Annotated in this window: 35 protein-coding genes, 1 tRNA gene and 5 pseudogenes; 17 read left to right on the top strand and 24 right to left on the bottom strand. The window is 41.4% G+C overall.

Going from position 1 to position 42,625, the window contains the following annotated elements; genetic code table 11:
• The coding region (locus ACGF5R_RS18695) for a SymE family type I addiction module toxin (RefSeq protein WP_387692168.1) at positions 1-415 on the top strand (415 nt) is incomplete at its 5' end.
• Positions 416-428: 13 nt separating this feature from the next.
• Positions 429-626, top strand: a complete 198-nt coding sequence (locus ACGF5R_RS18690; RefSeq protein WP_041381610.1) for a hypothetical protein — start codon at positions 429-431, stop codon at positions 624-626.
• A gap of 50 nt (positions 627-676) precedes the next feature.
• Here ACGF5R_RS18690 and ACGF5R_RS18685 read toward each other — a convergent pair whose 3' ends face one another.
• The 3 genes and pseudogenes from ACGF5R_RS18685 to ACGF5R_RS18675 form a co-directional block, all read right to left on the bottom strand.
• Entirely contained in the window at positions 677-1,219 is a 543-nt protein-coding gene (locus tag ACGF5R_RS18685; RefSeq protein WP_387692166.1) for an SMI1/KNR4 family protein, read from the bottom strand.
• A gap of 13 nt (positions 1,220-1,232) precedes the next feature.
• On the bottom strand, positions 1,233-1,505 hold the full coding sequence (locus tag ACGF5R_RS18680; protein WP_012777140.1) for a hydrolase: 273 nt from the start codon (positions 1,503-1,505) through the stop codon (positions 1,233-1,235).
• A gap of 117 nt (positions 1,506-1,622) precedes the next feature.
• Positions 1,623-1,715, bottom strand: a pseudogene (locus ACGF5R_RS18675) (RHS repeat-associated core domain-containing protein); the annotation flags it as partial.
• On the opposite strand from ACGF5R_RS18675, the pseudogene ACGF5R_RS18670 reads away from it, so the two are divergent.
• Positions 1,707-2,093: pseudogene (locus tag ACGF5R_RS18670) on the top strand (transposase); the annotation flags it as partial. The pseudogenes ACGF5R_RS18675 and ACGF5R_RS18670 overlap by 9 nt on opposite strands.
• 19 nt (positions 2,094-2,112) lie before the next feature.
• Here the strand turns inward: ACGF5R_RS18670 and ACGF5R_RS18665 are convergent.
• Positions 2,113-2,694 carry a plasmid pRiA4b ORF-3 family protein gene (locus ACGF5R_RS18665; RefSeq protein WP_112879833.1) on the bottom strand — a complete coding sequence of 194 codons (582 nt, stop codon included), beginning with the start codon at positions 2,692-2,694 and terminating at the stop codon, positions 2,113-2,115.
• A 328-nt stretch (positions 2,695-3,022) separates the two neighbouring features.
• Here ACGF5R_RS18665 and ACGF5R_RS18660 point away from each other — a divergent pair, with 328 nt between their 5' ends.
• Positions 3,023-3,340 carry a hypothetical protein gene (locus ACGF5R_RS18660; protein ID WP_112879834.1) on the top strand — a complete coding sequence of 106 codons (318 nt, stop codon included), beginning with the start codon at positions 3,023-3,025 and terminating at the stop codon, positions 3,338-3,340.
• 270 nt (positions 3,341-3,610) lie between these two features.
• Here ACGF5R_RS18660 and ACGF5R_RS18655 read toward each other — a convergent pair whose 3' ends face one another.
• From ACGF5R_RS18655 to ACGF5R_RS18600, 12 genes are all read right to left on the bottom strand, one after another.
• Entirely contained in the window at positions 3,611-4,993 is a 1,383-nt protein-coding gene (locus ACGF5R_RS18655; RefSeq protein WP_387440014.1) for an IS4 family transposase, read from the bottom strand.
• A 361-nt stretch (positions 4,994-5,354) separates the two neighbouring features.
• Positions 5,355-6,320, bottom strand: coding sequence for a hypothetical protein (locus ACGF5R_RS18650; protein WP_262981089.1), 966 nt, complete (start codon positions 6,318-6,320; stop codon positions 5,355-5,357).
• 293 nt (positions 6,321-6,613) lie between these two features.
• The gene (locus ACGF5R_RS18645) at positions 6,614-8,245 is read right to left on the bottom strand and encodes a type I restriction-modification system subunit M (protein WP_262981088.1); all 1,632 of its coding nucleotides are present in this window, start codon (positions 8,243-8,245) and stop codon (positions 6,614-6,616) included.
• 2 nt (positions 8,246-8,247) lie between these two features.
• Positions 8,248-9,360: an AAA family ATPase gene (locus ACGF5R_RS18640; protein ID WP_262981087.1), complete on the bottom strand. Its 1,113-nt coding sequence runs from the start codon at positions 9,358-9,360 to the stop codon at positions 8,248-8,250.
• Positions 9,357-10,583: a restriction endonuclease subunit S gene (locus tag ACGF5R_RS18635; protein ID WP_262981086.1), complete on the bottom strand. Its 1,227-nt coding sequence runs from the start codon at positions 10,581-10,583 to the stop codon at positions 9,357-9,359. The genes ACGF5R_RS18640 and ACGF5R_RS18635 overlap by 4 nt, the downstream gene beginning before the upstream one ends.
• A complete protein-coding gene (locus tag ACGF5R_RS18630) occupies positions 10,576-13,575 on the bottom strand; it encodes a type I restriction endonuclease subunit R (RefSeq protein ID WP_387692163.1) in 3,000 nt (999 codons plus the stop codon). Before ACGF5R_RS18630 ends, ACGF5R_RS18635 begins: the two co-directional genes overlap by 8 nt.
• Before the next feature lie 20 nt (positions 13,576-13,595).
• Positions 13,596-13,772, bottom strand: a complete 177-nt coding sequence (locus ACGF5R_RS18625; protein WP_042522582.1) for a helix-turn-helix domain-containing protein — start codon at positions 13,770-13,772, stop codon at positions 13,596-13,598.
• 147 nt (positions 13,773-13,919) lie between these two features.
• Complete coding sequence (locus tag ACGF5R_RS18620) at positions 13,920-15,311, bottom strand: TnsD family Tn7-like transposition protein (protein ID WP_262981084.1); 1,392 nt, start codon at positions 15,309-15,311, stop codon at positions 13,920-13,922.
• 593 nt (positions 15,312-15,904) lie between these two features.
• A complete protein-coding gene (locus ACGF5R_RS18615) occupies positions 15,905-17,353 on the bottom strand; it encodes an ATP-binding protein (protein WP_262981083.1) in 1,449 nt (482 codons plus the stop codon).
• Positions 17,354-17,363: 10 nt separating this feature from the next.
• Positions 17,364-19,490 (bottom strand): transposase, encoded by a 2,127-nt coding sequence (locus ACGF5R_RS18610; protein WP_387692160.1) that lies wholly within the window; start codon positions 19,488-19,490, stop codon positions 17,364-17,366.
• A complete protein-coding gene (locus ACGF5R_RS18605) occupies positions 19,480-20,301 on the bottom strand; it encodes a TnsA endonuclease N-terminal domain-containing protein (protein ID WP_262981082.1) in 822 nt (273 codons plus the stop codon). The genes ACGF5R_RS18610 and ACGF5R_RS18605 overlap by 11 nt, the downstream gene beginning before the upstream one ends.
• 132 nt (positions 20,302-20,433) lie before the next feature.
• Positions 20,434-21,618, bottom strand: a complete 1,185-nt coding sequence (locus ACGF5R_RS18600) for an NAD(P)/FAD-dependent oxidoreductase (RefSeq protein ID WP_387692157.1) — start codon at positions 21,616-21,618, stop codon at positions 20,434-20,436.
• Positions 21,619-21,887: 269 nt separating this feature from the next.
• On the opposite strand from ACGF5R_RS18600, the gene pitA reads away from it, so the two are divergent.
• Positions 21,888-23,378 (top strand): inorganic phosphate transporter PitA, encoded by a 1,491-nt coding sequence (gene pitA / locus ACGF5R_RS18595; protein WP_112878478.1) that lies wholly within the window; start codon positions 21,888-21,890, stop codon positions 23,376-23,378.
• 54 nt (positions 23,379-23,432) lie between these two features.
• Here the strand turns inward: pitA and uspB are convergent, their stop codons facing one another.
• Positions 23,433-23,768: a universal stress protein UspB gene (gene uspB / locus ACGF5R_RS18590; protein ID WP_049583893.1), complete on the bottom strand. Its 336-nt coding sequence runs from the start codon at positions 23,766-23,768 to the stop codon at positions 23,433-23,435.
• A gap of 460 nt (positions 23,769-24,228) precedes the next feature.
• On the opposite strand from uspB, the gene uspA reads away from it, so the two are divergent.
• Both uspA and gdhA read left to right on the top strand, forming a co-directional pair.
• On the top strand, positions 24,229-24,660 hold the full coding sequence (gene uspA, locus ACGF5R_RS18585; protein ID WP_036779007.1) for a universal stress protein UspA: 432 nt from the start codon (positions 24,229-24,231) through the stop codon (positions 24,658-24,660).
• Between the two features lie 261 nt (positions 24,661-24,921).
• Positions 24,922-26,265: an NADP-specific glutamate dehydrogenase gene (gene gdhA / locus ACGF5R_RS18580; protein ID WP_112878477.1), complete on the top strand. Its 1,344-nt coding sequence runs from the start codon at positions 24,922-24,924 to the stop codon at positions 26,263-26,265.
• Positions 26,266-26,302: 37 nt separating this feature from the next.
• On the opposite strand, the gene rsmJ is transcribed toward gdhA, so the two are convergent.
• Both rsmJ and prlC read right to left on the bottom strand, forming a co-directional pair.
• The gene (rsmJ, locus tag ACGF5R_RS18575) at positions 26,303-27,046 is read right to left on the bottom strand and encodes a 16S rRNA (guanine(1516)-N(2))-methyltransferase RsmJ (protein WP_387692155.1); all 744 of its coding nucleotides are present in this window, start codon (positions 27,044-27,046) and stop codon (positions 26,303-26,305) included.
• Positions 27,047-27,051: 5 nt separating this feature from the next.
• Positions 27,052-29,094, bottom strand: a complete 2,043-nt coding sequence (prlC, locus tag ACGF5R_RS18570) for an oligopeptidase A (protein WP_387692154.1) — start codon at positions 29,092-29,094, stop codon at positions 27,052-27,054.
• A 239-nt stretch (positions 29,095-29,333) separates the two neighbouring features.
• Here prlC and ACGF5R_RS18565 point away from each other — a divergent pair.
• Both ACGF5R_RS18565 and ACGF5R_RS18560 read left to right on the top strand, forming a co-directional pair.
• Positions 29,334-29,428: transfer RNA gene (locus ACGF5R_RS18565), tRNA-Sec, on the top strand.
• Positions 29,429-29,621: 193 nt separating this feature from the next.
• Positions 29,622-30,135: pseudogene (locus ACGF5R_RS18560) on the top strand (tyrosine-type recombinase/integrase); the annotation flags it as partial.
• Here the strand turns inward: ACGF5R_RS18560 and ACGF5R_RS18555 are convergent.
• The 4 genes and pseudogenes from ACGF5R_RS18555 to ACGF5R_RS18540 form a co-directional block, all read right to left on the bottom strand.
• Positions 30,132-30,244 (bottom strand): annotated as a pseudogene (locus tag ACGF5R_RS18555) (IS630 family transposase); the annotation flags it as partial. The pseudogenes ACGF5R_RS18560 and ACGF5R_RS18555 overlap by 4 nt on opposite strands.
• Positions 30,245-31,271: 1,027 nt before the next feature.
• Positions 31,272-33,224: a UvrD-helicase domain-containing protein gene (locus tag ACGF5R_RS18550; RefSeq protein ID WP_387692152.1), complete on the bottom strand. Its 1,953-nt coding sequence runs from the start codon at positions 33,222-33,224 to the stop codon at positions 31,272-31,274.
• Positions 33,217-35,034 carry an ATP-dependent endonuclease gene (locus tag ACGF5R_RS18545; protein WP_387692150.1) on the bottom strand — a complete coding sequence of 606 codons (1,818 nt, stop codon included), beginning with the start codon at positions 35,032-35,034 and terminating at the stop codon, positions 33,217-33,219. Before ACGF5R_RS18545 ends, ACGF5R_RS18550 begins: the two co-directional genes overlap by 8 nt.
• Positions 35,031-35,519 carry an AAA family ATPase gene (locus ACGF5R_RS18540; protein ID WP_387692148.1) on the bottom strand — a complete coding sequence of 163 codons (489 nt, stop codon included), beginning with the start codon at positions 35,517-35,519 and terminating at the stop codon, positions 35,031-35,033. Before ACGF5R_RS18540 ends, ACGF5R_RS18545 begins: the two co-directional genes overlap by 4 nt.
• A 152-nt stretch (positions 35,520-35,671) precedes the next feature.
• Between ACGF5R_RS18540 and ACGF5R_RS18535 the strand changes: the two are divergent.
• From ACGF5R_RS18535 to ACGF5R_RS18500, 8 genes and pseudogenes are all read left to right on the top strand, one after another.
• Positions 35,672-35,764 (top strand): annotated as a pseudogene (locus ACGF5R_RS18535) (TA system toxin CbtA family protein); the annotation flags it as partial.
• Positions 35,765-36,008: 244 nt separating this feature from the next.
• A complete protein-coding gene (locus tag ACGF5R_RS18530; protein WP_387692146.1) occupies positions 36,009-36,782 on the top strand; it encodes a hypothetical protein in 774 nt (257 codons plus the stop codon).
• Positions 36,783-37,279: 497 nt separating this feature from the next.
• Complete coding sequence (locus ACGF5R_RS18525) at positions 37,280-37,873, top strand: hypothetical protein (protein ID WP_112878474.1); 594 nt, start codon at positions 37,280-37,282, stop codon at positions 37,871-37,873.
• A 382-nt stretch (positions 37,874-38,255) separates the two neighbouring features.
• Positions 38,256-38,957: an alpha/beta hydrolase family protein gene (locus tag ACGF5R_RS18520; protein WP_387692144.1), complete on the top strand. Its 702-nt coding sequence runs from the start codon at positions 38,256-38,258 to the stop codon at positions 38,955-38,957.
• Between the two features lie 52 nt (positions 38,958-39,009).
• Positions 39,010-39,588: a hypothetical protein gene (locus ACGF5R_RS18515; protein WP_387692142.1), complete on the top strand. Its 579-nt coding sequence runs from the start codon at positions 39,010-39,012 to the stop codon at positions 39,586-39,588.
• A gap of 17 nt (positions 39,589-39,605) precedes the next feature.
• A complete protein-coding gene (locus ACGF5R_RS18510) occupies positions 39,606-40,145 on the top strand; it encodes a DUF6973 domain-containing protein (protein ID WP_387692140.1) in 540 nt (179 codons plus the stop codon).
• The gene (locus ACGF5R_RS18505) at positions 40,126-40,707 is read left to right on the top strand and encodes a hypothetical protein (protein WP_387692138.1); all 582 of its coding nucleotides are present in this window, start codon (positions 40,126-40,128) and stop codon (positions 40,705-40,707) included. The genes ACGF5R_RS18510 and ACGF5R_RS18505 overlap by 20 nt, the downstream gene beginning before the upstream one ends.
• Positions 40,708-41,043: 336 nt before the next feature.
• A complete protein-coding gene (locus tag ACGF5R_RS18500; protein ID WP_387692136.1) occupies positions 41,044-41,982 on the top strand; it encodes an alpha/beta hydrolase family protein in 939 nt (312 codons plus the stop codon).
• 433 nt (positions 41,983-42,415) lie between these two features.
• On the opposite strand, the gene ACGF5R_RS18495 is transcribed toward ACGF5R_RS18500, so the two are convergent.
• Complete coding sequence (locus ACGF5R_RS18495; RefSeq protein WP_387692134.1) at positions 42,416-42,577, bottom strand: hypothetical protein; 162 nt, start codon at positions 42,575-42,577, stop codon at positions 42,416-42,418.
• Positions 42,578-42,625: the final 48 nt, after the last annotated feature.

Raw genomic sequence — 42,625 nt, 5'->3', positions numbered from 1 at the left:
ATTAAGCGATAATCTGTTGATATTTAGCGCGGGGATAACGGGCTGGCACCCGTTACCGCCGCTCACCACAGCAACTATAGGAGTAGTGACTATGGCTAAGGCGCATTCTAAAGCAGAAGCGGCGGTAAATAAAGCCGTGAAAACAGAACGTTATTACACGGTGGGGTATGTGCTGAACGGGAACAAGGTCAGCAATGCCACCCCGGCGATACATCTTAAGGGGCAGTGGCTTAGACAGGCGGGGTTTAATACCGGGGGTCAGATTACCGTGAAGGTGATGGACGGTTGTCTGGTGCTGATCCCTGACAGTGAGGCCACGCAACAACAGCATCAGCAATACCAGCGGCAGCAGAGCCAGCTTAATGAGATTAAGCTGCGGATGCGTGAGATGCTGGCTGAGTACAACGCGGGCTAAGGGAGGGGATAAAATGAAAATGGTGATTGAACATTTACAGGACATTCAGTTAACCCACATTGAAGCGCTGGCCTTGGCCCAACTGGTTAAGCGGCTGAACTGGGCGGAGATACGGGCTTGCGCGGTGAATGACGAGGAAGCGTATCAGATTAAGGATGCGATCTCTAAGCTTCGATCTGCTCTGGCTTACCGAGGGTATGCGCCAAGATAGATCATAAGAAGGCCGGAAGATCACGCGGATCTTTCCGACCTTAACATCATTTAATTTGCTATTTCTTCCCAAAACTCATTTGTCTGAGAGCCAACATATTTGATAATTTCTGTGAATGTTTCTTTACCTAAGAAAATAGTTCCAGCACCTCTGATAAATAATTCAAAATTAGCTGAAACTTGTTCAAAGTCATCCATTGATGATTCACTGGTCATAACAAAAACCTCACCAGTAATAGTGTTTAGTAATATGGTATAAGGATCAGATATTGCTATAACGATAAACTCTTTAGGTCTATTTTTACCAATCCACCAATGATTAAAAGTACCCTCACTATTAATATTTACTATCATTTCGAGATAATCAGAACTATTACCAAATGATATGTTTCCTAATGAAAAATTATCTAAATCATAGTCTTTCATGAATGATAGAAATTCTTTAGGGAATATGATATTTAGTTTTTTTTCTGAAATTTCAACGTCTAATAACGGTTTGTATCTTTTCGATAATTTCAGATCATCAAAGTCATCGCCTAACGGTGAGAATTTCTCATCTAATTGTTCGCTTATTTCTTTGATCGTTAGCAACATAAAATTCTCCTTTTTATTTTGTATGCCATATACCGCCGCTGCCAACATGAGTTGAACTCGGGACAGGTATTGCGTAACGCCCAAAATCAACATGATGGTGAATTAATGTTTCACCTTTGTAATTCACATGTTCTGGAAACGCTTTAATCCATTGATTATCTATTTTAGGTGATAATCCTAACTCTTTTATTCGGTACATATTACTTTTACTCAAAGAATCTGGCTGCAAATTACTCCATTGTTGCCAAAATTCTTTATTGTTTCTGATACCGCCATTAGCAGTCATTTTGCCACTAGTGAAAGTACTTGTGTCTATTGAATACTTGGGATCAGGTCTATTTGGGATTCTTGGATCTACCCTTGTTTGATAAGGATTATCACCCCTTGAAATTTCTTTTGTGCTAGGGCAACTAGCAAGACCAAGCGGATCAATCCAGTTCGCCGGGTTATGAACATACGAATAGGGATTCGGACCCCCATTTAGCCCGATCGGATCATGGCGGTTTATCGCTGTCGCTGGCAGGTCGAACTGCTGTTCAGGGAACTAAAATCCCACACCAACTGGACAGGTTTTGCGACCGGCCAGAAAGCGATAGCGGAGGGGTTCATTTGGGCAAGTCTGCTGGCGTTGATAGTCCGGCGCAGTCTGGCGAGGCGGTTTTTGCCTTCAGTTTCCTTTCTCAAGGCAGCCAAAAATGTTGATGTCTGGTTGTTGCCGATATTGGGCGCGATTATTCATCATGCCGGGTCGGAAATAGAACACCCTCTGAATTGGGCTCTGAAATATCTCGCCAAAAATGCGTTGAAGTTGCCCCAAGGAAAATCCAATAAAAATAATGGGTTGGAGGGTATTTTCGAGAGACTTAATGCTTAAGGTTCAGTGTATGATACCTTTATAGAGTCCAGTCTAAGCCTTGTGACCCGTTAGGCGTGTAAAAATCATAGTTCTTTAGTAATCGGTTGAGTCGATGGCGATTACATTTAACGCGATTGAATTCGTCGATGAATTCTTGGATGTCACCCAATGTTGTACTGTCATCACTTTCGATAATAGCTTCTAAGAGCTTCAATGTCGCTTCGGTTTCATCATATTGATTGGCATCAGGCATACCTTGCCCGCTGAGACAGAATGGCGTACTTTTATTTGAATGAAGTTCAATCACGTCGATGCGGATGTCCAGTAACCAATGCCGAAAGAGATTATACTCATAAGTGAATTTATCACGGTTTTCGAAATGAAAAGACTCAAGGGAAATTGTCCAGGGATAATCATAAAAGCTGAGGCCACCTTCATAGCAGATGCCATAGTCTTTGCCGTAGATATGAAAGGTGTGGAGGGAGTCATTATCCCAACCAAAAGCAAATTGTAGTAGAAAATGGAGGGCGCCCAATGACATATCACTCTTTATTCGAAAGCGTCGCCAGATCATGGGGCTGACACCCCGAATGGCGGCTTTGACTATGTATATGGGCATAATTTTCCTTTCACCATGATGATAAAGCGAACGATCATACTCATTGATGAAAGGGATACCCCACAGATTTTTATGCTCTCCTAGATCCTCTAAAGGATCGTCAACGATCCTTTAGAGACCTTTCTTCTGGCGTCAAACTTGCGAGGCTACTGTTCGTGTTGAGCATGATATAAAAGATTGGCATAGCATAAATGTTACATGTGAACAACTTATCAAAAGATTAGAGGAAGCAGGGTTTACTCCCGCCATAGTATATTCTTGGAATTGTACTAATCAAAACCAGATCTCTAAAAAACTTACTGAATTTCTGATGAAACAGAGGCCATAAATGTTTATTAAAATTGCTGTTGTAAATAAATCAGGTAATGTTGGAAAATCTACTATTTGCAATATTCTTTTAAAACCTCGTATTGAAAGTGCCGAAGTTATCAGAGTTGAGTCAATAAACTTTGATGGCAACGAAGAAGAAAAAATTAGCGCAAGAGAATTTAACGACATTCTTAAACGAATTGATATTTCAGACAGTGCAATTATTGATGTTGGTTCATCCAACATCGAAATATTTATCAATCAAATGGAAGCCTATAAAGATAGTCAGGAAGATATTGACTACTTTATTATTCCTGTTACTCCTCATCATAAATAGCAAGTCGATAGCGTAACTACAATTGCCAATCTTATTGATCTAGGTGTAGATGAAAATCGTATTAAATTCGTATTTAATCAAGTTGACAAAAATATACCGTTAGAACGCCAATTTTCAGACTTTTTTAGTGGTATTAAAATATTTAAGTCCATCTTGGATTCACATAATAAGTGCAACATCGTTAATCCGAAAGTAAACATGTTCGTATTCCCTTAAATAATTCATTCGGTGTTTTCCCACCCCGTGTTTTTCCTGTCTCTTGGTCACATCTCAAAAGCCAAGAGACTTCGCTATCAAATGGCCCTCAATCAGCACTTGTACTAAAAACCAGCCTTCCCACAGAGCTTCCCATCCAACGCGCCCATTACGCTTCGAATCTTGCCAGCCCGCCAGTTTGCCCAGCGTGATATATGCCCAGTGAACACTGGGCACTTTCCCCGGCAGTTTTTTCTTCTCGACTTTCCGCCATAATAACTTCCCCGCCAGGGGGCTCAGGAGCGTTTCGCAGCTCTGTTGTTCCGCCTCTTGCCTGTTCAATCCCGGATAGCGCAATTGATGAACCCTAACGGCGATAAAAGCCTGTATGACTATCATTTTCTCCAGGTTATCCTTGCTTTGCATACGCAGCTCTTCAACCTGCGTTCCGCCGCTTTTCCACGCTTTGTGGAACTCTTCAATCAGCCCGCGTTTTTCATAGTAATCCAGGATACGTTTAGCATCTTCTTGATTATTGACGGGTTTTGATGTCAAAAGATGCCAGCAAAGTGGTGAGTCAGGGTTGATTTCCTGACAGCCGACATAGTACAGCGGGACTGACTTACCTTGTTTTCTCATCGGCATTTTGATGGTTACCGGCGCATAACGTATCTCACAGAGCGCCTCCCGGGCTTTGCGGCCGCCCCGTTGCCTGACCTGAACCTGTCTTTCTCCTGCGGACTGCAAAGTATCGCTGAAGGTATAAAGAGTCTCTTCACTCTCTGCTATCCGCCGGCTTTGCATTGAACGAACAACAAAACGCTGCTGATTCATGACCTTATAGGCCAGGTATTCAATCACATCAGATTCCCGATCACAAACACTGATCACCTTTGTCATCTCCGGCCCCAAACGCGCCGCCATCGCCCGCGAAGCGGCTTCCCACTTCGCGCTTTTTTTTTCTTGATACGGGCGGGTCTCACGCTGTTTTTTCTTGCCATAGTCATTGATGTTTCTCACCCCGCGTTTTTGTTCAATCAACCCGACAACCTGTTGTTGATTGGGGGCAAAAAGCAGTACTGAATGCGCCAGCATTCCCGAGGGTTTTTGACTGGATGAGGTATAGCCCATTTCATCCCTGACGGTTTCATGCGTAAAATTCAGCGTCGTGGTATCTTCCAGCGCGAGCAGGCAGTCACAGGATTTAACCCGCTCAGCGGTGGCAGCAAAACCCGCCTCTGCAATGGCATCGGCTTTAACATCCGCATTACGGATAAAACGGTAAGCCGCTTCGATATCAGCGGGGGTATCCAGAGATTTCACAATCGATTTTCCTATGTTGTTAGCGAGTGATGAGGAGACTTTTACCAACCGTTCGGTGCGCCGCTGGTCACCCAGTTTTGCGCCTGAGAACGTCTCTTTTGCCCAGTGTTCTGCTTCCGTTACAAACCTGGTCAATTTACCTCAATTTATCGTTTTATCCTGAAAACTATCATTTAGGCAGAAGTACACAAATTCCTCAATATTTACTGAGGGATTTGTGTATAAGAGACAGCGCAAAATGCTGCAGAAACATTTGGATGAGATGTATACCTACATTCAGAACAACCTGTGACGATAAGACACTCACCGTAATACATAAATGGCTCTTTTGTAATCTTCAAGGGTTTCTAGTTTTCTGTCGTGCCCCATACTGAAAACCCGTTGTGGCTGCTATGGTTGCCAGTAAGAACATAAGGAAAATCGCTCTTACGGGCAAACTTAATTGTCTCTCCACACCAGTCTGTGTAGGTAAAATAAAGTTTGCCAACATACGATTCTATGTAGAATAAAGTTTGCCAAAACCATCACTACAATCAGCATACCACAATGGGCAGGAGAGGCTATTGCAATCCGTGCAACTTTTGGATGTAACCTTTAACAAAAACTTACCGCTGCTTTTAAGAGAAGCACAAGGAGTAGGTACACTTTCAACAAGCATCGTGCTGGAAATATATGACATTATCTGAATGTAAGATCTTTCTATCGCCAGTTCATAATAACATTCAATATTGCGGAGCAATGAGCGTCGCCTAGCTCCCCATGTCGGATGGTAAGAGTTTTCTTGTCTTAACAAGCCTGTGGGTATCAAATCGGTATAATCATCTGGGCAGAGCTTTTCATCAAAAAAGATACAATCAAAAATAGCTTCCTTAGCACAAGTTGCAAAAAACAAGTCAACTTCAGAGAAAGAGGGGGACGGATCAACAACAGCTATCTTTAAGTCTGTCTTTTCTACTAAAGCACCTTTACCAATAAGAATATCCTTGATGGATTTTATGGTTTCCCCTCGCGACAATCCATGCGACACAACGTAAAGCTGACAAGAATGTACTGAGCAATTAACTGCATTTAGCCAGTCTACTTTGAAATAGGCATACCCTAATTCATACAACTGCTTTTCGATACAGTCTTGGCAATAACGAATTTGGATATGCTGCCCAGAATAGCTTTTTTGCTGCTCTGGATAAAAAGTCTCTATAAAAGAGGGTGTCAGTGGCAACGGGGAAGAAAAACAAGTGTGACTCCTCTTTGTGTTTTTTACATAGAGTCTGAATAACCCATTAGGATCAATCACTTCAAATTCGCTTCGAGCATGATAAGGTACACTTGGCTTATCTCCCCAACCACCGCCTGTCACAATAGTGGAAAAATCACCAAACCCATTGCGGTCTAATACTCTGAAAATAAAGCTCTGCAATGATTCACCTAATGCAGGGCCAAAACCGTTTTGTCTTTTACTCATAACTTACAAATGAAGTGTCCATAGACCGACAAACTCTCACAACAAAGCGATATCAAATAGAAAGTTAAACTTTGAGAAATTTTTCACTAATAAAATCACCAAATTTTAAGCTTAAAATTAGGAAAACAATATTCCAAGAGCAAAAATGGCCGCTCTTAGGGCAACCATTTTATTTGCGATATCGTATGTCTAAAGGTGGAAGATAAATCTCACGAATCCTCTAGCTCACAACCACATGCTAGTTCGACAGCTTCCTTCCTATCAATATGTATAAGAATTGCACGTATCAACGACTATTTATCATCAAATTGCCCAGGCAAAATCGGTAAGCCTAGCTCTTTAAGGAAGCTATTATGTGTTGCTAGAGCTTCATTTAATCTTTTTTCAAGAACAACTAATTCATCATTTACGGCTTTAAGATCAACCTTTTGTTCAGATTTAGCTGTACTTACATACCGCGATATATTGAGATTGAAATCATTCTTCTCAATTTCCTCCATCGTCACTCTGCGAGCATAGCGTTCCACGTTGTCTGGACGTTCTTGATAAGTCTCGATGATCTTATCAATGTGTTCTGGCATCAGCTTATTTTGGCGCTTCATTGGCTCAAAATGTTCGCTGGCGTTGATGAACAATACATCATCATACTTTTTGCACTTCTTAAGGACCAGAATACAAACCGGAATACCTGTCGAAAAGAACAAGTTTGCTGGCAAGCCAATCACAGTGTCGATGTTGCCATCTTGCAGTAATTTCTTACGAATCGCATCTTCTTTACCGCCTCGAAACAGCACTCCATGAGGCAAGATGATTGCCATAGTGCCTTCATCACTGAGGAAATGAAAACCATGAAGCAAAAAAGCAAAATCAGCTGCTGATTTTGGTGCTACACCATAGCTCTTAAACCGGAAATCATCACTCATTGCTTCGCTTGGTTCCCAGCGATAGCTAAATGGAGGATTCGCTACAATAGCATCACACTTAAGCTTTTTGGCCGGATTCATCTCATTCAAAAGGTCCCAGTCATTAAGCAACGAATCACCATGATGAATATCAAACTCAGTGTCTTTTACCCCATGCAATAACATATTCATGCGAGCTAAGTTATAGGTAGTGATATTCTTTTCTTGACCGTAAATCTTACCAATACCATGCTTACCAAGTCGCTTACGAACATTAAGCAGTAAGGAACCAGAACCACAGGCAAAGTCCATTACACTTTCAATCCGCTTCTTATAGCCAGTCTTAGGATCTTGGCTGTCTAACGAAACTATTGCAGACAATACATCTGAAATCGGTTGTGGTGTATAGAACTCACCGGCCTTCTTACCAGAACCAGCGGCAAACTCACCGATCAAATACTCGTAAGCATCCCCCAATATATCGCTGTCTGTAGAAAATTCAGCGATTCCCTCTGATACTTTCTGGATTATAGTGCAAAGCTTGGTATTACGAGCCGTATAAGTTTTACCCAGCTTCTCAGAGTTCAGGTTTATCTCGGAAAACAACCCTTGAAAAGTACTTTTGAAACTGTGATTCTCAACATGATCAAAACCATCATCTAACGTTTTTAGTAGTTCTGTACTTTGAGATCTAGCTAACTCTGCAATGTTGCTCCACAAGTACTTCGGTTCAATAACATAATGGACCTTTGTACGCATGTGTTCTTGAAATTCTTTTCTTTCAGTTTCAGTCAATTGCTCATAAAACACAGCCAAAGGTGAACGCTTGTCGCCTTCTGCCAGCTTAGGGTAATCAGAGCCAAGCTCTTTTTTAGCTGAAGTTTCATAATTATCTGACAAGTAACGCAGAAACAGGAACGACAACATATAGTCACGGAAGTCGTCCGCATTCATTGCACCACGTAAGTTATTTGCGATATCCCAGAGGGCCTTACCTAGCTGATTAAGCTGTTCTTTAGTCATGATTAATTTGTCTCAGTCGTTAATTCTGGGAATAACTCAGGGTTGAATCGATAGTTTTCCATGAAATCACTTAATATTTTACGGAAGTAGCCTTTGTTCTCTTCCTGCATTTCCATTGGATCAAACATAGAGTAATCACCATGACTCAGGATATTGATAATACGAGCATGAAGGACTCCATCTGGATCATCATCGTCTTGCTTAATACAAGCGGAGAAATTTTTAAACCCATGAAATGCTGCTGTTTTCTCCAAGATTCCACGCAAAATATTAAAGTGATAGGTATATAGTTCACCGGACTCCGCAGCCTGGTGAAGTTGCGTCAGTAATGCTACATGATGAAAAAATGGCGTGCTATTGGTATAACGTAAAGTGTAAGAACCAGACTCCTTGTCACTACGTAAGAAGTAAGGTTGAAGCTGTTTTCGCTTTTCTCCTAACTCATTCCAAATCACATTGAAAAATAATGCATGGTGAGACGAAACAACAACGCGTATATCACCATCTTGGTCTTTTAATAGTTGTGCTAGATGGCTTGCCACAGCAATGGCGTTATTATCATCTAAAGATGATATTGGATCATCAATATAGATGTAATTGACCCAGCGATACGCATCTTGACCATCTATAGCAAGCTGAGCTACTGCTAGAAAAAAACACCAAACAAAAATGTTTTCTTCACCACGAGATACTTTGATGTGCTCTATAGTTTGGGCTGTATCGCCATCATGAACTTCTCGAACGAAATTGATACTCCATTCGTCGTAATCAATAAAGAAATCAAAATCAGCATAACGGCGTAATAATGGACGAATACGGTTTTCCATTTCTAGCTCTTGCAGACCTATAAAGAAACGCGAATCACTATTCATTCGAAGAACACGCTCTGAGTCACTGTCTAAGTCGTTATCCCAATAGAACAGATCTTCGGTAAAAGCGTTAAAATAAAGAGTATCTCTACGGTCACCATCCCTACCAAGATCTTTAAACTCCATAGATAAGCGAGTCTTACCTGTTCCGTTATAGGCAAAGAGAACAATGTATTTTTTTTCCTCCAACTTATCGCGAAGGTGGGCAGCGACTGCCCCCAGATCATCAAAAGTCATTTCGTTCATATCCCCATTTTTTCCATTAATGGGAACAACTGTTGCATCATGCCTTTCTTATATAACTTTAGAAATGATAACTTTTCTGTTTGGTCATCGATTAGCTTTTTGATGGAGTCCAGAAACTCAGCTATTTTTTGCTGTTCTTTAATGTTACAAGGGATGCATAGTGCCACTTTCTCTAGGTTATCTACTGAAAGCCCTGGCTGAGCTTGTCCTGTTGCATATTGATTTAAGTTTAAGTTCACTAGCATATAAAAAAGCCAATCTGTATCGACATTTTTAGTTGGTGTCACTACAACCGCATGTTCTGTTGCATGGAAACTACCTGAGACAAGATTTACATTTCCGCATAGAGCACCTTGGCGGCCAATAAGAGAGTATTTACCTACATGAGTAAATGTCCGTGTATAGCCACGTAGGCCATTACCACCGAAACATGGATGCAGACCATCAGCTGATTCATGAATAATTTCCGAGGCACGAACAAACTTACCAGCTTGCATATGACAAACTTCACCTAACGTCTTAAGTTCCCAGCCATTTTGATTCAAAAATTCTGGAAAGCGCAATTTCGGTAACTCTTCACTAGCTTCTGGGAAAAGTTGTTGCATCAAACCTTTCTTGTGCGCTTTAAGGACATCCAGCTTCTGCTCTTCCAATGCGATACGCTCATCGAAAGATGATAGGAAATCTGCAATTTTTTGTTGTTCGGGCAATGTAGGAACCATTAACCGAACATTCCTAAAAAACTCTTTTACACTGACATTTAACAACCCATGTGCTCTTCCACCTTCCTGAGCTATTTTACTTACTTCAGAGTTAAGAGCCCCAGACTCGAAATAATGCTCAAAATAATCACTCCTAAAGCCATCTTTTGTTTTAAAACAAATGTACAAAGTAGAAACTACACCTTGCTCATACAGTTTTAGGGGTTTGATTGCCCCCATAGGGTAGCCTTTGGAGTAGCTCTTGTTATAAGCGAAATCACCTTTTTTCAAAAGGTAGTATCCCGTTAGATCTTTCGCCGCAACACTCTTTTTGAAATACTCCGTTTGGCTAACCAGTCCATGCTGCGCAGATATAGTCAACACGTTTGTGTTATTTTCTACATTCTTGGTTGTTATCCGTGAGAATACCTCTCCAAATGACATGATCTTCCAACTTTCATCACTCATAAAATCAGGAAATCTTCGCTCAGGGATCAGAGCCTTATTGTATTCTTTACTCATATGCAGCTAACCCCGAAATTTCACGGCCTTGTGCCAACTTTTGTAAGTGCGGCACAAGATCTTCCATCAAAGCGATCTCAGCCAAACGTCGAGCCTTCCAACCCAACTCTAGGGGCTCCAACAAATCTGTAAGTTGCTCGCCATCAAATATCATTCTGTTCATAATTCCATCGACAAAAACGCTTAAGGCTTGCGGTGACAAACCATGCTTCTCTGCCATTTTTGTTAGCTCTTGACCTGCTTTAGCAGCTTTAAAAGCTAGATAACCATCGCGGATCTCTTGTTCTGTCAAGCTTTGTTCTACTTTTAAGCTATTGATGTAGGAGATAATATCTTCTCGCTCACCCATCAGGTTAGCACTGGAGCTAATCAAATCGATTAGCTGCGCTCGTGTCATCGTCTGCTTAGTCTTGGTTGTCTGAGTAGATTTAGCAATCAACGCCATTATGTAGTCGTAGTCAATCACCGCTGATGCAAAAAGTACGAATTCAAAATCAAGTTGTTGTACAGCATCTTCAACATCATCGCCACCTTTGTCCCGCTTTCGTTTTAACTCTTGAGCAGTTTCTAGATAGGAGCCTTTAAAGCCGCGCAGTGTGTCTTCCGGCAATAGTTCTGCAACGGTTTGTTGGTTTTCAACACTCAAGTCAGTATATTGATCCAATTGAGTTTTGAGCTTCTGCACTTCTTTAAAATGATTGATAAACTCTGCTTTAGCGGTGTCTCCTTTTAAGTTAGCTACGTCTGAAGGAGTACACTCTAAGCCATGCTTGAGCATAAATGTTTGTAGATTTTCGACTGCTTCTTTGAATTCGTTCACTACAACAGGCGCGGGATCGACCAACCAAATTTCTTTGGCCCGCCCCTTGGCGGTACCGGAGAAAAGACCAATTGCTGCGTTAACTTCATCTTCCTGACCACGGAAGTCTAAAACGTTGCCCCAGGGTTTGCTATCGTTCAACACGCGATTGGTGCGAGAAAACGCTTGTATCAGACCATGATGCTTGAGGTTTTTATCTACATACAGAGTGTTCAAATACTTAGAGTCGAAACCTGTCAGCAACATATCCACAACGATAACCACATCGATCTTATTCTTACGCGGATAATCAGCGTTTGAGTATTTCTGATCTTTAATACGCTGCTGAACGTCTTGGTAATACAGATCGAACTCACTAATCTTATGGTTCGTACCATATTGCTGGTTATAATCCTCAATGATTGCTGTTAGCGCCTTCTTCTTCTCATCCGGCTGCTGTTTGTTGTCTTCCTTTTCTTGTTCCAGATCTTCTTGTAACTGCTGCACATCTTTGTTTCCTTCTGCGGGAGGAGAAAACACACAAGCGATGTTCAACGGTTCAAAGCTACTATCTTCGGCTTGTTTCTCTGCTTGGATAGCTTTGAATTGCTGATAATACTCGATAGCATCATTAATCTTTGCTGTCGCCAATATGGCATTGAAGCGGCGTTGGCTCGTGGCACTATCATGTTTATCTAAGATGGCATTAATTACAGCTCTCGGCGGCGGATTTTCGCCTTTCTTAGGTTTTTTCTCACCGTTATCTTTACCGAAATAATCGATATGGAAACTCAGTACATTTCGGTCATCAATAGCATGTGTGATGGTATAGGCATGTAGTTCTTTCTGGAATACATCTTTTGTAGTCACATTAGATGCGACAGTGCCATCGATCTGCTTGTATGTAGCGTTGTCATCAAAAATGGGGGTACCAGTAAACCCAAACAACTGCGCATTAGGAAAAAACTCCTTAATTGCTTTGTGGTTATCACCAAATTGCGAACGATGGCATTCATCAAAAATAAATACGATTCTCTTATCACGCAGTGGCTCTAGACGCTCTTTATATGTTGGCTTGCCATTTTTCTTATTAACCTGATTACGTTTGCTGTTTTCATCTAATGCTAAGCCAAGCTTTTGAATGGTGGTGACGATAACTTTATCGGCATAATCCTCCGAAAGCATTCGGCGAACTAGCTTTTCAGTATTGGTGTTTTCTTCAACACAACCTTCCTGGAACTTGTTGAACTCCTCACGGGTTTGACGATCTAAGTCTTTCCGATCGACAACAAATAAACACTTTTCAATATCTTTATTGTCTTTTAATAAGGTAGATGCTTTAAATGACGTCAAAGTCTTACCGCTACCTGTTGTATGCCAGATATAGCCATTACCACGATTTTGGTGGATACAATCAACAATCGATTTTACCGCATATATTTGATACGGACGCATAATGAGCATTTTCTGTTCACTCGCCACGAGTACCATATAACGACTAATCATTTGTCCTAGTGTGCATTTAGCCAAAAAGTCATTCGCAAAATCATGCAAGTGAGCAATCTTTTTATTGTTGATGTCGGCGTGCTGATAAATTGGAAGAAAACGTTCATCAGCATCAAAACTAAAGTGCTGGCTATGGTTGTTCGCAAAATAGTAAGTTCGATGCTCATTACTGATGATGAACAATTGCATAAAGCACAGTAATGTGTTGGTGTAGCCATTACCAGGATCATTCTTGTAATTCACAATCTGTTCCATAGCACGACGAGTTACGATCTGGTGGCTCTTTAGCTCCACTTGAACAACTGGTACACCGTTGATAAGAATAATCACATCATATCGGTGATGGCTATTATCTGTGTTTATGCGAAGTTGATTGATGACTTCGTATTCGTTTTTACACCAATCATTGATGTTTACCAATGTGTAGTGCAGTGGAGTGCCATCCTCGCGTTGAAAGGAATTGCGCTCACGTAAGGTCTTAGCGGCAGAGTAAACATCTGAGCTGATGATCTCATCACGCAAGCGGGCAAATTCAGCATCCGTTAGATTAACTCGATTAAGCCTCTCAAACTTTTCTCGAAAGTTACGCTCTAATGAATCCTTATCACGAATATCTGGTCGATAGGTATACTTGAGATCTTGTAATTTTTTGATGAAGCTTTCTTCGATCTGCTGTTCTTTTGTCATCTGCTGCATTCCGTTCGAGACTAAGCTCGACCCTTTTGTTTTTCGATCCATGCTTCTAGATCTGTTCTCTTAAAGCGCCAACTGCCGCCAACCTTAAAACCCGGTAGCTTTCCTTCGCTAGCGAGCCTGTACGCCGTTTTTTCATTCAATTTGAGGTAATCAGCCACCTCTTGAATCGTCAGAATTTCATCGCCCATTATCTAATCCCACACATTGAACAAACAGATTGTATGAGAAAATTGCGGAATTCACAATGTACTGCCAGAACTCACTGAACTTACTTTCCACAGTGTCAATGCTGGGCATCAATGTGTGGAGATACGCCTAATCATTCTTGCAATTAGTCACTTAGATCTTGGGGGCGGGGACGGAGGAGTTGCAATCGGTAAGTTATCTTCCAACCATGCTCTTTCGTGTATATACAGCCAGAAGAATGCAGCATTACAATCAGACTTTATATCTCGTCGGATAGCTTGCGGATACTTTTGGCGATAACGAAGGATCTGATGTTCATAACGTCGCCTTTTGGATTCATACTTGCATTGTTTCCGCCATTGCACCAATCCAATTGTTGCTGAAATTAACATCTCTACACTTCCGATAGAAATGGACAGCCTTCGCGCAATTTCTTTACGATGGAAACCTCTTCTTGCGAGCACGATAGCTGTTTTGCAAACCGAAGGTAATAACTTTGTGGGTTTCAGTCGTGTATTTACGTTTGCAAGAAGGGCAATAGATTTGACAAAACAACGGCTTTTACCTGTTTCCCGGCTAACGCAGGCAATTGACCTACCTTTCCTTAAGAGCTTTAAGCACTCAGCTTTTTTCTGATGACTGTCATCCACCTGACAAAAACTATGAGCAGCACTGCCGTAACCTATTGGCTCAGTACAATTTAGCCAGTAACTAAATAAAATGTGCTTAAAAGGCTGCTGCGAAGTATTTTCATGAAGCAAGTATGACAAATATTTATAATCTACCGATGTCTTAGGAAGCAAACTGTCAGATGGATACTCCAGTTGCAAAACAAATCGATAAAACTCAGAAGATAACAAGCGTCTTCTAATTCTGTTGTGTTTTGTCACATACCCTAGTTCACGTAATCTTTCTCTGTAAAAATCCAAGCTTATTTTGGGGCTGCTATCCTCTTTTGCGCTCAGAAACTTATTTGCATAGCGTGCTAACTCGAAGCTTGATTGCGAGCTTTTTCGACAAAGGTCATGAATCGCTGGTAAGCCTATGTTTGTTCTGATCCGCTCGGGAAGTGCAACATGCACCAACCATATAGAATGCTTTGAGCACGACTCGATACCTGGTATCTGGTGACTACGGTGCCAGTAAGCAACACCATGATTACCAATATCAGACTTTACACACTGTGGACAGCATTTTAGGGATAGCGGCTCTCTTTCCCTCACACAAGATAGTTGACTAGCTCTTGTCGCTGTATAGTTATTGCTTGAAATAAGCCCCAAATAAATTTCATTAGAATGTAAAGGTAAGCAACGCATGAAAACTGGAGCTAATGTCTGTTGATACAGTAAGTTATCTACCTCTTCATCAGATAACTCTGCCAAATGGCTTAGACCCGCAGTTAAATAGGGGTGAATACTTGCCTTTGGGCTGTCATAAACAGTTAATAGGAATTTTGAAGTAGACAGACCTGATACAGATAAGAATCTGATAATTCGACTAAAAAGCAATTCATCTGGTAGTGCATTTGGCAGACAATACATATATTCACCATAAACGCAGTCCGGCTCCAATAAGTGTAACAAAGACCGGAGCTAGGTCACTTCCCCAAAAATGTATTCCATTTGAATTTTTAGACCATACTTTTGCTACTCTCTAGGTAATGATTGTCAAAAACAGGTGATACCTTTGAAATTCAACTTCGCCTCACAACCTTTTACCCCTAGTTTTGATAGTTTGCCTGTTGGCTCACATGAACGCTTCATACATGGATGCTGGCAGTTGAGGTTGATGAGGTTTCATGCCTTCTCACACGAGTGTCGAGAAGAACTTCAAGATACGTATAATCATATAAATCAGGGGATAGGCGTCCAAACAGTTTACGTTGATCTTCTTTCTTTAGGCCAAGACTACCAGAATGAACATCAGCTCTTGAACATCATCCGGAATAGCAATCAGGCCTATTGGATTTGGTTTACCAATTGCGAGGCTCTGTTAGAGATGTCTTTCGCAGGCTGGTTACGTTCCGTTCTCACCACTTCTGACATTGAGCACATTAGAGTAGTGTTTCTGCTTAATAGCCGAGACCTCTACAATAACATCTTTCAACGTTATTCAGCACCACTGTACAAAGCGACTACAGCTCTCGAAATTCACTAAATATAAAAGATTCATCACATAATATACCGACATCTTGCATATAAGTAGGCACATTTCCTGTAGCTATTCCATGTTGAATCAAGTCAGGGTCTCCAATCATATGAAGGAGTTTATCCGTCAAGTGCAACTCACGTAGCCTCACCTCAAATTCTGGATGGTGCGGTCTATTATAATCACCAATAATTCTCGGCTTACCAAGCTTTGTCTTAAGAGTGTTAGGAACAGTATTTTGCTTGGCCGTTCTTCTCGGTAAGATGAGATTTTGCCTAGCTTCTATTACTTCATTGGTTCTCGACGATAAAGAACATGCTACAGGGTAAGCATACTCAAGTACTGCACTTGTTATGTTCTCATCACCAGTACCAATAACTAATCGTTGAGCTTCACAGTAAATACGACACGCCATATCAATATTCCCTAGTGAAAGCTCATACATCTTATCATTCAGCTCATCACTGAGCTGGGTTTCTACATTAGTCCACTGTAAATCCCATAGCTCAGCGATAAACGATTCCCAGCCTATGTCGTGGCGTTGAAGTGGTTTCATAAAGATTGTCCTACCACTTTCTGCTCGTCGTGCATTTTTAAGAGTCAAAGCAAGTGAATCATCAAAAGGCGGGTTAGCACAGAAAAATAATGGGACACCAAGCTTATTTACTATGTGGTGCAAAAACTTGAGAAGATTATTTTCACCACCAGTTCTCTTGAACTGAAGGTTTTGCATCTCATCAATAACCAATATTCCTAAGTGGCTCGACTTGATCTTTTGTTCAATCTGAGTGAGTAGTTTAGGGATTGTCGTTCCAGGTGTGGTTCGTTCATTCCGCATTGCTGAATCCAAACTAAACAATATCTCCTCACAAAGCTCCCGAACACTTGAGTTTCTAGGGCAATCGACCTTTACCCAAACCACCTGATACTTAAAATCAAGAGGTTTACCATTGTAGTTACCATGCTCAATCACATGTGGAAAATAACTAAGAACTTGTTCCAGCATACAAGTTTTGCCAACACCACTATCACCGATTAATGTTATACCCTTTCCTTTGGGCACAAAATAGCCAGTTGCTGGTTCAACATTAGGACGCGCATCAACAGGATAGTGTAAATATTGCATTGTGGTAGGTGTGAGCGGATTCTTAGCCAAATAACCTGACTTAATTGCTCTTTCTATCGCTCTGAAACATTCAATATATTGGGGGAGTGGTTGTCGCAACTCATCAATTCGAGCAAGATATTCCTCCCTTTCTAGATAATCTAAGGAAGTTCGAATGTGTGAAGATAGATCGGGATAGTTACAGAATTTTTCAATTACATCGCTATCATTTGCCTTTTTAGGAAGTGCTTCAATTAAAGGGTTTCCTTGATATTCAGGCAAAATGGCTTTACTGTAGTTAGCTTGTTCCCATCGCATAATGCTCTTCACATCGACTCCATTATTTTTTTCTTCTTGGTAGTTTTGTCAATTGATTAGAGTAACTACGATCTTCGGTTTTAACACCATCTTCAACTTGTTCTACAGGTGAAGACTCTTGTTGTTCCTTAGATTCTATCCACTCAATTTCTTCTCGTCGTCTTTGCTTAACATTTTTAGTTCGCTCCCCCTTGGTTTTCAATTTGGGAGTCTGTTTTACAGATTTAAATGCACTTTTTTGAATATTTTCCTTATGGCTTAAGTTATCAATTGAAGAGACCGTGATTAGTTGTTTACGCTTCTTTTCATCAAGCCAGTCACGCAGATAATAAACCTCAGCAAGTGGCATTCCCTTTAGTTCCTTGCTTCTTTCCAAAATATCGCATCGAGTAAAGCCTTCATTATCTTTCAGCCTTACATAGATATATGAGGTGTCATCATAATTAACTCTGGCTTCTAGCTTAAATCGTCCGTAATTTCGTGCAATGGCAGCTAAATTTTCGTCACGAATACGTTGACAGGAGTAATACATTTCATTGAACAAAACCCCGCTCCGTGTCATTGAAACGTCTTCTCGAGGTAGCAAGCGAGCATTTATTTCATCCAAGCTAGCCATTTTAAGTGCATGTCGATGGTTTAATAGGTGTACATTCCAGTGATTTATTGGTGTCGGGGATAGATCATTTTCAATTAGTAGACGGCTCGTTAAGGCTAGATCGTCAAATATTTCTTTGTTGTGTTCTAACACATCTCTGATCAAGAGCGATGTAACCTCTCGTAGTGTATAAATTGCATCTTTTCTCGGGTCAGGACTGCCTCTAACGATTTTGCCACCACGACTACTTCCTAGAAGGCGATGAAGGGATTTATCATTCAAGTAGCCAAATCGCCTTTCAACTAAGCTTTTACAGTCAGGTCGGTATGGAGGGGCTATTTGTAATTCCGTTAGAGGAACTACGAGATCCTGTGGTTTTAACCCTATCATTTCCCCATTGTCACAAATCAATCTCTGGGGAAGATGCGAACATGGCCAGTTTTCTTCGCTGATCTCAATTCCAAATTGCTGACAATATTCAATTTTTGGAGAGAATGCATTTACTAGTGCCTGTCGAGCAGCCTTCCATGAAGCGTGGTACAGAGAAACATGAAATCCAACAATCATTCGGCTGGCGCGGTCTATTATTGAGTAAATTGTTGGCCGACCTATAACATGGTTTCGACGTAATTCAGAAACGATATGAACGTCAGCGACCGTTGCATCAATCTCAAAGCAACTACCTGGCACTGGAGTTTTATCGGTGATGCTAGCTTCTACTGCTCTTTTATTTCTTAAGTAGTCACTCTTGCTTGTCCTAAATTTAACAACCTCATCTTGGTTGAAGATCTTTTTCGACCAGTTTACGAACTGTCTATAACTCGGTACACCTGGAATCCTATCTAAATAGTGAGCATCTAAAATTTCAAATTGATAACTTTGTCTTAGTAAATTCTTATATGTTTCTTTTAAGTTGAGACCATTATTTTTTAAATGGTATTTTTTCAAAGCTTTTTCAAATAATTTTCGATCTTTTTCTTTTACAATATATGACTGAGGTGAATCGAATTGTCCGGTGCGTGAAGCAAGCTTAGTTCCAAGACTATTTTTCACGTCCTCTCTTATTTTTCCTTTCCCACCGCTCAAGCTATAAGCGGGTAACAAAGCATTTTTTGTTTGTCCAAGCTTCCAATACAAATTGAGTAGCCGATATATTGTCTTATTATCAGTTCCTAACTCCTTGGCTTGAATAGAAACTTCTGGAATTTTTTTCTTTGTCGAGAATTGAAAAAGAAGAGATTGATCTTGAACTAGATTTTTAATTTTCCTATATCTATCTTCCCTTATTAATTTATACTTTTCAGGAATTTCCTCTTCATCATTTAACAAGTAAGGATTCGGTTCATAAGTTACTTTTTGGATCTTTTTTTCCTTAAATAACATATAAAAGTGTTCAAGTTGAAGCAAAGCTGGTCTGACGATTATTTTTGTATCTTCAAGGTTAAACACAATTAATGATGATATACTGTCTTCAATTTTGAGAACTCTATATGTACCATCTTCCAGACCTTCAACATCTATAAATTTCCAAATACTATTAATTTCAATCTTCACCAGCAACTCTCCTCACATTAGAAGAAATACTAACAATAGTGATAATTGGAGAGGTTTCGAGTAAAGTTGACAAATCAACAGTGATAAATTTTTTAGCTATCAACATCCTTAGAATATTTAAAGCACTTACGCTATCAATATTAAAAGTGCTCATAAATGTATCACAAAGATCTAATTTCAAGTGCTTCCCAACCGATAGAAGGCTTAATGCTGGATCAACAAACTTAGCAATATCGTATTGCGTACCTGAGCGTAGAGGATCAGTTGCCCATGACAAATTTCGGCTTAAAATCTCCGCTTGCTCGCTACCAGTAAATACCTGAAAGGGAACGCCTAGCAATTCCCACCAGATTCTTTCAATTTCAATCTTTTCAAGAACCCTAGGGTTATCCAATTCTTCTTCTGGCTTAACACAAAAAGCAAGATAGGATCTACCAGCACCACAATCCACGGTTGCTAAAATGTCAGTAGTCATGATGAACGGGATGCCGGTTTTCGTAACTGTTGGGTGTTTAACACCAAGTGTTCTTGCTACCTTTTGGCTCAACTCCAAAGGAAGCAGCGGAAACTGTTCCCGAATATCAATAACATCATCACGATGCTCAAGAATATAGAAGAGTTGAGATTCTTTAGACGAAAGAAGATGGTGGGTCCTTCCTGTTTTCAGACCAAAAACTTCAGCCCGAAAAGCATTAGAATCTTTAACATCTCTTACAGTGAACCAAGGCTTGTATTTGCTCCCTTCTCCTTGACCCCACTTGTTTCGAAGGTGACGCCTGTAATCCTCATAACTTTCAAAGCTGCGAGTCATAATCTACTCCAGTTATCATCCTTACTGAGAGCGTAGACTCACTAGCTCATTCTGGCAAACTATATTTTACATGATTGTTGATTTGGGCAATCTTTATTTGATATTGGCAAACTTTATTTTACCTACACACAGTCACAATGCTTGAGCACATGCCCAAGCGGAACTCCATGCCCATTGGAAGTTATAGCCACCAAGCCAGCCGGTGACGTCTACCACTTCACCAATAAAGTAGAGTCCTTTTACCTGATTAGCTTCCATCGTTTTGGATGAAAGTTGGTGAGTATCAACACCGCCCATTGTCACTTCAGCGGTGCGATAGCCTTCCGTTCCGTTGGGTTGTACCCGCCATGATTGGAGGTTTACAGCCAACTGTTTTTGCTGATTTGGGGTTAGTTGTTTAAGAGCAATATCTGGGATCTGACCGAGCGTTTGCAGGCACTCTGTCAGCCGCTTTGGTAATAATTTTGCCAAAGTATTTTTTACGCTTTGGTTTGGATGAGAACTCCGCTCTTTCTCCAGAAGGGCTTCCAGATCACTATCTGGAAGTAAGTTAATACTCACAAACTCTCCTGATTGCCAGTAACTGGAAATTTGTAAGATTGCTGGACCAGAGAGTCCTCGGTGAGTAAACAGGATATTTTCTTTGAACAGAACGCCATTTTCGGCGGTAACAATGGCGGGAACAGACACGCCAGAGAGCATATGAAGTTGCTCCAGTAGTGGTTTATGCAGAGTAAAAGGTACAAGGGTGGCGCGGGTTGGCAAGACTTTCATGCCGAACTGTTCTGCAATTCGATAACCAAAAGGCGTTGCTCCAAGACCTGGCATAGATAACCCACCGGAAGCGATAACAAGTGAGCGTGTACTTACTTCTTTTCCGTTAACGATGATAACGAAACCTTGCTCATTTTTTTCTACCTGGCTAACTTCACTGCGCAGACGAATAGTGACCTGACCGGCTTCACACTCTTTCAGCAACATATCAACTATCTGTTGGGCGGAATCATCACAGAAAAGCTGTCCTAGTGTTTTTTCATGGTAAGCAATGCCATGACGTTGAACCAGTTCGATAAAATCCCATTGTGTATAACGGGCCAGAGCCGATTTGCAAAAATGAGGGTTAGCAGAAAGATAAGCTGATGGTTCTGTGTACATATTAGTGAAGTTGCAACGTCCACCACCGGACATCAAAATCTTACGCCCGGCTTTTTTACCATTATCCAGAACGAGTATCCGTAAACCGAGCTGTCCAGCCTGAGCTGCACAGAACAAACCTGCTGCACCGGCACCAATAATCACCGCATCAAATTTTTCCACTGTTTTTCTCTTTATGACTAAATAATTTAGTGGGGAATTTCCCCTAATATGTTGTATTTTTGATAAGTTTGTAGGGAAAAAGTCCTTTATAACTTAAAATTGTCAATTTTTTAAAAGATATGTAATTTAATGATATATAAGGAGTATTCCTATTTCTTATTGTTATCTAGTTGTCATGAAATCAAAAAAAGTTCATATTTCACTTCCCCCGCTAGCATTTGTCACTGATAATGCGCCGCGTTCATGTCCAACTAACTGGCTTAACGTTTATGCTACATCTTTTTACTGGCCTGGATTTTCACACCAGCCTAATGTTAGTACTGGCACTACTGTTTGTGCTATTTTATGAAGCCATTAATGGCTTTCATGATACCGCGAATGCGGTAGCAACAGTTATTTATACCCGTGCTATGCGAGCACAGTTCGCCGTTGTTATGGCTGGGGTATTTAACTTCTTTGGTGTTCTTCTTGGTGGATTAAGTGTTGCTTACGCGATTGTACATTTACTTCCAACCGATCTTCTTCTCAATGTCAGTTCTGCTCATGGCCTTGCTATGGTGTTTTCCATGTTGCTGGCTGCGATTGTCTGGAACCTTGGGACCTGGTATTTCGGTTTACCTGCATCCAGTTCTCATACCCTGATTGGTTCTATCATTGGTATCGGTTTGACCAATGCGATCGTAACCGGTTCTTCTGTGGTTGATGCGTTGAATGTGCCAAAGATGATACAGATTTTCCTGTCGTTGATCCTCTCTCCTTTAATCGGATTGATCATTGCGGGGGCAATCGTGTTTCTACTGCGCCGTTACTGGAGTAGCACCAAGAAACGTAAACGTATTCATCTGACTCCCGCTGAACGTGAAAAGAAGGATGGTAAGCGTAAACCTCCTTTCTGGACACGCACTGCGCTGATTTTATCTGCGGTAGGTGTCAGCTTCTCTCATGGGGCGAATGATGGTCAGAAAGGTATCGGTTTGATTATGCTGGTGCTAATTGGTGTAGCTCCAGCGGGATTTGTCGTAAACATGAATGCCAATGGTTATGACATTGCCCGTACCTACGATGCCATTACTCACTTGCAGCAATATTATCAGCAGCATGGCGCAGCGTTATCCCATGCAATTGAACTGACGCCCTCGGTTGCTGTTGCGGAAGATGAACCGGAAGGGCGATTCCATTGTGATATTACGCGTGCTGTCGTTGTTCTTGATCAGACAGAAAGCCTATTAAAGGGCATTCAGAGCTACAGTGAGCTGAGTGCTGAACAGCGTAACAATATGCGTCGCATGTTGATGTGTATTGCTGATACGGCTGAGTCTCTGGCTAAACTTCCGGAAACCCGTGCTGAAGACGCCCGTTTCCTGAATAAATTGCGGAAAGATTTATTACACACCGTTGAATATGCACCTGTCTGGATTATCATTGCGGTAGCACTAGCTCTGTCTTTGGGAACGCTGGTTGGCTGGAAACGTGTTGCAGTCACTATTGGTGAGAAGATTGGCAAAAAAGGTATGACCTACGCGCAGGGTGTTTCAGCTCAGATGACTGCTGCTGTTTCAATTGGTGTTGCGAGTTATACCGGTATGCCGGTCTCTACTACGCAGGTACTTTCTTCTGCGGTGGCTGGAACGATGTTAGTCGATGGCGGTGGTGTTCAGGGTAAAACCATCCAGAATATCATGTTGGCTTGGATACTGACGCTGCCGGTTTCAATCGGGTTGTCTGGTACGCTTTACTGGTTCGCTTTGAAACTGATTTAATTATTTTAATGGATAATTTGAAGGCGGTATGAATCAACTATACCGCCTTTTTCTTTAATACCAAATCAACATAGAAATCAGGCAAATAACAACTAGTCCACTCAGTGCACTGGTCAAAATAAATTGTTTTCTCAACCTTTCACAACGAAGAACAACTTCTGGATCATGATGATCAAGGTAACGTTGTGAATTGATGTAGTTCACTAGCCGTATCTGCTTATTAAGTTGCCCATGAGTAGTGAAAAAGCCGTTACCGTCTACTGATTGATAAAGTAAGGGATCAGACTGACGAAGAATGGACAGCAATGCTCGTAGTGAAGAGAAGTAGCGCATCATATTGATAATGCAGACAAGACACAGTGCCCAAAACAGTGCGATTGTACTGAACATAATCCCCTCCTTAGAATGGTTAGCTAGAGCTGTCACAAAAAAGAAAAAATCAAAATTGCAGGTGGTGACACCTTATATTTATTGTAGGAAAGATAGTCAGATAGTACAAAAAACCTGTTCTGTGTCAGTTGGGACAAAACTGGCAGAAAAACATCATAAACACTTATCTAGTCAGTTTTATCCAACCATACAACTCTAGAGAGACTGATTAGTTGTTCGCGTAAATATATTGAGTTTCAAGGAAGGTCATAAATTCAGAGTAGGATTTTGTTATCCATCAAGTGGCAGGAAGAGCAATTGTGGTATATGTTGTTTGGTGGATGTTCTTTGTCCAGTCGCTAAATACGATGAGCTGTGATCGAAACAGTACTTGAAGAGCATTCTCAGTAGTAATAAACACAGGATAGTGGCAATTTGCCCTGCCAACTCACTAATTCGGCATTATGGAAGGAGTTCGCTTATGGCTTACAAACATATTCTTGTTGCGGTTGATTTATCCCCGGAAAGTCAGGTTTTGGTGAGAAAAGCTGTTTCTATGGCTAAACCGGACAATGCCAAAGTTTCCCTGATCCATGTTGATGTTAACTATTCCGATCTCTACACCGGTTTGATTGATGTTAATCTCGGTGATATGCAGCAACGTATTACTGACGAGACCCGCAGTGCGCTGAAAGCTCTCTCTGCAGATTCAGACTATGACATTCAGGAAACCCTGAGTGGTAGCGGTGATCTGGGGCAAGTACTCGTTGATGCAATTAAGAAATATGACATAGATATGGTTGTTTGCGGTCATCATCAGGATTTCTGGAGCAAATTGATGTCTTCTGCTCGTCAGTTAATTAACACGGTTCATGTTGATATGCTGATTGTTCCTCTGCGTGATGATGAATGACAACAGATTGAAAAGTTATTCGATAAAATCGCCTGCTTATGCAGGCATTTTTTTGGGTGAAATGGAGTGTTGTTTGGTTTATACCCGATGCAATCAAGAAATTTTTTTTACCTTTCTGCAAAAAAACTTCTTGAAAGATGAATATAGAACAGTGATATATTCAAAGGGCAAACACAACTTACCTCACATTTTCGACAAAAATAATTATTAGAAAATGACTGGGGTCCCATCACAACCGAAGTAGAAATAAGGAATAACTAAATGAGCTGTTTACTATCTTTGTCTTCATTTCTTGGATCGATTCAACGCAGGGATGAATATCAACCAGAATATCTCCAGGCTGTTCGGGAAGTATTCACCTCTCTTTGGCCGTTTCTTGAACAAAATCCAAAATACCGCGAACACAGCTTATTGGAGCGTATGGTGGAGCCAGAAAGGGTTATCCAGTTCCGGGTTTGTTGGGTAGATGATCACGGTAAAGTTCAGGTAAACCGTGCATGGCGAGTGCAGTTCAACTCAGCCATTGGGCCATATAAAGGTGGTATGCGTTTTCATCCATCAGTGAACCTCTCTATTCTGAAATTCTTGGGCTTTGAACAAACCTTGAAAAATGCGCTGACAACCTTACCAATGGGTGGAGGTAAAGGCGGTTCAGATTTTGATCCTAAAGGAAAAAGCCAAGGCGAAGTGATGCGTTTTTGTCAGGCATTAATGACAGAATTGTACCGCCATTTGGGGCCAGATACCGATGTTCCCGCAGGCGATATTGGTGTGGGTGGCCGTGAAGTGGCTTTTATGTCAGGGATGATGAAGAAGCTTTCTAACAACACGGCTTGTGTATTTACTGGCAAAGGTCTCTCTTTTGGCGGTAGTTTGATTCGCCCGGAAGCAACTGGTTATGGTCTGGTCTATTTCGTCAATGCCATGTTAAAACGTCATGGCATGAGTTTTGAAGATATGCGCGTATCGGTTTCCGGTGCTGGTAATGTCGCGCAATATACGATTGAAAAATGTATGGCATTGGGAGCGAAAGTGGTAACCGCTTCGGATTCCGGCGGTACCTTGGTCGATGAGGAGGGTTTCACACCAGAGAAGCTGGCTCATCTTGAAGAGATAAAAAACCAACACTATGGCCGAGTGGAAGAATATGCCAGAGAGCGGGGTCTGACTTTCTTGAAAGGGTTACAACCGTGGTCTGTGCCAGTTGATATCGCTTTGCCATGTGCTACCCAGAATGAACTGGATTTGGATGCGGCCAAGGTTCTTATCAAGAATGGCGTTAAAGCTGTTGCTGAAGGGGCGAATATGCCAGCAACTATTTCAGCAACTGAAGCCTTTATTGAAGCAGGTGTGCTATTTGCACCAGGTAAAGCAGCCAATGCGGGTGGCGTGGCAACATCTGGTCTGGAAATGGCACAAAATGCGGCCCGTTTAGGTTGGAAGGCTGAAAAAGTGGATGCACGTTTGCATCACATCATGCTAGATATTCACCACGCCTGTGTTGAGTATGGTGGCGAGGGTAAACAGACCAATTATGTTCAGGGTGCGAATATTGCTGGATTTGTGAAAGTTGCCGACGCCATGCTTGCTCAAGGTATTCTGTAGGCTAAAAGATATCAGCCGCAATATACGGCTGATTTTTTTAACAAGGATAAATGTCAAAACGGTGGTTTTTCGTGGTGATAGCTGCTGATGCAGCGACTCCAGCTAAGGGTTCTGCATAATCAGGCCGCTTTACCACGACGCGGCGTTTTGCCAAAGCGCGTGCAGGGGATAGCAAACTATCAGCATCTTCATCAGCGCCAACCAGAGATTGGAACACCCGCATCTCTTTTTTCACCAGTGCACTTTTCTGCCTATGTGGATACATGGGATCAAGATAAACGACATCGGGCTGTGGCGTAATATCGGCCAGCGCTGTAATGCTGGAGGTATGGAGCAGTGTCATGCGCTCTTGCAGCCAGCCACCAATTTCTTCATCCTGATACCCCCGTTGTAGCCCATCATCCAGCAATGCCGCGACTACAGGATGGCGTTCCAGCATTCTTACATGACAACCCAGAGATGCCAGTACAAAGGCATCGCGCCCCAGGCCTGCGGTAGCATCTACGACTGTTGGCAGATAATCTTTTTTGATCCCTATGGCTTTAGCGATAGCTTCACCGCGTCCGCCGCCAAAGCGGCGGCGATGGGCCATTGTACCTGATACAAAATCGACATAGATGCCGCCTAGCTTTGGCTCATCCCGTTTACGAAGTTCAAGGCGTTGAGGAGTAAGGACCAACGCCATAATAGCGTTTTCGTCATGCACCAACCCCCAGCGCTCTACCAGTTGAGATAAGGCACTGTTATCAGTGCCTTGTTCACAGATTAAACAGATACCCACCTTAATTATCCTTTGATACCGGCCTTGCGCAGCATTGCATCCAGTTTTGGTTCACGGCCACGGAAACGTTTGAACAGTTCCATTGGCTCTTCGGAACCACCACGGGACAAAATGTTATCAAGGAAAGATTGGCCGGTTTCGCGGTTAAAAATACCTTCTTCCTCGAAGCGGGAGTAAGCATCGGCTGCCAACACATCAGCCCATAGATAACTATAGTAACCCGCAGCATAACCACCGGAGAAGATGTGGGTGAATGAGTGTGGGAAACGGCCCCATTCAGGTGAAGGCACTACCGAGACCAATTTCTTCACTTCCTTTAAAGTCTTCATGGTCTGAGCACCTTTCTTTGGATCATAATCAACATGCAGGCGGAAATCGAACTGACCAAACTCAAGTTGACGCAAGATCCGCATAGCAGCCTGATAGTTTTTCGCTGCTAACAGATTATCCAACATGGATTGTGGTAGAGGTTCTTGAGTTTCGTAGTGACCAGAGATAAATGCCAGTGCTTCTGGTTCCCAACACCAGTTCTCCATGAACTGGCTTGGCATTTCTACCGCATCCCACGGTACACCATTAGTACCAGAAACGCCGGCAGTTTCAATCTGGGTCAGCATCAGATGTAGACAGTGACCAAACTCGTGGAACAGCGTGTTGACTTCACTGTGGGTGAACAGCGCTGGTTTATCGCCAACAGGTTTATTGAAGTTGCAGTTCAGATAAGCGACAGGCTTTTGCAGTTCGCCGTTGGAACGACGCATTTTGCTGATACACTCATCCATCCAAGCGCCGCCACGTTTATTCTCGCGTGCGTACAGATCCATATAGAAGCTACCGTGCAGCTCATTGGTGTCATCATACAGATCAAAGAAACGGACATCCGGATGCCAGGTTTCTACATCATGGCGCTCTTTGGCAGTAATACCATAGATACGGCGAATAACTTCGAATAGACCTTCAACAGCCTTTTGTTCTGGGAAATAAGGACGTAATTGCTCATCATTGATAGAGAATTCGTACTGTTTTTGTTTTTCGCCATAATAAGTCATATCCCAGGCTTCCAGCTTATGGGCGCAATGATGCCATTTAGCAAAGCTTTTTAATTCATCTACTTCTTCTTTTCCCTGTGGACGCGCGCGTTTTGTCAAATCATTCAGAAAATCCAACACTTCCTTAGGGGTTTTTGCCATTTTGGTTGCAAGGGATTGTTCAGCATAATTTTTTAAACCAAGCAATTGAGCCTGTTCATGGCGCAGCGCGAGGGTTTCGGCTATCACTTCGCTGTTATCCCATTTACCTGCATTTGGGCCTTGATCGGATGCGCGAGTATTGTAGGCGTAATAAATTTCCCGACGCAGTTCACGGTTATCTGCATAGGTGATAACTGGCTGATAACTTGGCGCTTCTAGAGTCAGTAACCAGCCTTTTTGTCCTTTGGCTTCTGCCTGTGCTTTAGCGGCGGCGATTGCGCTTTCAGGCAGGCCGGACAGATCTTTCACGTCAGTGATTAATTTAGTCCAGCCCATAGTGGCATCGAGCACATTATTGTTGAATTGCGAACTTAAATCTGACAAACGTGCACTGATCTCGCCATAGCGTTTCTGCTTCTCTTCAGGCAGACCAATACCTGATAGTTTAAAATCACGCAGTGCATTTTCGACAACTTTGCGTTGAGGCACAGAAAGCTTCTCAAACTCAGCACTTTCACGTAATGACTTATAGGCTTGATATAATCCCTTATGCTGACCTAACCAGGTACTGAATTCGGACAGTAACGGTAAACTTTCTTCATAGACGGCGCGTAATTCTGGGCTGTTCTTAACTGCATTCAGATGATTGACGGGTGACCATGCACGGGACTGTTTATCTGCCGCTTCGGCCAGTGGTTGACACAGATTATCCCAGGTAAAAACGGTATTCTCGGCCAAGATTTTTTCGACGGTTTGGCGATAATTGGCAATGACTTCTTTTACAGCCGGAACAACATGTTCTGGTTTAATAGAAGAAAATTTTGGTAAACCTGATGGAACGAGTAACGGATTAGTCATATAAAACGTCCTTTTTATGTGTGTTTGGATACATTGCTGAGCGGAGCAACCCTGTATCGTAATGGGTATCGGCTAATAAGATGTAGGTAAAATTCGACAAACTCAACGCGAATGTTGAGCTTATGAACAATAAAATTTAATGCTTTTTAGGAAATTGAGAATGATTTCAGCAAACGGATTCAGAAGCCAGATAATATGCGTTATGATTAGCTCCTTCTCATAATTCTTTGTATTGATATGGAAGATCATCGTCCCCGGTGGGGCGGCTGGACTTCAAATCCAGATGAGGCCGCCAGCGGTCTCTGGCAGGTTCGACTCCTGTGATCTTCCGCCAATTGAACCCTCCTGAACTCCATACTACTCAATAAATCTCCTATAACACCTGATAAAACAAGAGAAATAACCCCACCATTGTCTCTTGAGGGTAATCGGCATCAAGTCGTGTTTGGGGGTGCATTGGGGGTATCAGGTTGGTCATTGGCGGAAATCCCTTTGGAGGATGGATTCATAAAAAGCCGGAGGATGTAATGGCGCTAACTGATGTAAAAGTCAAAACAGCAAAGCCGAAAGAAAAGCCCTATAAACTGGCTGATGGCGGCGGTATGTATCTGCTGATCAACGCTAATGGTTCAAAATACTGGCGTATGAAGTACCACCTCGCCGGTAAAGAAAAGATGCTTTCCATTGGCGTCTACCCTAGTGTTTCACTGGTCGATGCACGCGAAAAACGTAGTGAAGCCAGAAAAATTCTCGCCGCTGGAGGTGAGCCGGGTGAAGCAAAGAAAGAAGAAAAAATCGCCCAGAAAATGAGTCTGAAAAGTACTTTTGAAGCTGTCGTCCGCGAGTAGCACTAGTCGAAAGCCGATCGCTGGTCATTACGCTATCGTGATGAAATTCATCGATACCTTCGAGAAAGATATCTTCCCCTACATTGGCAAGCGCCCTATTGCCGAAATCAAACCAATGGAGCTATTAGAAGCGCTGCGCAAAATGGAGAAACGAGGCGCACTGGAGAAGATGCGAAAGGTTCGGCAACCATGTAGCATCAATAATGCCATCAATCGGCGGGCATAATCCTTATCACGGGTTTTATGGATAAGTTTTTTCATCTGCTTCGTTCATTTCGGGGGATGGGTGCTATGATGGGCATCGCTCAGTCCGTTTTGGGGTTTGTGATTTTTGGCGATTGATCAGATTGCAAAAATCGGACTGAGTTCCCTTCCAAGTGATCTATTATTTCGAAAGCTTATTTAGACATTCAGACGCCTTTTAAAATATAAAACGATCAGCTTACTCGGCAATTAGAGTAAGCTGATTGTTGATATAATTTCATCGGTACCATAATTTAAATTGCTGGATATAATTTTTTAATATCCATTGCCTGCTCTGTTAGTTCAGGGTACAAATAGCTTCTTGTTATACCTAACTAAGCCAGATCATCCAATATTTCTTTTTTTGCTTGTGTATTTATTGTTACACGCACAGGCGCACAAAATTTCTCAATCCCCTAATTTTTATTCTCCATTGGAGGCCAAATAAGAAATAGTCCCTGTTGACGCTTAATTCTTTCATTGTCGAGCTTTGAATAAACGAAATTAGAGGTTGTGAATTGAGATACGAAATTATCAATACTAATATGTTTATCATACTGTATTCCGATGTCTTCAGAGAGATCAGATATTATTGATCCTATCATTCGACGATAATCACTCTCAAAATCAAGAATAAACAGTTTAGTTTTGATATATATGTCATTATTGACACAATCTTTTTATAAGGACTCAGAGTTGTTTTTATTATGTGAACCTACCTCATAAAAAAATTAAACCATCTGGGCCACTAATGCCGACAGCCAAATTGACAAATTTGAGCCAGTACGATTTTGTATAAACTCCTTTACTCAGAAGGAACCATAAAAATGATCACTGAGATCAATAATAAATTGGCTCAGAATCAATCGCTAGTCCTAAAGTGTTATAGTCTATTTCTCCAAGGCTGGCTGGACGGTTAGCTACACCGCTTTTTTCACAAACTTGTCCGTTGGGAGTCTTTATGTTTATCGTGACATGCCTAATGACGCTATTTAGAGATTCAACAGCATTGATGGTGGAAGGACCTACTCCGGATTCACGAAGAAGGTCTCAAAATTATGTTAGTTACCACAATAAATTAGATAGTTACGCTGTCTGAAAAACAAGCTGGGTGTGAATAGCTCCATCTTCGAAAAGGTTAAGCTGGCGTATGTGCGCCTCTGCCCGTTCAGGGTCTGCTGTGAATAGGACGACAACTAAGTCCTTTAACGCTCTGGTACAACTGACGTAGAAGAGACGGCGCGTTCGATCTACAGTAGTTTCCTCACCCGCATCTAAATGTTTTTGATCAGCATCTGAGAGGGGTTTGAGGCCCAGATATTTTTCGTAGGAAAACTGGGAGTGAGTACTTTCGGCATCGTCAAGAACAACGAGAACCCTCTCAAACTCGGCCCCTTTAATACCTTGTTGTGTCCAGAAGGGTGAACGTTCTGAAATGTAAGTTTGATACGCCAAGAGTTGACTGGCGGGGCATGCCAGAAAAGCGTCCATTGAAGCCATTTCCTTGTCGGACTCATCATCTTCTTGAGCGTCGTTATTTCCGAGTCCTTCCTCTGGTTCGGATGGGGTTGATATACTTGCTCCTGGGTCTAAGTATGAGACCAGCCGAGGATCAAGCAGCAAAAGCTCAGCCGCATACACCCGCTTAAGAAGCTCTCCGATCGTTATGCCAGAATCCCCTGCTATACCTGCTGCAATATAAGCAACAAGTTCTCTAATTTCTTTAAGCCGTTCAGCTACGCTTACCTTAACGAGATAATCCTTATCAAGAAGGAATGAGTATTCCCTGATAAGTCGCATCACTTCGAGATGTTGGCCCTCAGTGTGGGCGATCGCTATTGGGATTAAAAACTTTACACACGGCGCGATGGGCCATGCAGAACCATCTAAAAATCCATCCTTGAACGCTGACGGAGCTTTGGAATTGAGTGCAGTATATAGGTCACCGAATCCTAAGCGTTTTGCAGCCATTTGATGAACAATAACCAGAATTTTTACTCGTTCCTGGTCATCATCACCACGTTGCCAACAATCATCACCAGTTCGCACCGCCATCCATTCTCGTACTCGAATCAGATTGATATCTCGTGTATCGTCAGCCGGTAAGATGAAAAGATGGGCTGAACCTTCAGGGGTTGGAATAATTCCATCAGGGCCCAGACGTTGGCCAGGCACTTGGACGAGATCATCACCATCACGACGAATGGCATTTGCGAGAGCTAGAACCTTGCTTGAGCACCGGAAATTTTCAGGCTTAGGAATGTCACCCCAAGTGGGTTTAGCTTCAACTAATCCGGTTCTCGTTGCGTAAATCCGCTGCATCGGATCTCCGAAGAAACCGAGGCAGAATGAGACACCTGGTTCACTCTCGACAGTTTTTAAAGCTTCCACGATTTCAGCAGTCGTATCTTGGCTTTCATCCACGAAGATGAAGGGGAATTGGCACGCCAAGAGGGTTCGAAAGAGAGGGCGTTCAGCAATGAGATGAGGTACGAGTTTCAGAATGTCGTCATGACCTAGAATCCCCTTTATGTAATCGCTCCCAATGCCGTATCGGAAACTTTTGACGGTGGAGATCCGTTCTGACTGACGGCGGAGACGCTCCAATTCTCGCGCATCCTTATCTTTCGTGCGTTGCTGAACCCTAGGACCGTAGGTTGATCGCTTCTCTTCAAGCACCTCAATTTTCTCTAGAATGCGTCCTGATACCCAAGCGCGAATGTCGTTCTGGAACGGTTTAGCTAGCAACCACATGAAGCTATGGATTGTCGAAACGTGAACCAGTGGGTCATTGCTGACGTCTCTCCAGATCTCAGCAGCAGCGATCTCCGTATAGGTAATGCAGGCAACGCGCTGACGGGCTTTCCTTAGCTTATCTCCGTGCATTTGGATGACCGACGATAAGCCTTTAATGAGAGATGTCGTTTTGCCAGAACCAGCACCAGCTTTCATTATGAAGCTACGTGGCGGAACATCACCAAGGCAGGTTCGCAAATCAATATCAGCTTGGGTATCCGGTTTATTCGCCCTACTACTCATGTTCACCCCCTACCGTTACATCATCGATGATATAGGGCAGAACAGTATCAAGCTCGATTCGCACTTCGTCCTTCAACCAGACAAGCCCTTCACGGATATAAGTCGGAACATCCCACTCATCCTCTTTTTCAGTAAGTACAGCAAGTGCGAACTTTGTTTTATCGAAACTTTTCCGTGATACTCTCTCATGAAGGCCTTTGGCAAGAGCATTAGGGTTTTCAACGTCCCCCTTTATAATCAGGCCAAGATGTTTCCTTACCGTAGCTTGTGACCATTCTGGATTTTCGAGACCAAAGTCTTCTTCAAGCGTTCGCCCACACAGGCTATCAGTAGTTCCGTTCCAAGTGACATTTCGCTTAATTTGATAGGCCACACGAACCTTCGCACCGTCTTCAAGCTCATGAGTTTTCTCCGCATCAGAGGCTGCATGTAGGTCTTCGATTGTGAGTTTGCCAGGAAGCCATTTTATTAGGGTTTGATTCGAGGTTGCAGCCTCTGGTTTACATGGCAAACAGGCCTTGCCGTATTTCTTCTTAGGCACTGGGGCTACTGGTTCAACGGCAGGACTCTGTGTCTCTCCCTGAATTTGAGTGGTAACGTCTTCCTCTATGTCTCCTGGAACCTCGAATTCCTCAAGTTCTTCATCATCAATGATGTCATTCGCCGCAGGAACTACAAGGGCAATGCTATCAATATCGGTAATAATCAACGTTGTAAGACCGAGAAATTCGATAAGTGACTGAAAACGGTGTCCAAAGGCTCCTCCGACTTCCAGAATACAAAGGCAGGCTGAACGGAGAGTTTTTGCCACCTTATGAATCATTATTGGCAGGAGTAATCTCTCAACATTGCCTTCAACAAGGATGGCAGCATCTGAGAAAAAAAGATCGCAGTGAGTGAGTTTTAAATATCGTTCCAGAAAATCACGATATTCTGGCTGAGTGTGATAAAAAGCCGATAAATTTAGAACTTCGGTCTGCTGCTCTTTGCCGATCTTCTTGCGCCGAAAGTAACGAATAGGCTTGAAACCTCGTTCGTATAAAATGTGAGGCGAGTGGGTCGTGATGACCATCTGACTGCCAAAAATACTTCCGTTATCGCTTTCTATGCTTAGGAGTTCAAGAACATTACGGATAAAGACCTGTTGGAGTTGAGCATGTAAATGGGATTCGGGTTCCTCTACAAAAATCAGGTGTAATGGGGGGCGATTCTCCATCGTCGACCACCTGGTCTGGGCATCGAGGATTTCCACAACCATATATATCAAATTTTTGAATCCGAGACCGTTATAACTATCAGGAAGAGTTGCTATGTCATCTCCATCCCCGATCTGGTAGTGAACCCGCGCATCTTGGCTCATGACATGAGCAGGGTCTAACGCAGACATAATCTTCAGTTGAGGATTATTGATACCGGGGTAGCCAAGCTTGGCAAGCCGATCAAGCATTGGTTTAAATACCCCATCCAAGTGAACATTTAGTGCTTGTTCTGAGTCAAACAGCGCTTTTAGGGCTAAATGATCATCTTGTCTCTGATTGAGGTTGCGTTTATAGAAACGACTCAAACGCTTTGATAAGTCTTCTGATCTGCCACCTGCTTCCGGATTAGGATCAGCAAGATGTCGCTGAGCACCTAAGTTATCGATCTGAATAAGCGATTTTAGAATCGTTCCACCGCCCGGCTCTCCATCTAGCTCATCAGGAACGTAGTCACCGATTTCACGGTAGTTATCATCAAACCGAGTGTGATCCAGGATGAAGTAACGCAGCTCATATTCGCTCTTCAGCTCACGTTGGAGATAGTCCGTCATGGTGCGGGGCCAAGGAACATATTGTGACTCGGGGGTAATTGAACAGACTGCTCAGTACCCTTAGCCTTAGCTTCTTGATAGTTCTGAATGAGGTTGATGGGATTTCGAGCGGTCAGAGATACTCGGATACCAACCTTGGTTCCTTCCCACGTAGTACTCGGCAGTAAGGCAATCACCAGATAAAGGTCGGGCGCTGCAACGTCAAACCAGAGATCAAGATCTATACTCGGTAGTGTGAAGCCTTCAGGAATCGGGTCAGTCAGGTTGATATCACCAGCTTCATCGAAAGTTTTCCAGCATGAAGAGCTAAAATCATAGAGACTAAAACGCTCTTTTCCTCCCGTGATGAATGAGTAGATGGCCTGGGTTGCTGACGTTTTTCCACTATTATTCGATCCTACGAATATTGAAATATCATCAGCGAGCTCAATATGAGCATCTTTAAGACGTCTAAAATTTCTGAGGCGATACGAGTGAAGATACAAGGAAGAACCTCCTCTACATTTTTTATAATTTATAGCAAGTTACAGAGGAATTTGATAGGTGAAAGTGCCATGTCAGCGTAGATGGAAGTGATACTTTGACTTAGTACAGGTTTTGAACTAAAAGTGCAAACTCACACATTGCCCATTGAACCAAACAATCGCCTTATCTTCGGGCTGTAGACATTTTGCGGGCGCGGCAGGCAACCGGCCTGTTGCGACAAAGCCATAAGCTTTCGACACGATGAATCTTGCGAGCAACCTTCCTGATTAACATTCCCGAACTTACAACCTTTTTTACTCATTGCATAATGCGCCTGCCATGTGCGGTGGGCGTGTTTGCTTTTATGAGCGTTTAAACGCAATTATTAGCAAACGCTACGAACAGAAAGCATACAACCGTATAGATAGGAAGAATTTCTTGCCACTTCTTTTTTAACCTGTAATTCTTATCCTCTACGGTTACATCAACAACACTAAAGACAATACATTATGGATAAAGCTGAAGTTCTGGAAAGGGGCCGTTGGGTTGAAATCAATATTGAAGAATTTGCACAAAGGGTGAAGGGGATTTCACGAGACAAGTATCCTTCATTACGCTGTATCTCATGTGAGAAATCAGTTCATGATAGTGGCTTAGTCACTCCCAATCCTGACTATAGCCCCAGATTCTCTCATTCAGTCCCCCCAGATAACGGAGAGTTTTGCCCTCTGGGGTCTAAATCTCAACGTTTCGGTGGCCTTTCCGGGAATGACAGAACAGCATCAACAGAAATCGCTGTATCTCGCCGAAATCGATTCATGCAATTTGATAACCTCTGTCGGGCGTGGATAATTTGTAGGTCTTTACGTGGAGGAGAAGGGAAACTTGATCAAAAGTCATTCATTCGTTTGGTCAGGATCGCTGATAGTTTTGGGATCTGGCATTATAGCTATATGCCAGACTGGGGAATCCCGCTGCTTCTGATGTTAATGGATAACCATCCGACGCCAAACGGTAAATCAGCTTTTTTCTATTCGCTTAAAAAAGACAGACTTCGCAAAGGAGTGGAATGGCAAAATCTGAATGTCCGACTTGAAGCGCATTGGGTAAGCAGTGGTAAACTCATAGTACCTACCGAAGGTAAGAAAGCTTCTTTTTTACTCACGATTCCCTTTACTGAAACTATTGTCGATCAAATATTGAGCAAAGAAAATCTTTCATGGTGCACAGAAAATACTCTTAAAACTCTTCACGCCTTTAGCATTGAAGGTTTAGGTAACTGATTTTAATAGAATTTATAGCATCGATGGTCAAGTAATAACGGAGGCAAAAAAGCAGCTCTGGATATCCCCGCTCCCCACAAGCAAAACCATTTGGGGGTGTTTATGGGGGTTATTCATTTATCCAACACAAATTATCAACATTAAATCAATAAATTAATCATCAAATGCGACTCCTGTGATCGAAACGGCCAATCGACATTGGTTTGTTTTTCATCGTTATAATTACTTGTTGTGACTATTTACAGGCTTTTCTATTAGGCGTAGTATCGGGGGCCTTGATGATTTTCTATACGATATTATCCGGTGTGTGAGTCAGTTTAGTTATTTTCTCTTTGATTAAATCGTGTTGTTTTGGAGGGTTCTTCTCCATCTAATCAAGGCCAAGCAAACTGATGAACTACCATTTTTAATCTATCCAATGTAAGGGGGTCCAACAGTACTTAATTCGTTATAGAACAATCTTTTAGTTCCTTTAGTACTAACAAAGAGGAAAGATCATGAAAAGTCGCAAGAGATTATCGTTATTCACACTTTTACTGTTTACTGCCAGTCCAATAGTGTTTGCGGTGCAGAATAATTGGCCCGGCACGAAAGTAAATCAACCCGCACCTAAAGTTAAAGGTATGTCCGCAGTTCTGGCAAAGAATCTGGCTAACTTTGACGACCTTGATTTCAATGTCTATACAAACCAAAAATGGTGGGAGCTACATAAGAGCCATGCCATGGACATTATTGTTCACTATCCTGATGGTCATACTACCAAGGGCATTAAAAAGCACATTGACGATCTGAAGTATATGTGGACATTTGCCCCTGACAACCGAATCACAGAGCACCCGGTGCGGTTTGGTACAAATGATGGAGAATGGACTGCTGTAACGGGATTTACTGATGGAACATTTACGAAACCCATGGATCTGGGTGGTGGTAAGGTTATCAAACCTACAGGTAAGTCTTATCACCTCCCTATGGCAACGCTTGGGCACTGGACCAAAGTCAAAGCTAAAGGATTTGAAGGCGTCGTTATGGATGAAGAGTATCTGTTCTGGGATGAGGGCGAGCTTATGAAACAGATAGGTGTCAGTAATTGATTCAACAACTTCATACGGACTTACCTAAGGGCGAGTCCGTTTTATATTTAGCGATGTCAATCCCGGCAGCAAGAGTCATAATAATATCCTTATTTTATTTTCAGCTTTGATCAATCTTGTAAATACGGACTTATCGCTAAACAAAGTCAAAGATACCCTTCTATCTATAAAATCTGAGGCGGACAAAGCGGCAATAATCTTTCTGTTGTGCTTTTTTCATGTTGTATAGGTTTCTCTTACTCAAATACAAATACGCATAAACAGTTTTTCCGCCATGATGGTAGTGAAATAACTTACTATCTTAAACAAAGAGGCGGTAAGAATTTGTTGGTGCTGATACAAGGTTCTGATTGTAATAGTATCGCTAATAATAAGTTTGTGAATGACACATTCAGTGATATTTATCCTGATAGTGATTCTGACCGTGGAAAAATATGGCATTAATGCATCACTCCCTTGGTCTGACGCTGTTGAACGTTCAGATTGTCCTAAGGCTTATATTAGATCGGATACTCTAGAACAGCGGGTTAAGGATTATATTCAGATCATTGGTGATTTGAAACATCAGAATGAATATAACAAGATCATTATCTTGGGTGGCAGTGAAGGGGCAATAGTTGCCAATTTAATTACATCACAAGTCAATTATATTGATAGAACAGTGTCACTGAATGGTGGAGGTCGGTATTTCGCTGATGATGTTATTCATAGTATGAGGAGTGAAGTGCCACCAGAGCATATCGATGAAGCAATTAAAGGATTTAGGGATTTTCAGCAAGAGATAGCTACCGGGAATAATATGAGTCATATAGAGATGAGTAATCACGGTGCTAATTGGTGGAGAGTCGCACTCGGTATTGATCAATATAAGGTGTTAAGTCAGTCTAAAAGACCTGTATTGATTATTCAAACACTAAATGATAATTCAGTCAGTCCTAGTTCAGCGATAAAAATGGAAGAACAATTAAAGAAAGATAATATTACCTTTTATCAATACCCAGGTCTCAGTCATGGATTTAGGAATAGTGAAGGTGTTTTGCAGATTACTCCTATAGTTGAAGATATAAAGAATTGGTTATTGTGAAAGAAAAGATTGCCCGGTTTTAAAAAGAGACTGTGAGAATATATTGAGGGGGATGAAAAAATTTGGCTCAGAGAAAAAAGCATTTTTGATGGGTAATCCACATATCACCAGACCAATTATGGCTAATAGGTATGTTTTTAATTCAACATTACCTGTTGTAATGAGTTATGTATCTAAGTTTGAAGGAATAATTAATTCAAATGTGAATACTCTGAGAGAATTTTTTGATGATCGATTTTTTTTAGAGCAGAAGATAAATTCATTTAGATTGCTACCAGTTAAGATTCAAGCTGTTTTACAAATATTTGTTTATGGAAGGGATGCAAGAGATTCAAAATATGATAAGTTTTATAATAATCTTAAAGGATCTATAGGAGAAGTAAATTATAATAAAGCTATAAAAGAGCTACATGATAATATGCCGCTGACAGAAAGAAATCTTTTTGTTTTAAATGAATTAATAAAAGCAAATGGTAATATTAATAATGAGGTAGGGAAAATAAAAAAATTAACTACATACCTGGCTGATTTTGATAAAAATATGGGTATGGAACAGGGAAAGATGCTAACTATCCTGAAGATTGGTATGGTGCTTATACTGGAGAGAGCAATAACTTGCCTCAGAAAATGAAGGAAATCTTATTTGCGATGCGGCATCCTATTGCAGCCTATGATATTGGGTTCTACGAAAGAGGTGCTACCAATATCACGACTAATGCGGTGCGTTTTTCGACCCAGGGGAATAGTAAAACGAACCCCAATGGTACGTTACTGGATAATAAATATAAGGAAGGCTCCCAAGTCAATGCCTTCCGGCATACACTATGGCAAGCTACCATTGCTGCTCGGTATGGTGAAGAAGTTGCACTCCATGCAGGCAATGCTCATGAAAGTGATCCTAAAATAGATCTTAACATCCGGCAGTTTGCTGCCCTTAAGGACGCAGATCAGACAATTGATTTACTCAATAACCAGATAGGGCGTAGGATTGGCCTACAAAGCAGGAACTCGTCCATGAAAGGGCAGGCCAAGGCAGTGTTGAATCGCTTTCATAAAGAGGGACTGTATGTTGCCAAGAAAAATGCGATGGGGTTTGAGATTGTCAAAGAAAAAATCACCGATGAGCAGTTTTCTTATATGAACTCGGTATTTGAAGGAGGAAATGAAGATGGCTTTTCACCTGAGTAACTATTGGCGATGCAATTGGAACAGCAGAAAAAATAAAATCATTTTTTTTTCATGTGCATTGCTAATGGTTTTTTTTATTTTCAATAGCAATCAACAATTTAGCATTGTTAAGAGTATGTTTGATTATGCTGATAAACATTGCCAGCAAAATACAGACTGCTTGGTTAACATCAGCAAAATCACGCCGTTTAAATGGGACACTTTGTATATTATTGATAGTGGTTGGAATCTTGACGAAATTAAGTCTGTCATTGGCGCGGATTTAAAGGAAAGGACTGATATTTTTTCCAAGATTATCTTTGTTAAGGATGGGCAAGTGGTTTATTTCGAAGAGTATTATTATCCGGATTCAGGGGATGAAAAAATCTTGGTTCTCGATTTTGATTATGAAAATCAGGAAAAAGGGCTTATAGCTTATTATCGTGTTCCCAGAGAGGATTCCAAAATTGTCATAAAAATGAAAAGAGACCCATCAGTAGAGGACAAAATTTACTATTTATTTTCTTCCATTAATGAGCAGCAGGTTCAGAGGAACCCTTCATCATTCCGAAAACCATCATGATGTCTTGATGTTAAAAAACGCATCATAATACCCGGTGATATTTGCCGGGTTTACTAAATAATAGCAACAATACACCATACCAGCTAAATAAATGAAAACTAACAACAACATCAATACCCTGCACTTGATTCTTGTCGCCAGAAATGCGCGGCTAATAGAGTTTTATGGATAAAGTCGTTTTCATTTCTTCTCTCCAAATATATGGTTGTTTAGTGATTATAGTTAGCACTTTGGATAAAAAACTCTGAACCTTGCTTTCAAATTTTAAAAGTTTTTTTGACGGGAACAATATCGTCAATTTGTGGTCTTTGTATATGTTAATTAAAGGAGAGATTAATGAAAGCATATTGTTTTAATTTACAACAGAAAATTCTGACATCTGTTTTACTTTTTTCGTGTTGTATAGGTTTCGCTTACTCAAATACAAATACGCATAAACAGTTTTTCCGTCATGATGGTAGTGAAATAACTTACTATCTTAAGCAAAGAGGTGGTAAGAATCTATTGGTGCTGATACAGGGTTCTGATTGTAATAGTATCGCTAATAATAAGTTTGTGAATAACACATTCAGTGATATTTATCCCGATAGTGATGTTCTGACTGTGGAAAAATATGGCATTAATGCATCACTCCCTTGGTCTGATGTTGTTGAGCGTTTAGATTGTCCTAAGGCTTATATTCGGTTGGATACGCCAGAGCAGAGAGTTAAGGATTATATTCAGATCATTGATTATCTGAAACATCAGAATAAATATAAGAAGATCGTTATTTTGGGTGGCAGTGAAGGAGCTGTGGTTGCTAATTTAATGACATCACAAGTCAATTATATTGATAGAACCGTGTCACTGAATGGTGGAGGTCGGTATTTCGCTGATGATGTTATTCATAGTATGAGGAGTGAGGTGCCACCAGAGCATATCGATGAAGCAATTAAAGGATTTAGGGATTTTCAGCAAAAAATAGCTACCGGGAATAATATGGGTCATATAGAGATGAGTAATCACGGTGCTAATTGGTGGAGAATCTCACTTGGTATTGATCAATATAAAGTGTTAAGTCAAACTAAAAGACCTATCTTGATTATTCAAACACTAAATGATAATTCCGTCAGCCCTGGCTCAGCGATAAAAATGGAAGAACAATTAAAGAAAGATAATATTACCTTTTATCAATACCCAGGTCTCAGTCATGGATTTAGGAATAGTGAAGGTGTTTTGCAAATTACTCCTATAGTTGAAGATATAAAGAATTGGTTATCTAGGGATTATGGATAACCGTCTGTTATCTAAAATAGTATTAATTCATCGATTTTTTCATATTGGGAAGTGATATTAAATTTGGAAATAAAACGTGGTATAGTCAAAATTGACACCACGTTTTTTGGATATTATTTTTTCGTAGTGATTGTTGTTAATTCCATATCTCATTTGTTAATAAAATATATATAAATAACAAATTGATGATTAGTGATTTGTAATAAATTTAATAATATAATTGCTTGAGATTTATTTTATATTCTTGTTATTATAATGGGTGAATGGGATGTAATTATAATATTTACTATAAATCATCACTTGATTAATATACCGCTCGTTATTTCTATAAAATATAGTATTAAAACGTTATGAATTATTTGTTGTTTATGAAATGATGTTCTCGACTTTAGCTTTTGTAGAGTAGAGAGAAATAGCTGTTTATTTCTCATTATTATTTATCTCTGTCATTATATTCGATTGAAAAAATTACTGAAATATCCTGCTCATTATAGGATGTAATATCTTTTTTATTTTCTATTGGGTAATAAAATATGGCAGATTCGACTAATAAGTGCAATTTTTCAGAAGGGCGGTCAGTTGCTATAGTAGGCATCTTTCTCGCCAAAGGAAAATGCACTATGGCCTATACACAACTGACCGA

It is taken from the genome of Photorhabdus sp. RM71S (genome assembly GCF_042879355.1).
In the GTDB taxonomy this organism is placed as follows: Bacteria; Pseudomonadota; Gammaproteobacteria; order Enterobacterales; family Enterobacteriaceae; genus Photorhabdus; species Photorhabdus kayaii.
Note: the sequence above shows the minus strand (reverse complement) of the source record. Positions and strands in the feature narration are given on the sequence as shown.

Coding starts and splice junctions, on each gene's coding strand:
- ACGF5R_RS18550 (WP_387692152.1), bottom strand. CDS start 33,224: ATGAGTAGTAGGGCGAATAAACCGGATACCCAAGCTGATATTGATTTG.
- prlC (WP_387692154.1), bottom strand. CDS start 29,094: ATGACTAATCCGTTACTCGTTCCATCAGGTTTACCAAAATTTTCTTCT.
- ACGF5R_RS18525 (WP_112878474.1), top strand. CDS start 37,280: ATGAAAAGTCGCAAGAGATTATCGTTATTCACACTTTTACTGTTTACT.
- ACGF5R_RS18650 (WP_262981089.1), bottom strand. CDS start 6,320: ATGAGTAAAAGACAAAACGGTTTTGGCCCTGCATTAGGTGAATCATTG.
- ACGF5R_RS18500 (WP_387692136.1), top strand. CDS start 41,044: ATGAAAGCATATTGTTTTAATTTACAACAGAAAATTCTGACATCTGTT.
- ACGF5R_RS18690 (WP_041381610.1), top strand. CDS start 429: ATGAAAATGGTGATTGAACATTTACAGGACATTCAGTTAACCCACATT.
- ACGF5R_RS18645 (WP_262981088.1), bottom strand. CDS start 8,245: ATGACTAAAGAACAGCTTAATCAGCTAGGTAAGGCCCTCTGGGATATC.
- ACGF5R_RS18630 (WP_387692163.1), bottom strand. CDS start 13,575: ATGACAAAAGAACAGCAGATCGAAGAAAGCTTCATCAAAAAATTACAA.
- ACGF5R_RS18520 (WP_387692144.1), top strand. CDS start 38,256: ATGACACATTCAGTGATATTTATCCTGATAGTGATTCTGACCGTGGAA.
- ACGF5R_RS18545 (WP_387692150.1), bottom strand. CDS start 35,034: ATGACGGACTATCTCCAACGTGAGCTGAAGAGCGAATATGAGCTGCGT.
- ACGF5R_RS18680 (WP_012777140.1), bottom strand. CDS start 1,505: ATGACTGCTAATGGCGGTATCAGAAACAATAAAGAATTTTGGCAACAA.
- ACGF5R_RS18510 (WP_387692140.1), top strand. CDS start 39,606: ATGCGGCATCCTATTGCAGCCTATGATATTGGGTTCTACGAAAGAGGT.
- ACGF5R_RS18620 (WP_262981084.1), bottom strand. CDS start 15,311: ATGTATTGTCTGCCAAATGCACTACCAGATGAATTGCTTTTTAGTCGA.
- ACGF5R_RS18515 (WP_387692142.1), top strand. CDS start 39,010: ATGAAAAAATTTGGCTCAGAGAAAAAAGCATTTTTGATGGGTAATCCA.
- uspA (WP_036779007.1), top strand. CDS start 24,229: ATGGCTTACAAACATATTCTTGTTGCGGTTGATTTATCCCCGGAAAGT.
- ACGF5R_RS18660 (WP_112879834.1), top strand. CDS start 3,023: ATGTTTATTAAAATTGCTGTTGTAAATAAATCAGGTAATGTTGGAAAA.
- ACGF5R_RS18665 (WP_112879833.1), bottom strand. CDS start 2,694: ATGCCCATATACATAGTCAAAGCCGCCATTCGGGGTGTCAGCCCCATG.
- ACGF5R_RS18625 (WP_042522582.1), bottom strand. CDS start 13,772: ATGGGCGATGAAATTCTGACGATTCAAGAGGTGGCTGATTACCTCAAA.
- pitA (WP_112878478.1), top strand. CDS start 21,888: ATGCTACATCTTTTTACTGGCCTGGATTTTCACACCAGCCTAATGTTA.
- uspB (WP_049583893.1), bottom strand. CDS start 23,768: ATGTTCAGTACAATCGCACTGTTTTGGGCACTGTGTCTTGTCTGCATT.
- ACGF5R_RS18635 (WP_262981086.1), bottom strand. CDS start 10,583: ATGAGTAAAGAATACAATAAGGCTCTGATCCCTGAGCGAAGATTTCCT.
- ACGF5R_RS18530 (WP_387692146.1), top strand. CDS start 36,009: ATGGATAAAGCTGAAGTTCTGGAAAGGGGCCGTTGGGTTGAAATCAAT.
- ACGF5R_RS18640 (WP_262981087.1), bottom strand. CDS start 9,360: ATGAACGAAATGACTTTTGATGATCTGGGGGCAGTCGCTGCCCACCTT.
- ACGF5R_RS18495 (WP_387692134.1), bottom strand. CDS start 42,577: ATGCCTACTATAGCAACTGACCGCCCTTCTGAAAAATTGCACTTATTA.
- ACGF5R_RS18605 (WP_262981082.1), bottom strand. CDS start 20,301: ATGACTCGCAGCTTTGAAAGTTATGAGGATTACAGGCGTCACCTTCGA.
- ACGF5R_RS18505 (WP_387692138.1), top strand. CDS start 40,126: ATGGCTTTTCACCTGAGTAACTATTGGCGATGCAATTGGAACAGCAGA.
- ACGF5R_RS18685 (WP_387692166.1), bottom strand. CDS start 1,219: ATGTTGCTAACGATCAAAGAAATAAGCGAACAATTAGATGAGAAATTC.
- gdhA (WP_112878477.1), top strand. CDS start 24,922: ATGAGCTGTTTACTATCTTTGTCTTCATTTCTTGGATCGATTCAACGC.